This is a genomic window from Leptothoe sp. LEGE 181152, from assembly GCF_032906605.1.
GTDB lineage: Bacteria > Cyanobacteriota > Cyanobacteriia > Phormidesmidales > Phormidesmidaceae > Leptothoe > Leptothoe turfae.
Map to the genome: position 1 here is coordinate 1 of NZ_JASATU010000010.1, position 57,671 is coordinate 57,671.

The 57,671-nt window shown below is 54.4% G+C and carries 6 protein-coding genes (1 of these 6 running past the window's edge); 2 read left to right on the top strand and 4 right to left on the bottom strand.

The genetic code is table 11. The features are described 5' to 3' along the window. Positions 1 to 291 precede the first annotated feature (291 nt). On the top strand, positions 292 to 2,196 hold the full coding sequence (locus tag QGP82_RS06120; protein WP_163670417.1) for an NAD(P)/FAD-dependent oxidoreductase: 1,905 nt from the start codon (positions 292 to 294) through the stop codon (positions 2,194 to 2,196). Positions 2,197 to 2,380: 184 nt separating this feature from the next. Here the strand turns inward: QGP82_RS06120 and QGP82_RS06125 are convergent, their stop codons facing one another. Genes QGP82_RS06125 through QGP82_RS06135 form a run of 3 tightly spaced genes read right to left on the bottom strand, consistent with a single transcriptional unit; the run spans position 2,381 to position 35,802 of the window. Next, on the bottom strand, positions 2,381 to 21,439 hold the full coding sequence (locus QGP82_RS06125) for an SDR family NAD(P)-dependent oxidoreductase (RefSeq protein WP_499057743.1): 19,059 nt from the start codon (positions 21,437 to 21,439) through the stop codon (positions 2,381 to 2,383). Further along, positions 21,436 to 34,644, bottom strand: a complete 13,209-nt coding sequence (locus QGP82_RS06130; RefSeq protein ID WP_499057745.1) for an SDR family NAD(P)-dependent oxidoreductase — start codon at positions 34,642 to 34,644, stop codon at positions 21,436 to 21,438. The genes QGP82_RS06125 and QGP82_RS06130 overlap by 4 nt, the downstream gene beginning before the upstream one ends. A 3-nt stretch (positions 34,645 to 34,647) precedes the next feature. After that, positions 34,648 to 35,802, bottom strand: coding sequence for a MupA/Atu3671 family FMN-dependent luciferase-like monooxygenase (locus QGP82_RS06135; protein ID WP_499057748.1), 1,155 nt, complete (start codon positions 35,800 to 35,802; stop codon positions 34,648 to 34,650). 614 nt (positions 35,803 to 36,416) lie between these two features. On the opposite strand from QGP82_RS06135, the gene QGP82_RS06140 reads away from it, so the two are divergent. Then, entirely contained in the window at positions 36,417 to 38,186 is a 1,770-nt protein-coding gene (locus QGP82_RS06140) for an ABC1 kinase family protein (RefSeq protein ID WP_163699981.1), read from the top strand. Here the strand turns inward: QGP82_RS06140 and QGP82_RS06145 are convergent. Next, a protein-coding gene (locus tag QGP82_RS06145) for an SDR family NAD(P)-dependent oxidoreductase (RefSeq protein WP_499057750.1) crosses the window boundary here: on the bottom strand, positions 38,183 to 57,671 show its 3' portion. Its footprint extends 2,108 nt past the window's final position; 19,489 of the gene's 21,597 nt are visible here — the last part of the coding sequence; the start codon falls outside the window, past its right edge — the gene reads right to left on this strand; the stop codon is at positions 38,183 to 38,185. The two genes, QGP82_RS06140 and QGP82_RS06145, sit on opposite strands and share 4 nt — an antisense overlap.

Genomic DNA, 57,671 nt, shown 5'->3' on the forward strand with positions numbered 1-57,671 from the left:
AGCTCTAAAACAGCCCCCATGAACAGATTTTGTCCGTTTGGAACCCTTCAACATCTAAAAAAAGGGGAGGATAACAGTCTCAGATGAGACTCGATTTTTCAGAAGCCTAATAAATAGAGGTGCCCTTATTACTACCAAATCTAAAAACTGTATAATTCCCTGTAAACAAAGATGTTCATGGAATGGCAGGCCTGACGGTTGTCGAGATTGCAATCTAAGGATATATCTTGAATCTAAACACCTGAACGTGTTACATCTCACCAAAAATCCGGATTATCAGGAGCATGAATTATGGCCGATGTAGTGGTTGTAGGCTTTGGCTTCAGTGCGATTCCATTGATCCGCGAACTGATCTCCACAGGTATAGACTTTAGGATAATCTCAGCCGATGGCAACAGCGTCTGGGACCGTCTTAATAAGAGTGGAAGATTAGACTTTGATCTAGTTTCCAGTTACTTAACAAGCTTTTACTCGTTTGACCTCGTAGATGAATTCCAAAGGGATCATTACCCTTGTGCTACTCAGTATTATGAAATGCATCAGAAGTGGCAGAAGCACTACGGAGAAAGAGTTATCCGAGACATTGTGACCAGGGTCGATAACTTTGCCGATCACAGCGTTGTATATACCCAGAGTGGCACTACGATTAACGCACGGCATGTGGTCTTCGCAACTGGGTTTAGTCGAGCCATCTTTTCACACCTCACCACCACCGATTACAACGCACCAAATAAGACGTTTGTGTTTGACACAATGGGAGATTCTGCCAACCTGATGATTTCCCATTTAATTCCCCATGATGCGAAGGTGATCATTCGCACGAATGGGTTTCACCCACGGGATAAGGTCGTGCCAGCGTTTGAAACGACCCACACCTTAGATCAACTGGAGTTTCAAAATTTTCGCTACTTCTCCAATCGTCATTACGCTGACATCGTTTACGGTGCAACCGCTGGTACTGGAATTCCTATTTTGATCGGCGATCAATTTCCAGTCAGCCTACGGGACGATAGTTGGAACACCAGCGAGTCACGTCCAGCCAGTGGTGCCGTTGCCATAAAATACTGGCCCATTGATGAATATTGCCGCAATTTTAGCGACAATTTGCCCGATGCATTTTCAAAGGGCTATTTTTTGAATGACATTTGCATGTGGTTGCATACGGGCCGCGCCATTGTTGTCCCCAAAGATACCCCAATCGATTTTGAAAAGAAAACGATTACCTACGCTGGGATTGAAAGAGCTTTCGATCATTACATCAAGGGCGATACGGAAGCACCAAGGCTGCCCACCATTATGGTTGACGGAGCAGACCCCTATCAATATCAATATCGCGATAACTTTATGGGAGTGATCCCAAAGACGCTGAACAATATCTACATGCTTGGCTATACGCGACCATACAGTGGGGGGTTAGCGAATATTATAGAAATGCAGGGATTGTTTATTCACAAGCTTGTTACTCAACCGGGTTTTCACTATCACATCCATCGCAATTTAGATGCTCGCATCACAAGCTATAACAAGCATTATTTTGGTGATAGCGAGCCTCGTCGGCATGACCATCTGGTTTACTACGGCTTTTACAACGATGATGTGGCGAGATTGCTTGGTATTGATTACAAACCTCAAGATTGCAAATCGATACAGGACTTGATGTTCTACTATGCCTTCCCAAACAATGCGTTCAAGTACCGCCTGAGGGGAGAGTATGCGGTGACAGGTGTCGATAGATTAATTGGGAAAGTAAATCGGCAGTTCAAGAATTTCATCGTCAGCTTTGCCTATCTGTTGCAATGTAGCATCAAAGAACCTGACAAACGTCCGGCATGGCTGCACACCGTCAAACGGCACTTCTTTAATGACATGCGACATAAGGAACCTTATCGACCCTTTCTTGAGGAGTATATTCAGGCTTATCGCCAGTTCAAGCAGGTACATATTGAGCCGATTGAAGATCCACAATGGAATGCCCTGGTAGCTAATGCCTGCCAGACCAGAGACGAGGCGATGTCACAAATCTCGTCCCCGTTGAATCATCAGATGGATGAAGATATTGCAGGGGAAATTCAGCTAATTCAGTCATGGCTCGATAACAATCAAGAATTGGGCCAATTGAGATTTGACCCAACGCGCGCCTCAATTTTTGCCTCTATGGTGGAGCCACCAGACTACGAGATGTCATTTTTAGATTAAAAGAGAGATGCAGCCTTTATTTTTTAGACACTCGCTGTAAATACTGCAAATAGTAACTGTTCCACCGACACCGTTGGCTGAGCGAAGCGTCTCCTTCGGAGTTAGTCTCCTTCGGAGTTAGGCCAACACTCCTAGCCAGCATCCCCTTCGACTTCGCTCAGGGGACGCTTACCTACCAATAACCCTAAAGCTGTAGGTCTAATCTCTGTAGTAATTCGGGCGAGGGTTGGAAATCTAGAACCCGAAACTCCGGTTCGTTTATCATCTTCACCAGCAGGTTTTGCATGGCTTCACCAAACAATTCGATGGTGTGAGACGACAACAGGGTTTTGTCGTACAAAAGCTGCAGAGTTAGTTGTCCTGCCGTTTTCACTAGACATACGACCAAGGGGCCAACAGGGTCACGCTCCTCCAGCGGCATGTCAATCATTCGCTCGGCAAAGTCCGTTACCTGACAGAGGGCGTCTCGATCATTGCTGTCGATGGAGATACCACTCCACTTTCCTGAGCTACCCAACTGACCAATCACGTCCATGAAATCAAATCGCTTGTGCATCTGGAGTTCCAAGGATGCCTGGCTATAGCATGCAAAGACATCACGGAGCGTCATGGTTGATTGGATATCCAGCGTTAAGGGTGCCGATGATGAAAAGTCTCCGAAAACATTCTCAAACTCGTAGCGATCGCGCAAATTGTAAACCATTTGCACTACCATATTTTGCCCCGTCAGGCGGTACATGAGCACGCCAACCGCACAGGCGACCATTTGTGTCAGGGTGCCCCTGAATCGTCGGGCACCGTCCAAGAGGTCTATCGAAGTATCGATGGTTAAGACACCAGCTTTCGGGGATACGCTTTCTAAATACTCCGCCCGGTCCCGCAACATTGGCCCATGGGCTTGTCTGTTCAGGTAGTCCTGCCAAAATTGCGTATTCTCGGCATTAGCCGACTCAAATAGAGAGAGCGAAAAGTGCGCATATTCAGCTCGCAGTGTGGGAGGTGTCCAATCTGCTCCTTCCACCAGAGCTCGATACCGCTGATACAGTTCCTGCTGAAGGAGGAATAACGTGAATCCATCGGCATGAAAATGATGCGTTTGGAAATAGATTGCCCCCAAATCCTTCCCGTTATATACCACGAACAGGTCTAGCAAGGTTGTCTGAGCAGCATCAAACCCTGCACCAATCTGCTCTAGCTGAAATGTCTCTAGAGCGTCAAGGAAGGTTGCTTGATCTTCGACATCAGGCCAAAGCTCTTCCTGACAGTCGACTTCGTTTCTCTCGTACACAACTTGAACCCATTGCTCGCCTGCGCGTCGAATGCCAGTGCGTAAAATGGCATGATGTTGCGTCATCTCGTTGAAAGCCCGGCGGAGCAATTCCATATTGACAGGACTATCGATCCAAAATGCCTGGCCAATATTGAGAGCGGTCTTCCCGTGAACTTCAGAGGCATCCAGTGCAAATCGCTGCATTTGACTGGTCGGATAATAGCCAACACCTTCCGTGAGTAGCGACAGCAGTGAGCGAGGATGACTCAAGAGACTTTGAACCGACTCGCGCGTTTGCGTGCCCTTGAGGAACTCGAAGCATAGCCGTCCATTCACTGACCAGACACCGACCCCATGTTGTATTAAATGTTCTAACTGGGCCTCACCGTTGCCGGTGTTTATCACCTCCGTTCCAGGTGAAATCGCCAACTCTAGCCGCTCAATAAATGCCGGGCAAGGTCGCTCAATGCCCGAAGTCCGTAAGGGTGATAGGCTTGAGGGTACTTCGTCACCATTCCATTGAGATCCTGTCTGAATTGTCGCCGCCATTTCATCTAGGCTGCTATTCTGCAAAAGTGATGCATCGAAGTCCTCGCTAGAGAAGGCATTAATTCGATTTAGTAAACGCATGCCCATCAATGAGTCCACACCGTAAGCACTAAGCGGTTTTCCACTCTCAATCTCATCCGGTGACAGGCCGGTCAACTCACCCACAAAAGCTTTTAGATGCTCAACAATCTCAGCTGTAGGCTTGGATTTTGTAATCTTCTGTACACCCTGGGATGTTTCGCCTGAGCCGGTGCCGGATACCCAACATCGACGTTTTTCAAATGGATATCCAGGTAGTGACAAGACAGCCTGCTCTGCCGCTGTAAAACAAGCTGACATGTCCAGGTTAACGCCTTTCGTATAGAGATCCGCCAGGACTATTAGGTCTTCTTCCGTTGGTTGCAACGGTGCCTGGAGGCCTTTAACGGTGGCAGCCGCAAGTGTGGACAAGGCAGGGCTCAAAGGACTGGAGGCGTCCACCCTGCCAAGAAAGCCCTTTTCGATCGGATGGCCATCGCCGATGCGAGATAACTGTGTTCGCAACGTGGCAACATCGCTGACCACAATGGCACAGCGTTCCTCAAAGTGCGACCGGTACATCAATAGGTTTGCGGAGAGACGTTGCAAATCACAGTTCAGACCCTCTGAGGATGAATCCAGCCAATGCTGAAGATCGCAACATCGCTGCCGCAGGCCAGAAGCAGTGCGAGCAGACAACGGAATCAGCACAGGCCCACTGCGAACTGAAATTGGCTCTGCCGCCGCTGCCACCGCAGGAGATTCAGAAAGCACCAAATGCACGTTGGTTCCGGTGGCTCCAAACGAATTGATGGCTGCTCTGCGTAACTGCCCAGGTTCAACCTCCCAAGGGAGGGTTTCTTGGATAATCGAGAAGGGGCTATTCTCCAGGTCTAATGAGTCTGATGGTCTTCGCACGTTTGGCGTGCCTGGAATTCGCTGATACCGCATCGCGAGTAACGTCTTCATGAGGTGGCTCATGCCCGAAGCATGAAACGCATGCCCGACATTATTTTCTACCGTCCCCAGAACACAAGGCTGCTGGCGTTTCGTAGTAGCGCCTCCAAAAATACGAGTCAGAGCGTGAGCCTCAACTGTGTCCGCCAACGGCATACCGGACGCATTAGCCTCCATGAGCGTAACGGTTTGAGGATCAATGCCGAAGCGAGTATAGACGTCTTCCAATAAAGCCACCTCAGCATCTGCGTTTGGGGTAACCATGCCATTTGTCTTACCATTATGGTTACTGCCCCAACCCTCAATTACACCGTGAATGCGGTCCCCATCAGCTAACGCGTCGGCCAACCGCTTCAAAACAACGACACTGACTGCTTCAGCGGGCATCATGCCGTTAGCCTGCGCGTCCAATGCGTGACCGGTCTCAGCCGCTGAAAGCAGCTCGATCTGACAAGCACTGATCAGAAGATTGGGGGTTGAGTGGAGCAATGCCCCGCCTGCGATCGCGGCTTCACATCGGTGCATCACCAGTTGATCGCAAGCTTGTGCAATCGCCAGGAGGGAAGAGGCGCAGCCAGCATCCACCGATTGGCAAGGTCCATTCAAGTCCAGACAGTGTGCAACTCGGGCTGGAACCTGGGAGAGGGTAACATGGGGCGAGAATCCCAAGACCTCTTTTAGCCGCAGCGAGTAATCACCGCCGTTGCCGCAAAACACACCCCATCGACACCCAGAAAGACTCTTGGGGTCAATGCCGGCATCCTCAATCGCCCGCCATGATTCCTCCAGAAACAAACGTTCACATGGATCCATCGTCATCGCCTCTTTGGGCGAAATCTCAAAAAACAATGGATCGAAGCAGTCGATACCCTGCAGAAACCCTCCACGGCGCACGTAGGTTTTGTTGGGGTGCGGAGTCGAGTGATAAATCCCCTCCAAATCCCAATCTCGATCCCGTGGAAGGGGAGAGAATGCAGTTTCTCCCCTTTCAATCAGGTGCCAGAACGCATCCAGATCCGGTCCACCGGGAAACCGCCCTGACATGCCGACAATGGCAATATCGCTCGTCTGCTTATGGGAGGTTTCCAAACGATGATGCGCTGAGTTGACCGTAAAAGAATCTGGTGCCGCTGTCTCTGATTCATGGGACTGAACCACGCTGGGCTGCCCCAAAACAGCTGCATCGATAGGCTCTGTCTCGCGGCTGGTAACTGGCATTGGTTCGGCCAACGGTACGGGTGACGGGGACATCGAAGGGCTCAGGTCGCTTATTTCATTATCAAGGAATGCCGTAAACTTTCGAAGGGTTCCATGCTCATAGACGATTGCCGCCGCTATGTCCAAACCAAACTCTTGGTTGATATACCGAATCCATTCCGCCGCCACAATCGAATCAAGCCCCAAGTCCATGAATGGCTTGTCTAGCCCGATTTCATCCACTCCCATAAAGAGTGTTTCAGCCAGACTGGTCAGCAGCTTTTTCTGGAGGGATTCAAGCTCAGTCACTGAACGCTCCGATGGAGGTGCCACTGAACGTGGTGCCGCGACCGGCTCACTGATAGATTCAGCCGGTCTAATAGGTTCGGCATCATCGGTCGCCAACTGCTCGCTGGACACAACGTTCCTGGAGAATTGTGGATTAGTCGATAACGGCGTCAATTCGACGAGTTGATTAGGCTTGTTCGGCATCGCCGTCATGAAGCGGGACTCCATACCATCAAGGGTGGCCAATGGTTGGGAAAGTCCAGTCAACTCGGCCATTGGTGATGGTGCCGTCCGCGGTGGAATAGCGACTTGGGCGGCCATTGGCCATGGACCACCAGATGGAGTGCCGGGTCTTTCAACCCAATATCGACGGTGGGTAAAAGGGCTCGTCGGCAGGCTGATACGTCGGGGGCTTGGGCTGATGGCACGGTGGAGTCTAGTCCAGTCAAATTCATGTCCGCAAACCCAAAGTTGAAGGATTTCTTGCCCATCGCCCCCCCCAGTGAAGCGATCAACCATGGCGTTACTAGCCGAATTTGATGACAAGGATTTGAAGCCATCCGACAATTGCTGATCGTCGCGGCCACGAAGCTGCCCCTCCACGGGCAAAGCACTATTGAGAAACATCTCAAGTTGGTCCCGTAACTCCCCCATGGAATCCACCACGAAACCTAAACGCTCCGTCATAGGTTCCCGTCCTACCTGCAGCGTGTAGGCGATGTCATGTAATTGAGTATCGGAGGCGCGTGATGGATCAGTCACAAAATCGCGTAGGTTGCGAGCCGCTTGGCGCAGTTGTTCCTCGCTTCTGGCCGAGAGCAAGATGAGGGCGCGTGGAGGCTGACCGGCCTTGAAATTCGCGTTCGGGGTATCCTCCAGCGGTTGCGAAATGGATACGTTGGGGGCTTCTTCGATTACCAGGTGGGCATTAGACCCGCCAGCACCAAAAGATGAGATGCCAGCAATGCGCTTCATCGGCCTGCCGTCAATATTGGCAGGCTGCCAATCGCGCAATTCCTGATTAACGACAAAGGGCGTGGATGCAAAATCGATATGGGGATTCAGGACACTGGAGTGAATCGACGGCACAATTTGTTGATGCTGCATTTGCAATAACACCTTGGTCAGGCCAGCAATACCCGCCGCCGCCTCGCAATGGCCAATGTTAGATTTTGCCGACCCGATCCAACATTGCCTATTGTTAGGCTCCAGACCAAATGCCTTGGTCAACCCTGCAATTTCAATTGGATCTCCAAGCTTAGTTCCGGTGCCATGGGCCTCAATGTAGCTAACGGCTCTGGGGTCAATGCCCGCTTCGTTTAGGGCTTGAACAATCACTCGCTTCTGCGCGTTAGGGTTCGGCACGCTATAGCCGTTGGTGCGACCACCGTGATTCAAAGCGCTGCCCTTGATCACGCCGTAAATGTGGTCTCCGTCGCGCTGGGCATCAGCCAAACGTTTCAACAATACGACGCCAACACCCTCACTGGGGATATAACCATCACCGCCCTCGCCAAAGCTTTCGCATCGACCCTGGGTGGAAATAAACTGACCGCCACTGAGCATCAGATACTTATTGGGATGGACGGTGAGATTGACCCCGCCAGCAATGCCCAGGTCAGTCCGACCTGACTTTAGATCCTGACAAGCCAGGTGCACACAAGTGAGTGAACTGGAACACATCGTGTCCACAATCATGCTGGGGCCGTTGAGATTAAGGACGTAGGAGACTCGATTGGCAATACTGGCCAAATTGCCCGCAAAAGCTGCGGGTTTACCGACCATCGTCGACTCTGCACCCAGCAACTGATATTCGCCATACATCGAACCGATATAGACACCGACCGGTGAAACCGTATCCTCACCAAGCTTTGCTTGAAGATCCTGGGGACGATATCCAGCATCCTCTAGTGCCTTCCAGGTCTCCTCTAGAATCAGCCGTTCCTGCGGATCGATGAATGGAGCAACCCTTGGCGAGATGTTGAAAAACTGGGGATCAAACTTGTCCACATCGTCGATGAACCCTCCCCATTTACTGCTGTGGCCAGCACCATTACCGGATTCGTCAGAGTAATAGTCCCTCCAGTTCCAACGTTCAGGCGGTACTTCTGTGATGCAATCGCGACCGTCCCGCAGATTGGCCCAGAACGCTTTCAAATCGGCTGCCATGGGATAACGCCCGGACAACCCAATAATAGCGATGTCAAGGGCACGGCTTGAAAGAGCTTCCTGAGGTTTAGTGTCCTGCACAGCGGAGCGATACCGTCGAGTTCGCAACATACTGTTCGCTGTGGAGACGGTTGTTGTCAGTGCTGTCAACGGCTCGGTAGTTGCCGCCTGTGTCCTGCCCTTTGCCATTCGGTCTCCGCGAATGACCGATGTCAGTTTTGCCCTATGGGTTTCAACAAAATATCGTGCCAGCGAACCAATGTTGTCATATTCGAAAAAGAGTGTCTTTGGTAATGATCCGAAGGTTTCCTCCAGTTGATTGGTCAGGTTCATCACCACAATCGAATCAATGCCAAATTGTGAAAATGACTCGTCCGGACGTAAGCGATGGGGCGGTATATGGAGTGCGGAGGTAATCAATTGTCTTAAGTAATCGATGGCTACCGCTTCTGGCTCAGAATATTCATCGACCCTGGCTGTCGACCCATGGTCAACCTCAACCAAGGTCCTGTCGGGTTCAACAGAAACTTTAAGCAGCGATCGCAACCGTGACAGGTCGCCTGTTAATGGCATCATCTGGCCTTTGCCCGATGCCAATATGCATTCAAACGCCTCTAGCCCGACCACAGATGCCATGGAAGTTAATCCCAGCTTATCTGTCATCGTCGCTTGGGCAGCGGCGACCATCTTCATGCCACCGTCCTGCCAAAGTGGCCAATCGATGCTGACGGTACGTCCACTCCGCTCACCGCGCTCAACACGCCCGTTGCGGAAATGGGCAAAGGCGTCTAAAAATGCGTTGGCCGTTGCATAATCACTTTGGCCCGGATTGCCGAGTAATCCCGCACCCGCTGCAAACAGAGCAAAGAAATCCAGATCCAGTTGCCTCGTTGCCCGATCCAGGTTCCAGGCTCCGGCAACCTTAGGGGACAGGACTTCCTGAAACTCATCAACCGGTTTCTGAAGTATGAACGCGTCCTGTAAAACCCCTGCCGCGTGAAGAATACCGTCGATTTTCACATAATCCCTGACGATCTCCTGGGCCAAGCGTTCAACGTCTGCTTCCAGGCTGATATCGGCCTGCCGATAGTCCACACGGGCACCATTGGCATTCAAGGTTTCAAGCCATTCTCGTTGCTCGGCAGCCAAGGCTGATCGGCCTGTCAATATCAGCGTGACATCCTGCGTTTCGGTGGCAATATATTTGGCAAAGAGGCGTCCCAGACCGCCCATGCCCCCCGTGATCCAATAAACACCTCCAGATTTCCAGGGTACAGTCGATAGCTTTGTCGGCATCGGCGATGCAAATTCGCACCAATGTATCGTCCGCCGGACACCCCGCTCATATCGGATCCTGACATCCTCCAGACCAGTGGCATTCTCAGCCAAAATCTGCACCAACGTGTCTGCCGATGTTCGAACATCGACCTCAATCACTTGACCCGCAAACAGGGGATTCTCTAACCGAGCCGTGTGCAGCAAGCCCGCGAGTCCACTAAACAGATTGCCTGTCCCTTTGGACGGAATCAAGATTTGCACTAGCACCCTACGGGTGGGTTTCTTAGCCAACAACTCCTGCGTTAAACGAAAGACTTGCGTAGAGACCCCTGCAAAAGCAGCTGCGACATCGTCTTGGTCAAACGGCAACTGTTGCCATGCAACCCCTGGTAACTTAGCGTGAACAACGTCGTCGGATAGCCCATCAACGCCATAGACCAGGAGATGACGGTGCTCAAAATTAGGTGAGGGATCCGCAGCCATAACGGATTGCTCGCGCCATTCAGGATAGGCAAGCAGCAGGCTACTCGCTACGTCTGGGTGAGAAGAACCGGATGGTAATGGGCGAAATGTGAATCCTTTCATGCGAATACACACCTGCCCATGGGCATCGCACAGCTCGAAATCAAGTTTCTGCCCTCCTGCTGACGGGGATGTCGCTTCACTCACCTGAATCCAGACCCACATGTCGTTCACCCATGGGGCGAAGATCTGCAATTCATCCAGGGCAAACGGTACGGTTGCCGCCAGGTTGTCAGCGACAACCGTCTGCCCCCCCTGTAGTGCCAAGCCAATCGCCGCCTGGAGCGCGCCGTCTAAGAGACTGGGATGCAGTAGATAGGCGTCGCTGGTTGCTAATGCCGCATCAGGCAGTTGCAGCCGTGCCAACACGTGCTTGCTGTCAGCAAACAGTTCCACCAGGCTTTGATGGGATGGTCCGTAATTCACCCCCATGGATTGGAATGTGGCATAGCACTGGGCGGCATCGAATCGCGGCGCGTTAACAACTTCCGCCTTGAGCCTATCCAAGTCCAGCACAGGCATCTCAGATTCCATCTTCACAGCCTGGAGCATGGCAACCCCCTGGCCATGCAGCACAGGAGAATCATCCGTTAATGACGAGTAGATTTCGAACCGTACCTTGCCCTCCCCTTCGTCCAAAAGGCCGACATGCAAAGTTTGTGGATGCTCCGCCACAACAATTGGTCGAGCCCAAACAACATGGTTGATCGACCGAACTGACAAACCTTCACATGGGCCGCTGATCTGCTCCACCGCCGCCCGTGCCATTTCCAAACAGGCTACGCCCGGCAGGAGCTTTTGACCGCCCACAACATGGTCTGCGACATAGGGCGCGTCGGCTAAGAACACTGAACTGAAGCGTAATCCATCCAGGTCCGACGTATTCTGATGAAGCAGGGGATGCAGGGGCTGCACACTCTGTCGTTCATTAGCTTTGGAGACACCCACGCGAATCCAATAGGGTTCCTGCTGAAATGGATAGGTGGGCAATACGACCCGGTTTGGACGGGGATGCCCATAGAGCTGCTCCCAGTCTATGGGCATCCCCTTGACCCACAAATCCAGAAGTTTAGACAGCTTTCGCTTGCTGTGCCAAGCTCGGATCATCTCCTGGGCGTCCTCGTCATGGGCCAGTCGTGTCAAACTATCGTGGCCGCGAGCGACACAGTCACGCACGCAGTCCTTTACCTGATCTGGCCCGACGGCAAGAAAGCCCTGGAGCTTTTCGATCAGCTCGTGCCTGGTGCGGGCAATAAAACCAACCCGCTCCTCCATCGGATCACGCCCCGTTTGCAGAGTGAAGGCGATATTGCGTAACGCCGGAGACTCAGAAGCATCAGCCCGACTCAAAAAGTGCAACAACTTTTCGACATAGGCGGAGAGACTGTCCTCCGTTTTGGCAGAAAGGACGATGATCACAGGATCGTTGTTGTCGTCGTCGTTAGCGATCGCAACTCTGTTGGGGGGCTCAGCCAGGATCACGTGGGCGTTAGAACCACCCGCTCCAAACGACGAGATGCCAGCCACATAGGGATATTCTTTCAATGGACCATCGAGCCTTAACCGGGGCCGTTCCCATGGCTCCGGCTGCACCTGCACCTTAAACGGGGTCTTTGGAAATGGGATCTTAGGATTCAAGGTTTCTGCATGCAAACTGGGAGTCAGTTCGCCGTGTCGCATCTGCAGAACCACCTTGGTTAACGCTGCAATCCCGGCAGCAGCCTCCAAGTGACCGATGTTTGACTTAACCGAACCCAAGGCACAGTAACCGGTGTCTGTAGTATCCGTTTGAAACGCCTGGGTCAGGCCGGTCACCTCAATGGGATCGCCCAACTCCGTACCCGTGCCATGGGCCTCCACATAACTGACGCTGCGAGCATCAATACCAGCATTGTCCAGCGCCTGTCTGATCAGCTCGCTTTGGGCTTTGGGGTTGGGGACGGTATAGCCATTGGTCTTACCGCCATGATTAACCTGGGTGGCCCGAATGACGGCATGAATAGGATCGCCGTCCGCTAGAGCATCAGACAAGGGTTTCAACAATACTACGCCGACGCCTTCTCCTGGAACAAAACCATTGCCGCCGTCTCCAAAACTTCGACATTGCCCAGTTTTAGACAGCATATATTGGGCACATAGACCCACGTAGGAGGACGGATGGAGATACAGATTAACGCCACCTGCCAGAGCCATGGCACAATCCCCCTGACGCAAGTGCTGACAGGCCTCATGGATGGCAGTCAGAGAGGAGGAACACATCGTGTCGATCGGCATACTGGGGCCGTGGAGATTCAGCAAATACGAGACGCGATTGGCAACTGAACCGAACGATGTATTGGGCACTGCGGTTTCCCCCTGGTTTGCCCAATCCCGTGCATATCGATCAAATCCTGTCTTGGTAATGCCAGCAAACACACCAACATTGCCATCCACGGTCTGGGCCAGTCTTGCTCGTGAGTACCCTGCCGATTCGACCGCCTCCCAGGCAGCCTGCAAAAATAGACGTTCCTGGGGATCTATGCCCATTGCTTCGAGGGGCGAGATGTTGAAGAACAGCGGATCGAAGTCGGCGAACCCGTTTAAAAATCCCCCCCATTTGCTGTAGCTCAGGCCCTGGGCCACCGCCTGCTGTGGATCCGGATGGTAAAACCCGTCCAGGGACCAGCGTTCCTCGGGAATTTCAGTGATACAGTCTTTGCCGGTTTTCAAGTTCTCCCAATAAGTGTCAAGGGAATCAGCTTGGGGATAACGACCGCTGATGCCAATGATGGCGATCGGCTCCTGAATCGACTGACGGGGGCCATTGCCTACAAGTGAGGAATCTGCGTTGTTGCCGACTCGGTTCACATCCTCAGCCGAAGGTCCGACGTCCTTGGCATTACGGGTTGTGGTTGGTCGAGTCACAGGTGCCATTACCGTGTCCAAACCTGTCCAGCGGATACAGTCCAGGCGAAACGTATCGACTAAATGATCGGTAAGATCCCGCAGATTACGGATCTCAAAGAGTAAGGTCTGGGAAACCTCTGGGAAAACACGCCCCAGTTTCAGGTTGAGTTGGGTCACCAGAATTGAATCGATGCCGTAACTTTCAAGCGGTTCATACTCATCAATCCGGTCTTTAGCAAGATTGATGGTTTCACCCAGCAGAGATTTCACCTGATCTAATGTGCGATCGCAAAGTTCCTGTTCGTCCACAGCCGCCGCTGATTCCAGGACATCATTGGCGGACTGTTTTGAATTCCCTGACAAGATGACCTGACGGAGACGCTTTGTTTCTCCGGACAGAATCATGACCTGGGTAAGTCCACTGGCAATTATTTGATAAAAGGCTTTCAGACCCGCGTCGCTCTCCAAAGGGATAGATCCCGTCCTTTCATGCATGGCTGCCAAAGTGGCATCATCCACCCTCATCCCCCCGGAATTCCAGAGGGGCCAATTGACAGAAACGATCCGGGTCGGGCGAGCATTCGCTCCATGCTGGAGCCCATGCCCATGGGCAAACGCATCCATAAAGGCATTAGCAGCAGCATAGTCTGCCTGACCCAGGTTACCGGTTACCCCAGAGCAAGACGAGAAAAGAACAATCAGCTTGGGAGCTAACTCTCGGGAAGCACGCTCCAACAGCACGGTCCCCTCCACTTTGGCTGCCAAAACAGTTTTGAATTCGGCAGTTGTTTTTTTCGTTAAAAAGTTGTCACGAATCATGCCAGCGGCATGCAACACGCCATCCAACCGTCCAAAATCACGTCGAATGCTTTTCATTAAGTCTGTTACGGCAGTCTCGTCTGCCACATCGACCTGCCGATAGTCCACACGGGCACCTGCAGTTGCCAGCCGGTCCAACCGAGCTTGCATTGGATCATTGAGCACCGACCGACCGACCAGAATGATATTGGGAGTCGCAACCCTGGAAACAATTTCCTCAGCAAACAACGCTGCCAGTTCTCCAGCACCGCCAGTAATTAGGTAAACGCCCTCATCCTGCCAACATCGTGATGGCTCCTCAGACACATCAGTCAGCTCTTCGAAGGTGAGCACCATGCGGTTGCCATCGACATAGCGGATCCGTACATCCTCTGCTTGCGCATGATTTTCCAACAAGGTGGTCACCGGATCGCCATCTGGCTGTAATTCGATCACCTGACCAAACATGGCAGGATTTTCAAGGGTCGCCGTTTGCAGCAGTCCTGCAAGACCGGCCAAAATCTGCCCCTCACCCTGGCTGTCAATCAGCACCTGGACCAAGGTTTTACCCTCAGCTTTTTCAAGCAGTAGGGACTTGATGGTTTCAAACACCTGGCAACTGACATCCCCAAAGCGGACCGCAATGTCAGTCGCATCACAGTGTAAAACAGTGCAACGCGCCCCCGGTAAACCAGACTCAATAGCCGCCGCCTGGGACTCAAAACTGCCACACAGCAGAATCACATGGCGGATAAAGTTTTCAGTAGTGTTTTCAGTAGTATGCTCATCGACAGAAACCGCCGCCGCTTTCCACACTGGTCGACACAACAACGTCGAAGAGGCCAGAGAAGGAGTCAGCCCTGAGCTTGCAAGTATAGGGAGCACCCTTGAGGTGCTAACGGTTTCATCCCCTGGCATGGCAACAGTAGGCTGCCGCCAATAATGCTCCCGTGCAAAGGGATACGTCGGCAGGGAAACACGGCGTCGCTGTTTCCCTGTGTGTAGGCATTGCCAATCGATGTCAAGGCCATCGACCCAGAGTTCCATCAGTTTGGCATAATCCTCCTGTGCCATCCATTTTGCGACCAATTCTTGCATGGCACCGTCGGCAGCAAGCCGGGACAACGCATCCTGATCACGTTGCAGATGCCCTCGGAAAAGCCCAACCACATCGTCTCCGGAAAGGTAACGTTGAAGCATGGTCCTCAGCGCCGCCTCTGATTTGGCAACGAAGGCTAAACGTTCAGTCATCGCGGCACGACCGATTTGGAGCGTATACGCCAGGTCGTGCAAACTGCACCCGGACGCCTTGAATTGGCTGTCTATGTAGTGAAGTAAATTCTCGCAAATGGCCCTGAGCCGATCGCGATTCTTGGCTGATAGCAGAATGACAGCAGGTACCAGGGGTGCGTTGGTCGTGTCCTTTTGGAAAGACGGCACATACTCTTCGAACACCACATGAGCATTCGTGCCGCTGAATCCAAACCCGCTCACCGCAGCGCGACGCACTTCACCGTCCTTAATCTCCCAATTCCGACAGGAGGTATTCACGTAAAACGGAGAATTTTCCAGATCGATGTGCTCATTAAGTGCTTCGAAATGTATGGTCGGAGGGAGTTTTCGGTATTTCAAAGCCAGTATCGATTTGATCGCACCAGCAATACCCGCTGCTGCAAGTAGATGACCAACGTTGCTTTTAACCGAGCCGAGAGCACAATAACGCTTGCGACTCGTGTAGTCTTGGAAAGACTTTTTCAAACCTGCCACTTCAATCGGGTCGCCCAGTTTCGTCCCAGTACCATGGGCTTCGACCATTTGAATACTGTCGGGATTGAGTCCAAAGCGATCGTAAACGTATTTTTCCAACCTGGTTTGGGCATCGCCATTGGGCGCAGTGATTCCATTAGTTTTTCCGTCCTGGTTCACACCCCAACCCCGGATCACGCCGTCGATGCGGTCCCCATCCCTTTCGGCATCCTCCAGACGTTTCAACAGAATAACGCCGACTCCTTCACCCGGCACAAAGCCGTTGGCCCGCTGATCAAAGGTGAAACAGCGTCCGTCCGGCGAGAGCATGCCAGCCTTGCTGGTCATAATGTGCATCATAGGTCCAGCCATGATGGAAACACCGCCCGCAAAGGCAAGATCGCTGTTGCCAAGGGTCAGACTATCGCAGGCTGAGGCAATGGCAACCAGCGATGACGAACAGGCGGTATCCATGGCCACGCAAGGCCCCTGCAAATTCAACACATAGGAAATGCGGGCCGCCAGAATCGACATGGATCCACCCATCAGAGTAGACGCGTCCCTTTCTGCGCCCTCGAAACCCAGACCATAGTCGCCAGGTCCACACCCCGCAAAGACTCCACACTTGCTGCCCGCCAACTTTAACGGATCGTAACCGGCATCTTCGATGCAACTCCAACAGCTTTGCAGGAAGAGACGTTGCTGTGGATCCATTGCCTCCGCTTCCATGGGAGAAATGTTAAAGAAGAGTGGATCAAACTTGTCCACATCTTCCAACATGCCCATCCATTTGGAATAGGTTTTTCCGGGTACCTCTGGGTTGAGGTCGTAATACGACTCAAGCGGCCAACGAGTCGGCGGCACCTCCGAGATACAGTCTTTACCTTCGAGCAAGTTATTCCAAAATGTAGTGATGTCGCGGGCCATTGGAAACTGACCGGCCATGCCAATCACCGCGATGTCGTGACGCGTTAGCTCACGGTCTCGGGACACTGTTTGAGATCGCGCCGTTGTTTCGAACCCACCCATTTGTTCGGTATCCGCAGATACCCGAGGAGTTTCAACAGTGGCGGTGCTAACCGCAGAGGGCTGGGGCTGGGGCAGATGCCTGTTATCCGGCAATCTGTTATCCGGCAATCTGTTATCCGGTAATCTGTTATCCGGCAAGAAGAGCCCGAGCTTGTTACCCTCATGCCGCACATATCTTGCCAGTTCATTGATTGTGGGGTGGTTGTAAATCTCCGTGGCGGGGATGGACAGTCCATAACGCTGATTGACTTCGCGCATCCAGGTCACACTGTTGATAGAGTCAAGCCCCATTTCAATGAACGCTACGTCATTTTTTATCTTGCCTAATGCCATGTGCAATTCGGCGGCCAGGGTTTCGCGTAGGGTATGAACAATGGTGCGTAAGATTTCGCTGCGTAAGACCTCGTCACCCATTGCAGAGGTTTCGGCAGCCTGGTAGTCGGACTGTGCCTCAGTCTGCTCCATTTGGGTTGCCATGGGGGTGGATGGACCACCATACAAGGTCTCAATTCTTGCACGCACCTCCTGGCTCCCCACAAAGGCTTGCTCATGCATGGCAAGTTCTGCGGCGTAGATCGATTCCAGGCGTTGCCTCAATACACGAACGCGCGTCTGCTTCCAGTCCATCAATGTTTGGCGGGAAGCAGACGCTAGATGATGCGCCGCCGCCATAGCACCCGCCAACACGTCTGAACGTGGAAGCACAGGCATGGTAATACCGCGACGCTTCAACTCATGGCCTTTAAATTCCCTAGCACCAAACAGTATTTCCCCCCCGAGATCATGCCCGAACTGATGCGGGATAATCAGGGTTGAACCGGCACCGGGCGTAAATCCATATTGCATGTAGGGACTGTGATAAACACTCTCAGCGCTAAACACGGCCCCATCGCAGAACATCCCCAGCGCCCATCCAGCACCGATACCATGGCCTTGCATCGCGGCAATCACCGGAATGTTGCATTCCAGCGGTAGGCTGGTAACCCGTGAGTCAGTGAAACGCGCCCGTCCTGCCTGAATCGCCAGCAGTGCCTCACGCGTGCCACCACAAGCAAAGTAATGGCCATACCCGGTCAGCACAACCACCTTGATTGAGAAAGTCTTTTCAACCCATGCAAAGGCCTCAGTAAGACCTTGGGCAAGCGCTTCGGTAAATGTATTCTTGCTGTCTCTGTCATCCATCGTCAGGACAGCCACGCCATCGGAAAAAATCTCTAACTTGACAACCTTGGACTGAAGATTCACGATTTCAGGGGCTGCCATCTCGGGTGTTGCGGTTGCCTTGAATGCCGACTGCAACAGTGCTTCGGACGCTTCAGAGTCTAAGGGTAAATCAGCATCTTCTACCCTCGTTATGGCAGTGACTGTTCGATCAAATGTAGATGCAATGGGGCGGGAGAGATGCCGCTTCAACAAGGTTAGAGATTGGCGCGGGGCACCTGCCATTCGATGGGCAAGATCCAATGCAAACTCATCAATGTCATGACGAGGCAATACCAGGCAACCAATACCAAGGTCGTACAGTTCGCCACCTGTGGAACGATTGCTGGGTTGAATCAGGACCTTAGCGATCGCAGGGCCGAAGCGATCTGTTAGAAAATCCATAGCTGCTTGGGAGACGGATGCTTCGGTACCGGGCTCAAACAATTGCAATCCGCTCTCTTCACCGCAGATCATCAAGTCGCAAAGTGCTCCTACCATTAATCCTGCCCCAGAGGCTGAGCCCTTCATGACCGCGATGATCGGTACCTGCTGATCGAGCGTCAACCGGCCAAGTTGTTGGTCAAAGGGCGAAACTGCCGCCGAGGGGGCACTGGTCAAGAAGCCATCGTCATTGCCCCGCAGCAATACCACATTTACATCTGCCCGGTCACATGCGATCGCTAATGCTTGTGCCAATTCATCGAGCAATGCCTGGGTCAATTGATTACAACCGTCGTGGCTATCGATTAGAACCGACACCACACCGGCTCCGTGCTCCTCTGTATTCACACTGAATAGCGACGGCTGCTTGAACGACTGCTGCTGCATCCACCAGTTCATGGGTGGATGCAACAGCCTTGGTACCTTGGCCACAGCCGGGACAGGAAACGCACTAGGCATGATGGTTGGATCGCCCAAGGCCACCAGGCGAGGTGGCTTAGCCAAAATCGTTGCAGGCGGGGGTGTCCCATCACCTATCAATGGACGGCTCCCAGCATGAACGCTTGCAGTTGGCTCTGGAGATGCTGGCACCCAATACCTTTCCTTGGCAAATGGATAGGTCGGTAAACTGACATGTCGACACTGTTTGGGTTGCGGCCAAATGAGGTCCCAATCAAATACGAGCCCCGTCACCCAAAGTTCCAGCAACAACGAATAATCACCAACGTTTGATTGGGCCTCAATGCGCTGGAGCGTCTCCTGGTCAGGTTGAAACAATGCCAGTCGACCACGCTGGCGCTGAACTCGACCGCGAAATGTCCTCGACCCTGCAGCCTCATTTTCAAGAAACTGGGTCAGCTTCTCAATCAACTCGTCAAGGGATGACACCACCCATGCCAAACGCTCTTGCATGGCTTCACGCCCAACTTGCAGGGTATGGGCAAAATCTTTTAAAGAAGGTAGCGTTTGCGAGCCCGACGTCAAAAAAGCACGGAGATTTTCCACCACATCACGCAGACGATCTTCATCCCTCGCCGACAGGACCACGGGAGTTGGCAAGCTAATATCTGATGATTTAGGAGAGGGATTAGCCTGAACATATTCTTCGATCACAACGTGGGCGTTGGTGCCGCTGAAGCCGAATGAACTCACCGCACCCCGTCTGGGATGATCTGCAAGCGCGCTCCAATCTTTCAACTCTGTGTTTACATAGAAGGGAGAATTCTCAAAATCACAGTGCGCATTGGCATGCTTGAAGTGCAAACTAGGCACCAGTTGCTGGTGTTTCAGCGACAATAACACCTTGTGAATACCGGCCATGCCCGCCGCCGCCGAGGTATGACCTATGTTGCTTTTGACCGATCCTAGAGCGCAATAATGTTGTTGATCAGTCTTTTCATGAAACACTTTGGTTAGGGCTTCGAATTCGATCGGATCCCCCAATTGGGTACCGGTGCCATGGGTCTCTACATAGCTAATTGTGGCTGGATCGATTTGAAACCGATCATAAACAGTGCGTTCCAGTTCGATCTGGCTCTGAACACTGGGGGCAGTAATGCCGTTGGTGCGGCCATCCTGATTAATACCTGAACCAATGATCACGCCATGGATACCATCGCCATCGCGCTCTGCGTCTTCAAGCCGCTTTAATACCACAAGCCCCGCCCCTTCACCGGGAACAAAACCGTTGGCCGAAGTATCAAATGACTTGCACTGACCATCCGGAGACAGCATTCCCGCCGCGCACATGCCAACGTAAGACGCTGGAGTCAGATAAAGGGTGACACCACCGACCAGGGCCATGTCAATCTCACCGCTACGCAACGCCTGACAAGCCAAATGGACGGCCACCAGAGATGACGAACAGGCGGTGTCAATAGGGATCGCCGGTCCTTTTAGATTCAAATGATACGGTATCCGGGCAGCGGCAATGGAATAACTGTTGCCCGTATTCAGCCCTCCAACCTGTTGCTGAGACAGCAAGTGGACGTACTCGCTGTTCATGATTCCCATATAGACACCGCACTTTTTGCCATCCAGCGCCTGAGGACTGTAGCCAGCATCTTCGAACGCCCTGTAGGCCTCCTCAAGAAAGATCCGATGCTGTGGGTCCATCAGTTCTGCCTCGGCGGGCGGAATCATGAAAAACGACGTGTCAAAGCAATCAATATCCGCTAAAACACCCAGCCATTTACAATAAATCTTGCCAGGTTTGGCAGGATCGGGATCGTAATACTCGTTTACGTCCCAGCGATCCTTCGGGATCTCTGCCACAGAGTTTCGCCCCTGTTTCAGATTGTCCCAAAACTGTTGAAGATCGGCGGCACCTGGATACCTTCCGGACATCCCAACAATGGCAATACCTTCAGCTGCAGGAGGGTGGCTTTCGGTCTGAGTGAGGGGCTGTTGAGTCTGCCCATCGGGGTGTTGCGCTGGTTGTATTGCCTGCGAAGTAACAACAGTATCAGCTGATGATGCGATCGCAGAGGTGAAAGTGTGCAACTGGGTCGGGAGCTTTCCTTGAAGTTCCGTGCCCAGGTAATCTGCGAATTGAACAATGGTTGGGTAATCGTAGGTCCGAGTTGCTGGAATCTTGAGCCCATATTGTTGGTTGACCGTTTGAATCCATTCCACATTGACAATTGAGTCAAGCCCCATGTCACTAAAGGGCTCATCAAGGTCCACATCCTCCTTGTCCATGTAGAGGGCAGCAGCGAGACTTTCTCGCAGGCTTTCCCGTAACACATCCGGGGAACCCAATGCCTCTGATTGATTACCCTTTAGGTGGCCATTCGATTCCTCAGTGTTGCTGTTGGCGCGTATGTCACGTCGAGCCTCTTCCAGGCTGAGATCACCATCTTGCAGGGACTGTAGGATGTGTTTCAAGCTCATGGTTTAACAAGTTCTAATGCGGCCAGGTCAAGTTTTTCAATCAGGCGTTCAGCTTCTGAGACCTCCAATTCACCACGCTGAACGTGCTGGAGAACGTCGTCCAAAGAAGTTGATTTTGCAGGTGCAGACTCCTTTTCTTGATTTTGCGGAGGGGACTGCTGCTCCAGGGTGTCGGCAAGAAAGTTAGCGAAAGCAAGAATATTGGGATAGTCGTAGACTTTAGTAGCCGGAATCTTAACGTCAAAACGTCGATTGACGGCCTGAATCCACTCGACACCGATCACCGAATCCAGGCCCATATTTGTAAACGACTCATCGGTCGAAACATCGCTCACACCCATGTAGAGAATCTCGGCTAACATATCCACCAGCACATCAACAATTGACTCGATTGAGCCTGACGGCGAGGCTAATTTGAGCTGAGGGTTCACACTGGGTTGGGCCACTTCAGATAGCTCAGTTTTGACGATCGATGGCAGATTCTGACTAAAGACCGTTTCAGATGATGGTGGGGAGAGGGTAATGTCCTGCAGCTGCGTTAGTGGCTGCACACCGTTGTCAGCTGCTGATTTATTTCCGCCCTCATTTTTCTTAGCGAACCAGAATCGTTTCCGATCGAATGGATAGGTGGGTAAGCTGATGCGTTCCGGCGTAATGTCTCCGTGGAGTTGTGACCAGTCGGGGTCGGCCCCCTCCATCCAGGCAGCCAGCCAGCTTTCAGGGGTGTCCTCGGGACCAGGCTGCCGGTTTGCGCCCCCCCGATGAACCCGACTATGGTAATAGGTCTCTGCCTTTTCACCTGCCAAAAATGATGTGAGCGTCTCAACGGTCTCGTTCAGGTCAGCGGCCACGAAACCCAACCGCTCTGCCATCGCCTCCCGCCCAGTTTGTAACGTCCAGGCAACATTTCTCAGTCTGGAAGACTTACTGCCAGCGGTCTGCGTCAAAAAGGCCAGCAGTTTCTCGGCGTATCCCTTAAGACAGCTCATATTCCTGGCGGATAAAACCATCACCTGGGGATGATCCGCAGGTGGTTCCGGGCCAGCGGTCGCTGGTTGCCCATGGCCATAGGCTTCTAAGACTACGTGGGCATTGGCCCCCCCAATGCCGAAGCTGCTCACACCCGCCCGACGGGGCAGTTCCTGCCCATGGGCATCGCGCGGTGCTGGCCAATTCTGGGTTTCATCAGCCAGATAAAAGGGCGTTTTCTGAAGTCCCAGATAGGGATTGGGCTCTTTCAAGTGGGGGTTACCCGGGATCTTTTGATGTCGCAGCATTTGGATCACCTTAATCACCCCGGCCATCCCCGCCGCCGCCTCTAAATGGCCAATATTGGCCTTGACCGACCCTAATCCGCAATGGGGTTCACCGACGTTAATGCCCTGTCGTTGATACAACTCGGCAAAGGCCGCTTTTAATCCGTCGATCTCAACGGCATCGCCCATGGCCGTCCCGGTGCCATGGGCTTCAATGTATCCCACGGTGCTTGGATCAATCCCCGCCCGGGTGTAGGCATCGACGAGCAACGCCTGTTGAGCCACTGGATTGGGGGCTGTGGGAGAGGCAGCTTTGCCGCCATGGTTTTCGGCACTGCTGCGAATTAAACAATAAATATGGTCACCGTCTGCCAAGGCCTGATCGAGGGGCTTTAGCCATAGCGCGGCCACCCCTTCACCCCGTCCATAGCCATCGGCGCTTTTATCAAAGGTCTTGCAGCGACCGTCCTCACTAAGCACACCAGCGCGACTGGCGGCGATGGTGATATTTGGGGTCAAGATCAGATTGACGCCGCCCACTAAGGCGGACTCACAATGGCCCATCCGCATGGCCCCAATGGCGCGATGAATAGCAATTAAAGAGGACGAACAGGCGGTATCGATGGGCTCACTGGGACCGTGTAAATCCAACGCATAGGAGATGCGATTAGCAACTACAAAATGGGAAACGAGTAAAGGGCCGTCCAGTTCCTGATCAGAGGCCGCATGTTGGAGCCAGGCGTCCTTATAGTCAGAGGTGGATACCCCCATAAAAACACCGACCGGACGACCGGAAAACTCACTGGCCCGATAGCCAGCATTTTCGACAGCGGACCAAACGGTTTCCATCAGCAGGCGCAGCTGCGGGTCCATGCCGATCGCCTCCCTGGGGGAAATACCAAAAAAGGCCGGATCAAATTGGTCCACATCCTCCATAAAACCGGCGCATTTGACTTTGGTTTTGCCTCGCTGTTCCAATGGATCGCCGTAGTATTTCTGCCAGTCCCAGCGCTCCACTGGCACGTCTGAAATCAGGTCGTGCTTGGCCTCTAGATGACGCCACAACTCGTCCACGTCGGCGGCACCAGGGAAACGGCCACTGATGCCAATGATGGCAATGGGCGACGGTTGCTCAGGGGACGGTTGACTATTCATGGTGGTGATCGCCTGCGAACTATCAACCCCAGGGTTGGGGGGAGCCGTAGGAGGGTCTGCCATATCCCCATTGGTTCTCCCATTTGCCCTATTAATGGGGGCAGCGACGGTCTCCTTTGGCGCACTGCGAAAACGACTGGTGGATTCAGGCGGCTTTGCCGAAACCTTGGCTGGCATATCTGGTACTGGTGGTGGGACCAGCTGCGCCGCTAGGGTCTCCGGATAACGTTCCAGCAGGTGTTTGGCCAGGGATCTCAGGGAAGATTTTTCGAAAAATAATGTGGGCATCAGGTCGAGCTGAAAGCGGCGATTGAGCCGATTTGCAAACTCAGTGAAGGCCAGGGAATCGAAACCATATTGGGGAAGTTCCACATCCGGTTCAATTCTGTCTAAGGGCACCTTTTGCTGATCCGCCACCATGGCAGTTAGGGCCTGGAGCATTTGTTCAACGGAAACAGTGCCTGTAGCAACTGCGGCCCTAGCTGTAGGCTCTGTTTCTGCAAACAACTTTGCTCGGATGGCTGAACCCTCACCATGGAGCACCAGCAGATGGTCGCGATCGCTTTGCAAACAACGCTCAAATACTGTTATTCCCCTGGCCGTATCCATGGGGGTGAGGCCAGAGTTTTGGTGAAGCAGGGTGGTATGTTCTGCATCGAGCTGCATACCGCCGTCACGCCAGAGGGGCCAGCCAATGGAAACGGTGCGACCGCAACGGTGCCCTGCCCGGACCCGAAGATTACGTTCCCTGGCAAACAGGTCCATGAACCCATTGGCCGCAGCATAATCGGCCTGCCCTGGGTTGCCAAAGGTGCCGGTGAGTGACGAGAACAGCACCATGAAATCTAAGGGGATATCCCGGGTGACTTCATCCAAGGCCAGGGTGCCAGCAATCTTGGGCTGCATTACCCGCACTGCTTCCTGGGTGGATTTCTTCAGTAAATGGGCGTCCTCAATTACCCCTGCACAATGGACAATGCCATTTAAGACTGACTCAGTTTCCAGGATCGAAGCCAGGCTTTTTTCGACGTCGGCACGATCCGCCACATTGCATTGCAGATAGCGCACAGTAGCCCCTGCCTGGGTTAGGGAATCCAAGACCTGGCGCTTATGCTGAGACAAGGGCGACCGCCCGCTCAAGACGACACGGGCCTGACGAGTCACCGCCAGATGTCGGGCCAGTTGCAGGCCGACACCGCCAAGACCCCCGGTAATCCAAATCACATCACCGGGCGAAATTTCATACGCTGGTGCCAATGTGGCAGGCACAATTTCGGCCAGCGAGGCCACAAACCGAGTTGCTTCAGCGTCATAGAATGTCTCAACATCGCCAAACGGATGACTGAGTTCGGTGGCCAAGATCCTTATCCAGCGGTCATCCAATGGGCATTGCACAGCAGCGGGCAAGTGGCAAATCCGGACATCCACGTCCCCCTGTTCCAGCCGCACTGTCCTAAATAGCCCAGCTAGGGCAGCGTGCATGGGGGAGAAAGCACCGTCTGGCACCGCCAACATAACCGGCTGAATCCTGTCCGAGGCCTGTCCGAGGGCGGCCTGGATCAGCTGCAGGACCTCCAGAACACTGGATTGTGCTGCCTCTGCCGGGTCGCTAATGGATGAGAGCTGGATGAAACGCGCCCCAGGCCATTGGGCCTGTAGAGAAGATTGCCAATGGGCGGTATCCCCATTGAGCAGAAACACTGGGGCCGCCGATGGCCGCTGAGGCTCAGGGCCGTCGCTGGCGGCCATCGCCTGGGGCCTCCAGTCCAGTACCCCATAAAGAATGTCTGCTGGGATATCTGCTGGAATATCTATTGGGGCTGCGTTACTTGGCTGAGTCGCTGGGATGGCACAGTACCCCTGCATCGAAACCACCACCTGGCCCTGGCCATCGGCGATCGCAATGTCATACTTCATGGCCCGATCGCTGTGCCCATTAGCATCATCTTCCACAACCTGGGTCACATGGGCGAATGCCTGCTCAGGCAGGTCCCCATGGATCCATAAGGCATCCACACTGAAGGGCACTGGCGGCCCACCCGGACGACGAATCAGGGACAACAGATTGGCCGCTTGTACCGCCCCATTCATCATGCTGGGATGAAGACGGTAGTCCTGAAAATCATCCCGCACGCAGGCTGGCAGTTCCAGGGTTGCCAGCGCTTCTACCTGATTGTGGCGGAAATCTACCAGGCTGCGAAAACTCGGACCCAGGTCTGTGGCTAGCCTGCGATCGCACTCTGATGGCACAAGCCTCTCACCGCACCGTTCCCGAATTTCATCAAGGGCAATGTGGGGAATGGGGCCAGCAAATTCTTCGGTGGCGATCTTGCCCTGGGCATGCACCCGATCGTCGGCGCTCACCCGATAAAGAACAGTGCCATCCTGGTGTTCTAGCGAGGTATAAACATCACGAGGGCTGCCGTCCAGACGAATTAGATCGCTCCAGACTATCTGCTTTAATCCGGTCACTGGACCCACCGACGTGCCAGCCACCTGGGCCCATTCTAAGGAAACCACCCCAGGCAACAGTCCACCATGATCTTTCAGGAAAAACTCTTTCCCCGTTAATCTGCGCACGTAACGATCGCCAACTGCCCTGGCAAATGCCCGGACAGAGAACCCCTCAATACGTACCGCCACATGGCCATCCCCATCGCACACATCAATATCCAGTTTGATCACGCCACTGTTGGTCATGTTCTCCGGAGAGCGACGTGTCCAAACCCAGGACGGGAAGGGACAGACCGCAAAAACGCTGAGGCGCTCTATGGCAAAGGGTACCAACGGCGGCGACGAGCCATGGCTCCCTTGCCCATGGACAAAAGACTGCAAGCCGAGCATGGACTGGAAGGCGGTATCCATTAAACTTGGATGCAGCACAAAGGCATCAGCTCCGACGGTCGCCACCTCGGGCAGGTCAATGCGCCCAAAGGTTTCTTCATCACCGATCAGCAGTTCCTGCAAGCCCTGGTAGAAGGGACCATAGTTCAAACCACTGGAGGCAAACGTTTGGTAACACTGCTGGGCTGAGAGTTGTCCCCCCTGCATGCGTTGTTTGATGGCTGGAATGTCCAAGGGCGACGGCGGCAATGTGGCTAGCATAGATACCCGTCCCGTGGCGTGAATCACGGGCATCGCCCCGTCGGTGCGGCACTCAAAGTTAATGCCGTCATCTTGTTCTGTAAGACCCAGCTCCACCTCCAGCCCCCCTGTCGGTACCACCAAAGGCCTTAGCCATACAACGTTTTGCAGTTGATAGCCGGATTGATAGCCAGATTGATGGTCTCGGTGAGCGACTGACTGCTCGAACGCGGAACGGGCCATTTCTAAAATGCCAACCCCTGGCAAGACCGTTTGGCCATGGACCACATGGTCGGCCAGAAATGGCTCCTGCCCCGTGAACATAGACCTGAACTGTTGCTGGGAAAAATTAGAGGTGTTGCGATGCACCAGGGGATGCAGTTGATGAACCGCTGGCCTGATTGCTGGCCTGACCACTGGCCTGTCAGCTAGCCTGACCGAGGACGTACTACCGTCACTGACCCAGTAGTGATTGCGCTCAAACGGATAGGTGGGCAGATGCAGACGTGGCGGCAGGGGCATCCCCCACAAAAGAGCACCGTCCAGCTGGTATCCCTGACAGTAATAATCAGCCAAGGCCCGCACGGCGTCGCCATAGTCTTCGATCGTGCGATCGCGACATTGGCCCATTAAGTCTTCCGCATGCTTCCGGATCACCGTCTGCCCTTTGAAATCCGGCGGCACCAACCCCTGAAACACCTGGGGATGAGGTTCCTCATTCAGGGCGGCGGTCCAGGCAGCGACGGCGTCATCATAATCCGCCACCACCACCGCCAATCGGTAACGAAAATGATGGCGTCCCTCCCATAGGGTGCAACTGATCCTGTCCAGACCGGCCTCGGCAGTCGCCTCCATCTGCAATACCTGGATCAGGCTACGCACCCTGGCTTTGAGTGCGACGGATGTTTTGGCCGATAAAACTAATAAATGGTAAGGGGATACCTGTGATGGGGAATAGGTTGTCTCACAGTACTCTGCAAAAACCATATGGGCATTGGTGCCGCTCATGCCAAAAGCACTCACCCCGCCCAGGCGTTCTCTAGTGTTACGGCGCGGCCAGGGTCGGGCAGTCTTGTTGACGAAAAAAGGACTTTGATCCCAATGGATATAGTCATTTTCAGTGTGGCAATGCAGACTGGCAGGAATCAGGTCGTTTTGAAACGCCTTGACCAGGCTGACGGCACTGAGCAAACCGGAGGCAGCAAAGGTATGGCCAAAATTACTTTTCGTTGAGGTTAGGGCGCAATGACCATGGTTCTCGCTGGTGCCCTTAAACGCATCGTAAAGCGCGTTGATTTCCACCGGATCACCCAGCTTGGTGCCAGTGCCATGGGTGACGATGTAGTCCACATCCCCAGGGCGGATGTGGGCCTTTGAGTAAACGTCCCTTAGCAGCTCGGTCTGGGCCACACCGCTAGGGGCCGTAATACCATTGGTTTTGCCGTCATAATTTACACCGCTAGCCCGAATCGTCCCATAGATCGGATCCCCGTCAGCTTCAGCCTTGGCCAACGGTTTCAACACCATCGCCACCACCGCCTCGCCGGGGGTCATGCCATTGGCCCGCCGGTCGAAAACAAAACACTTGCCATCGTCTGACAACATGCCCGACTGGCCCATGGCCACCAAACCGGCGGGGGTAAGCAGAAGGTTCACCCCCGCCACCAACGCCATGTCACACTCCCCACCGCGCAGACTCACACAGGCCTGATGGGCCGCAACCAATCCTGACGAACAGGCGGTGTTGATGGCCATGGCTGGCCCCCGTAGGTCCAGAAAATAGGCTAACCGCGAGGCCAGGATACCGTTATGGTTGGCGGTGATTTGCCCGTCTCCAGCCAGAAACACATAGTCACCCTCCTCTGCCCCAACAAACAGCCCCACCTTGTGATTTTGCAGATGTCGTGGGCCACAGCCAGCATCTTCCAGGGCATTCCAGGCCTCTTGCAGTAGCAAACGCTGGCGGGGGTCCATGGCTGCCGCCTCGCGGGGCGAAATTTCAAAAAACAAGGGATCAAATTCGGCAACGCCAGGAATAAAGCCGCCCCATTTACCATTGGTCTTGCGGCTGTCCGCCTGGGGGTCACCGTAATACTGACGCCAGTCAAACCGCTCTGTCGGCACTTCCTCAATCGCATCCCTGCCGGTGGCTAGGATTTCCCACAGGGTGTCGATATTCCGGGCCTGGGGAAATCGACCGCTCATGCCGATAATGGCAATCGGTTCCCCAGGGTATCGATCCGGTGGCTGGGGCACTGATGCCTGGACGGCGGCTGTGGTCAGGCGGTCTGGGGTCAGGCGGTGAACAGGGGTCTGGGGTTTCACCTCGGTCTGTGGTGCCTGGGCATAAAACCCATGAACCGCCTGATGATGTTCGTCCATAAAATACTGACAGAGCTTGTTTAGGGTGGAATGCCCAAAAAACAACGCAGGTGTGATTTCGATGTCAAAATGCCTGGTCAGGGCCTCGGCGAATTCGGCCAGACTGATGGAATCAAACCCGAGATCTGCAAAATTTGCAGTTGCCTTGAGGCGGTCTCGTTTGATTTTCAAGAGGGCTCCCACCAACTCGCGCAGATCCCACAGCACACAGTCCTCAACGCTAAATCCCTTCATTTCAGGCTTACGCCCCCGACCAAGAGCGGGCTCTACAGGACGCTCCGAGGCTGTATCAGGTGTCGTCCCCGCTAGGTTTAAAAACCGCCATACCCGGTGACGCTTGCCCACCAGCACTAGATGCTGCGGGCCAGGCTGGGCCAGCAACTGTTCAAATAGGTCAAACCCCTCTTGGGTTTCGAGCGCCCGCTGACCGCTAGTTTTCAGATAAAAGTCCATCTGTTCACGGTTGCCTGCCCCCATGCCTCCTTGGGCCCAAACCGGCCAGTTGATCGCTACGGTCTTGCCCTGGCGCTGCCCCTGGGCCACCAGCTGATGGCGATGCCGGGCAAAGGCCATCTGAAATCGATTGCCCATGGCATAGTTGCCAGCACCAAAGTCCCCCAGGATGGCGGCACTGGAGCTGAAATACACCATGAAATCCAGGGGCTCATGCTGGAGCACCTGATCGAGCACCCGGGTGCCATTGATTTTTGGTGCGGTCACGCGCTGAAAATCAGTCATCTCCATGTCCAGAATGGTGTGGGTCGATTCCACCCCTGCCGCATGGATGACGCCATCAATGGTGCCGAAGCGTTCTTTAGCTTGGGCCACGGCTAACGTCATGGCGTTAGCATCGCTCACGTCTGCTTGCAAATACATGACGCCGCCGCCCTGTTTGATCAAGGCATACAGTTGCGATCGCTTCTCCGGTGTCAGCTCCGAACGCCCGGTCAACACGAGATTTGCCTGGTGTTTGTGGGCCAGATGTGTGGCCAACTGCAAACCTAAGCCGCCGCCGCCGCCGGTAATTAGATAGGTGCCCCCTGGTTTCAAGGGCAGCGCAGCCTCCTGTGGAGGCACTGTAGGCTCCTGTGGAGGCACCGTGTGCTCTGGCAAATTTACAGGCTGTAGGCGCGCCGCCAGGCGCTGCTCTCCTTCATATAGAACACTCTCAGCTACGGTGGCGTGCCATTCATCATGTAGCGCCTGGGCACATTGCTCAACCGCAAGGGATGGCTCGGCAATGCGCATGCCGACAACCACGACCAGGGTTTTTGGCAAAATCATTCCCAGGGACTTTTCGCACCCCACCCAAGCGTCTGCATAGCAACGCTGCAGGTCGCTATGGAACGGACACATAATTAGCACGCGAGCGGGGTTGAGCGCAGCTTTTGCCAGGGCCTGGATCAGCGGGACGATGTGGGCGGGATTATAAAGCCCGGCGGGGTTACCGATGGTGCGCAGATCGAACAGAGCATCGGGGGATCCAAACTCCTCGCGGATTTGCTTGAATGCCTTTTCCAGGGCACCTGCGCCATTATCCTGAATCAGCTGCCAATGGCTATCGGTTGCTAAGGATTGCAAAACATCCGCCACCGCCCGTTGTTCGGGAGCATTGCCCAGCACACATACTGCTGTCTTGGGTTTCTTGGGTTTAGAAACCGTTTCCCGAACCAGCGCTGCAGGCTGCCATGTCTCCTCGAAGAGCAGGATTTCATGGGGTGCCTCCTCGGCGACATTTGACGCACTGGGTTTGGCGGGCGCTGGAGTAGGCAGAGCGGCCAGGGTGGAGTCTGGCGCGGTTACATCCAGCCAAAAATGCTCTTTCTCAAACGGATAGGTGGGCAAATGAACACGCCTGGGTTTTTCCTGGCCGTAAAGTCTGTGCCAATCAACCGCCACCCCGCCAACCCACATTTTTAACAGTTTCGAATACTGGCCCGCTTCCAGACAATGGCGCACCCATTGGCCGATGTCTTCATCAGCCACTAACGCACCCAGCACAGCGTCTGACTCTGATGCTTCGCCGTAAAAGACCTGCGTTTCGTCCACAGTGCCGTTCAAAAAGGCGGTTAGTTGCGATCTTAGTTCGGCTTGCGATCGCGCCAGAAAACCCAGCCTCACGGCCATCGCCTGGCGGCCCACTTGCAGTGTGTATGCCAGGTCCTGTAAGCGTCCAACCGGATAGTGCAGCAACCTTTCTGCCGCTTGCCTTAACTGGTCTTCCCCCTGGGCGGACAACACGATCATCAACGGTTGTTGCTCGTCGTCAGCGGGCTGAACCAACGGCTCACCACTGTCGCCTAACACCACATGGGCATTGGTACCGGTATGGCCGAAGGAACTAACGGCGGCAAAACGGTGCTCAGCGTCCCAAGCCTGCAAAGCCGTGTTTACATAAAACGGACCATGGTCAAGATCGATGTCCGGATTGACCGCTTCAAAATTCAAGGACGGCGGAATCGCCCGATGATGCAAGGCGAGGGTGGCCGTGATCAAATTGACAATGCCCGAGGCGGCCTGGGTATGGCCAATATTCGTCTTGGGAGAAGTGAGGGCGCAGTAAGGCGGGTGCTCTCCATTGGCTCCAAAGGCATCCAACAGAGCATGGTATTCGATGGGATCCCCTAGAGTTGTGCCAGTGCCATGGGTAACAACGTAGGCAATCTGCTCCGGGCGGACACCACTCTGACGCTGTACCCGTTCATACAGTTCGCGCTGACGTTCGCCACTGGGGGCGGTCAAGCCATTGGTACGGCCATCATAATTAATGCCACTGCCTTTAATCACCGCATAAATAGAGTCGCCATCCCGCCTGGCCTGAGATAGGCGCTTGAGCACCACCAACCCGAGGCCCTCGCCGATCACCATGCCATTGGCCCGGTGGTCAAAGGCGTAGCAGGTGCCATCCGGTGACAGCATGTTGCCCATTTGGGACAGGGCAGCATGGGTGCGCTCCGGCTGGCAGATAATATTGCATCCTCCCACCAACGCACAGTCACTCTCTCCATCGAGAATGCTTTTACAGGCATAATGAACAGCCACCAGGGAAGAGGAACAGGCAGTGCTGATGGCCAATAATGGCCCCTTAGTATCGAGGAAATAGCCAATGCGTGCCGGTGCCGTACCGCCATGGATGGCCGTGATCTGGGATGCCGTCGACACTGGATAATCCGATTCTTCAATACCGATGAAAATGCCATGATTCTTGCCTTTCCAGTCCTCCGGGTTGTAGCCAGCATCCTCAATGGCGGACCAGGCCGCCTCCAACAGCAGGCGGTGTCGCGGGTCCATGGCCTCGCATTCCCGAGGAGCGATGTTGAAAAAGAGCGGGTCAAAGGTATCGATGGACGGCAAGAACCCCCCCCGGATATCTGGGCCATCCGTCGCACCGTTAGCTCGGGCCACGGGCAACTGTGTAATGGCGCATTGGCCCTCCTTCAGCAGCTGCCAGAAGTCTGCATGATCCTCAGCCCCGGCAACGCGCAAATGCATGCCAATAACTGCGATATCATCATTGGCCTGCCCGTCCGTGGCGGCCTTATCCTTGAGGCCAGGCAACGTCTTAGCAGGGCGAGATTTTACGCTCACCCCGCCGTTGGACGAACGCCTCAATGTGGCGACATGGGTGGCTAAGCGATCGGGTGTTGAGTAGCTGAACAGATCGGATTTGCGAATGGAAACATCAAACGTGGTTTCCAATTTGGAGACCAATGAACCGATGGAGAGTGAATCGACACCGAGTTCGGCAAACGGTAAATCAATAGTGGAGGCTTTATTCTTCTGCCCCAAAGCCTCCAGCATTACGGCCAATATCTTTTCTTTCAGGTCGCCTGGGGCGATGTCTGTCAACAATGGCTTCGCGATCGCAGGGAACCAATGACGTTTAAGTTCAAAGGGTCTGCCCTTGAAATTTTGTTGACGATCCGCCGTTGTTTGCCATGCACCTTGATACTCTTCTAAAAGTACATGGGCATTGTTACCACCAGATCCGTAGGAATGTAAGGCTGCCAACCTTGGCTCTGAGGACTGTTCCCACAATTCGGTTTCCCGAGTAAAGCGACATGGCATCGCCTCCTTGTCGCAGAACTCGTTGGCTTGCTCGAAGCCTGGGATTTTATGAATCTTATTGGTCTGAAAGCTCCGAATAATCTTTAACAACGCCCCCAGGGAGGACGCGGCATGCATATGGCCCACCAGAGGCTTGAGCGTACTCACCCGGCAAAATCCAGGTTCGTACGCCAGCCCTTTTTCATCACACAGCTGCGTCAATGCCCGATTAATGGCGTTCCATTCCGCAATATCTGCCACTGGCAGCCCCATACCTTGGGCCTCCACATAGGCAACTCTCCTCGGATCGATGTCCGCCTCTCGGTAACACGCCTTAATTAACTCCGTATGGGCTTCAATGTTGGGAGCAGCCATGGAAAAACCACCCTGGCCGTTGAAATTGACCGAAGCGTTTTTGATCACCGCATACACAGAGCGACCCGCCGCTTCAGCATCTGACAATCGTTCAATCAAGATTGTCCCCACACCTTCGGCCCGGAGAAACCCGTCTGCACCATGGCCAAAAGACTTGACCGATGAACCAACAGTCAACTGACCGGCCTCGGATAAGATCCTAAATGGATCAGGCAACAGAATGAGATTCGCTGCTCCCACAATGGCCCGCTCAATCAGCCCTAGCCTAACGGCGGTAAACGCCCGATGCAGTGCCACCGCGAACCCAGCACAGGTGGCGTTGACCATCTCACTGGGACCGGCAAAATCAAAATGATAGGAGATCCGGTTGGCCATCATGCTGTCGGCCTGGCTCAACCCCATGGTCGGAACAAAACCATGCTGGGCCATTAACTGCGCATATTCGTTGGATTCACAGCCAACAAACACACCTGTAGCACTTTTCTTGAGAGATTCAGTGTTTATACTGGCATCTTCCAAGGTACGCCACGTGGACATCAACAACAACCGTTGCCGAGGATCCATCTCGTCAGCTTCAATGGGCAGGATCCCAAATAATTCAGCATCGAAAGAAACAATATCTGGGATAAATCCACCCTGTTGCCGCCGCATAAACCCTAGCTGCTCACCCCCTTGATGAATCATCAGGTCCAAGCGGTGATCAGAAATAGCCGTAATCAGAGGCTGATCATGATCAATATGATTGAAGAATGAAGCCACATTCATACAGCCAGGGAAATAGCCAGAGACCCCCGTTACAACAACAGCGTCATCAGTAGCCGTGACAGAAGCTGGCGGCTGAGTGGCCGCTTTCCTGGCCTTTATCCATGTCCGGATCCATTCCAATCTTTCTGTTTCAGCCTGCATGACTTAGCCCGCTAGATGTCTAGATTCTCGGTTACGGTTAACCAGTTCCCTCACATATTCGAGTGATTGCTGCACTGCACTGTATTCAACACCGAAGTCCTGCAACAATGCGATGTCATTCACCCCAGCAGCGATCACCTGATCGATCTGTCGCTGACAATCTGTCAACGGTCCAAAAATACCGCCCGTTTGTAAATACCGGGCATAAGAATAATCAACAATCCGATCAACTTCTGAATCGTTAAAATGCTTGCCTACCGCTTTCATCTGAGGCAAAACACTGCTAGCAATATACTCCTTAAATGGTCCGGAAACGACTTGTTGCACCCAGTCCATGTCCGGGTGCACAAAGGTGTGCATCAGCAATGAGACAATTCCGGTTTCTGGATCAAAACCTGCAGCAGCACGCGCCTGGCGATAGCGGCTAATCTTTTTGGCTAACGCATTCACATTGTCGGGCAGCAGCATCGTAAAAATGTTGTAGCCCATACTACCAGCACGCTCAAACCCCTGCTCAGAGAATGTGGAATACCAAACATTTAGTTCCGGCTGAATGGGGCGCGGATACACTGATATGGGGAACATCTCTCCACCGGGTCCCGGAAAGTCAACCGTTTCTCCACGCCAGAGTTTTTGAATGATGGGAATCCGCTGATCACGCAGTTTGAAACGATTCTCGTAGGTTTCAGGGGAAAGGACAAAATCGGGTTTATTCCAGCCGCTACCGAATCCCAAATCCACTCGACCATTCGACAAGATATCGACCATGGCCCAATTCTCAACAATTTCAGCAGGGTGATGCAACGTCACAGAAACCGCAGCCGCCCGCAACCGCACATGGTTCGTCAATGGGGCGAAGTATGCCGCCACAACCGAATTATTGGCATAGATCGCGCCAAACTCATGGAAATGCCTCTCAGGAAAACAGACGGCTTCAAATCCTGAATGGTCGGCAAATTCAACCAGCTCTCTCACAAATGCATACTTGCTGCGATTGGAAATGGCCTTACGGACATCAGAGAAAAATATGCAACTGAAGGTCACGTTGGTTAAGCCACCACCAGCGTCCTGGGACAACATTGACGTTGAAGACCTGGATGGCTCCACAACAATGTTCTTAGAGAACAAATCTGTTAATCGCTGATTAACCGTGCTCATCGATCACCCTTCAATTCTGCAGGTTCTGTATCAAATCTCAACTCGCGATCGCTTGTCTAATAGGAGCGTGAGTCAAGCAGCGTGAATTGTTCGAAATATGAGCCAACTACAACTATGAAGATATCTGAAGGTTAGATCAAAAAGATCATGGCCACAATTTCCATCCTACTTCTGAACCGTTTCGATGACAACTTTAAACGTTACGACCTCACCCCTCAGACTCTCGACATTTGAGCATAGCTACCAATGGGTGTATTTGAGACGTGAGATTTGAGACGCTAAATTTGATTTATTACGTCTATCAGACATTCTAAATTCAGAACGTGCTAAATAATACAAAATAATACAGGGAGATTGCAACCGATTTCCTGGGAAGCTAGTAGAATGCCTTTCACAATCGAGTGTAAATTTTTCTTATCACGGTTTATCCAATGTAATTAGACAAGAGAAAGAAACTATTTCTTAAAAAGAAATAGTCGCTCTCCGCATGTGCTTGGTCATCCGAATCGCACCAACAGATTTCAGAGTGGAATGAATCGCTGTAGCCGATCAACCATCGCTGATGCTCCGTCAAATGGTAAATGTTATCTTGCGTCGAGCCCCAAAATGCCACCATGCTAAAGAAAAGCCAATGTACAACGCCATTACTACAACCATCGGAAAAAAAGGCGTTGCAAGAAGTGCCGGTCAGTAAACCGCAATTTTGGCGGATCTTCTTTATCTTAGGTCGACTGTTGCTGTTGGTGCTCAATTTTTTGCGTGACATCGTTCTGCAAGGTTCTGAAGAGGGCAGAGCAGCCAAGGTGCGTGAGTTTCTAGAACTCTTAGGTGGCATGTGGATCAAAGTGGGGCAGATATTCGCCATGCGAACCGATTTGTTTTCACTAGAGTTTTGTAGGGAACTTGCAAAACTTCAGGATCGCGCCATGATATTTTCACCCCAACTTTCTATGGAGATCATTGAGGCGCAGTTGGGAACTTCTATCGATGAAGTATTTGATGATTTCGAGCTGGAACCGTTTGCCGCCGCCTCTCTCTCTCAGGTGCACAAGGCGAGGCGCAAACAGGCAGGTAACTGGGTGGTCATTAAAGTTCAACGTCCCTACGCAGCCGAATATTTTCGATATGACTTTAACTTGTTGAACCTGGCATTCAATCTTCTGGGTCAATTCAAGGCCCTACAGTATTTAAGGTTAGATGAAATGCTTCAGGAAATTCAGGCGAGCATGGAAGAGGAGTTGGACTATCGGTTGGAGGCCAGCAACATGCTCAGGCTCAAGCAAACACTTACTGATCATGGAATCTATGTGCCTGATGTCTATCTGGAGTTCAACACCGACCGTGTTCTTGTCATGGAATTCATTGACGGTGTATTTGTTAGTGATTTCAACAGTGTATTAAGGGACGATCCTAAAAGAGTCAAGCACTGGCTTGCAGAAAATAACATTGATCCCTGTAAAGTTGCCCAGGAACTCTTACAAAGTGCTTTCAGACAACTGTATGAAGATTTACTTTTTCATGGTGATTTACATTCGGGCAATATTATTCTTCTGAGAAACAGCAAGCTGGCGTTGATTGATTTTGGCAGTGTTGGCAGACTCGATCCGAAGTTTGCTGCCCAGTACGATCAATATTTCCGAGCTATGGCCGAAGGGGCATTTGACAAGGCAGCCGAGCTATTATTGCTCACCATGGGCCAACTGCCACCGATAGACCTCGTGAAAGTGAAAAGGCGAATTGTCCGAGTACTCAACAAACAGGCAGCCCGCAGCATGATCAAGAATCTGCCTTACTACGAAAAGTCCATTGGCAGCTCTTCAGCCGAACTTGGTCAAATCATGGCCGAGTTCAAAATTGGTGTGAATTGGCAGTACCTGAGGATGAGACGTACTTTTGACACATTAGACCAAAACATCAGCATTCTGAATCCAGGGTTTGATTTTGTAGCGGAAATACAGATGTATCTGGAAGGAAAATTTCGCCGGATGAAATGTAAGCAAATACAACAGCCACCGGACATGATGCAACGCATCAATGACTTGTATGAACTACTGACACCTGCACTCACCAGACGAGCGTTTGAGTTTGAAGGAGAAGTCTCGCTCGAATCTCGCTTGGCGGCCATGGTATTGCAAAGTATTACCCTCGCCATGTGGCTTGTTCTGATCCTTTGCTTTGGAATCTATCTCTATCAATACCACTACTCTATTGTGGGAAATCTTCACCTGACGAGCAACTGGTTCACCCATTGGCTCGATTCAATTCCCCCTATTCACCCATATGCTTGGTATCTGCTTGGTTCTGTCATGATTGTCATCATCTTTCGAACCAGTCGATTCGCGTCCTCTCTTTTGGAGCCGGTTGTGCAGCTGCCACGGGATTAATTTGATGGATTGTCTTTCACTTCCTTATTTAGTTTTTCCATCAGTAAATTTAGCGTCGGATACTCAATCAGCCATCGGGGTTGCACTGGACAATTTAAATGCTTTTCTAATGTGGTGGCCAGTTGCATGGCAATAATCGAATCCAATCCGTAATCCTGGAGTGGATGGTTCCAATCCAGTTCACTTTCCGGAATCTTCAGGGTCTTCTTGATACTGGCCAAAATGGCCGCTCGTAATGGATTTGAGTCTTTAGATGCTGGCTTAGGGCTAATTGCGACTTGGATTGGGCTGTTAGAGGGCTGTTGCCCAGTATCAATACGAGCACCGTTGCTGTTGCGTTTCTTTCCAGCAGGCCGTTCAGCAGGTCGTGAAAACGAATCAGCAGCACGGATCACCCGAATGATTTCAGCTTGGATGGAGTCAGTCAGATCCTGGTCGGGAACTGAATCCAAGAATCGAGCCAGATCCAAATCCGTCCATTGCTGGTGCTCATAAGCTTTGATTCCGTTTGCGATCTCATCTTCACTGACATGGCTATCCGCCCCCAGTCCCAGCGTGTGCCGCACCCGCTCGCGATCAAAAACGGCCATAAAGCCCACCACACTGGTGTCACCCATAACAGCGGCCTGCATCAGGGCCATGGCAGAGACCGCATCAATGGCATCCATACCCATGCCGCGCAGGCGTTCCAGTCGTTTAGGCAACTGTTCTGAGGAGACCACACCATCCACATCCCACTGTCCCCAACAGATGGACCGGGTCCGCCCTGAACGTCGTCCCTGGGAGACTTGTTGGTCGCGAAACCGAGCCAGGGTATTTTGATACGCTGCGGAGAAGGCATAATCCGGCGAGCCCTGGATACCAAATGCCGCCATTGAGGAATACATCAGAAAAAAGTCCAACGGTTCATCGGCGGTCACGGCATCAAGGTTTAACCCACCCATGACCTTGGCCGCCATCACCTCGACAAAATCATGGAAATTCTTCTGAACAATCGGGGCATCGGCCACCCGTCGCGCCATATGGATCACCCCGTTGAGTGTCACCCCCTCGGCCTTGACGGACGCCATCGCCTGCCCCAAGGCAGTTTGGTCCACAATATCGACGGAGCGATAGAACACCGTGGCACCAGCGGCCCTGATCCGATTCAACGCGGCCTCCGCCTGATGTTCCCCGCGCCGAGAAAAGAGCACCAACCGCGCTTGATACCGACGGCCCAATTCTTCGCAAACCTGCAATCCAGCAGGGCCAAGGGCACCCACCATCAGGTATGTGGCCCCCTGACGAAATACATTAAGCTCATCCGCAGGCGGCATTGATTCAGCCGCCCGCAATTCGTAACGTTGTCCCTGTTCGTAACGGACCATTGGCACCATCGCCACTGGCAGTTCTTGGGTTTCATCGCACAGCCATTCCTGGACTATTCTCAACGCTGTGCGTCCGTCTATAGCGGATGCGGCGTCATGGGACACCACCCGATAGCGATGGTTCACCGACTCTGCCATCGCGGACTTAAATAATCCCGCCAGGGCCTCACCGTACAACCAGTGTGCAGCAGCCGGTTCCGTATAACAACAATAGAAACGTGTCGACCTGGCATGCATCACCCGCATCACAGACTGAACAGTGGCAAACACCTGAGCAAGCTGATCGATGCCGTCATCGACTATCGGTGGCACACACAGAAAAATGGTGAGGGGTTGAGTGACATCCCCCCGAACAATGGCAGCCAACAGGGTTTCATCCAACCCATGGATGTCAAGGGATAAATGCCTCACCGTCCAGGTATTGGCTGGATATTCAGCCAGCCTGGCGACGGTCTCGCAAACCTTCGTGATGGCGTCTGCATCTTCTAATTTTGCACTGATAACCAGCACTTCGTTCGTTTTGACCGCATCGATTCTTGGCGTCCAATCAGCCACCTCAAGCGGGGCCGCATACCAGTCTTCCTGGCAAGTCAAAAACTCTTTCTCAAGCGGGGCCGCACCCCAGTCTTCCTGACAAGCCAGAAACTCTTTTTTCCCAGAAATATTTTGGGGTGTGCCCAGGGAAGCCGCCAGAATCTGTTGCCCCAATTCGTGGGATTCCCCACAGGGAAACACCACCGATGCGAAGCCCTCCTCTCTTAGCACCTTTTCCCAAGTCTCGGGATATAGAGCCGGTGAACCAGGGATGCGTAATTCGTTGTCTTCATTCAGCCACCAGCCATCTAGCAGCCCAAAGGTGAGATGCCCGAGCAAAGACTTGCGGCTGATTTCGTTAATTAACAAGAGCCCATTGGACCGTAGCACCGAACGGGCATGACCCACGGTACGCCGGATGTTGCGCGTGGCATGCAACACATTGCTAGCAATAACAAAGTCGTATTGTCCCTGGGCCACACCCTGTTCTGTAGGCGGTCGTTCCACATCGAACAGTTGAGCACGAACAAAGGGATAGTCTGGAACAAATTGCTCTTCGGCATGGAACTGAAACGATTTGGAAATATCCGTGTGACAATATTCGACCACATGCTGACCAAAGGCTTTGAGGCATGGCAATACAGCAGCGGTCATGCCACCGGTACCGGCACCGATCTCAAGGATGCGAATGCGGGCCTCAGGATCGGCGGCAATACGTTGTTCGATGCAACTCGTCAGTGTGCGACTGAGGATCTCGTTGAACAGGTCTGAAACCGGATTGCCTTGATAAAACGGTTCCACCAGCTCTAGTGAAGCATCTGGGAACATCACTTCCACGGCGGTGCGATCGCCTTGTAGAATCTCTGGCAAGGAGCGCAGGCAAGCCTCAATCAAGGGAAACTGGGCCTGCTTGAGTGGATCACGGCTTTCAATCTGCTGCTGCAAGTCCCACAGAGTCCAGAGGGATGTAAGGCTGGGTGGATGAGCATCGGGGGTGACAAACTTGCCAGCAGAATAATCCAGCTGCCCCCGCCGGACAAAGTCTTGGAGAGCTGCCTGTAGCCAACGTTCGTATCCCTGACGAATCTTGCCAGCGGCCATGGCTGCAGACAAGTCAAAAGAGCCTCGTTGAAACAGCCCCATGGCTTGCAATATGCCCCATAGCAATTGGGCCAACAAGTCTTCTAAAGCAGCTGGCACAAAGTCCCTGGCAACTCCGAGGGGATCAAGGTCCTTTAGAGTCAGCGTTGGCAGTTGCAGGGGGGAGAGTAGTGGACGTTGCGTGGCTGAGGATTGAGGCAGGGTACTGCTGCCCCCTGGGTTTTCTGCCACTGCATCTACCCAGCAGCGATGGCGGGCAAACGGGTAGGTGGGCAAACTGATGCGCCTTGGCCTGGCACTGCCATACAAACAGTGCCAATCCACATCCAGGCCTTTTACCCACAATTGCAAAACGCTATCGAGATTGCCCTGTTGCATCCACTGGTCAACAGTTTCTATAAAGGCATCATCATCCACGAGGGCCTGGACCGTTTCATCATGGGGGTTGACCTGCCCCCGAAAGTACCGGGCATGACCGGGCGCATCCGCCAGAAATCCCTGTAGCGCTTGAATCAGTTCATCCATCGAATCCACAATAAAAGCCAGCCGTTCCTCCAGTTCAGCCCTGCCTACCTGGAGGGTGTAGGCCAATGACGGTAACTCGATGGCATCTGGGGTCTCGGTGGCAATTAAATGATCATGTAACTGACGGACTACTGTTTGTAATTGGTCTACTCGTCTGGCGGAAAGCACGATGACCACGGGGGATGGCCCACTCGGTGCTGGCGACGCAGAGGGTGGTCCCACATAGTCTTCCAACACCAGATGGGCATTGGTGCCACTGAATCCGAAGGCGCTCACGGCAGCCCGACGAGGGGAAGACGGCTCCGTTGGCCAGGCCTTGAGTTCGGTATTTACATAGAACGGCGACTCGGCAAACTTGAAGTGGCGATTTGGCTTTTTAAAGTGCAAACTGGCGGGCAGTTGTTGGTGCTGCATGGCCAGCAGTGTCTTTTGTACGCCTGCCACACCAGCCGCCGCCGAGGTGTGACCAATGTTGCTCTTCACCGAGCCCAGGGCGCAGAATTGCTGACCATCGGTTGACTGACGGAAGGCCGTAGTTAAGGCCTCTAGCTCGATTGGGTCGCCCAGCCTGGTGCCGGTGCCATGGGTTTCGACATAACTGATGGTGCTGGGGTCGATGCCATAGGTAGTGTAGATGCTCTGCAATAGATCGATCTGGCGCTGGGCACTGGGGGCGGTGATGCCATTGGTTTTGCCATCCTGGTTGATGCCAGAAGCGATGATCAGTCCATAAATATGATCACCGTCCCTTTCTGCATCGGCAAGACGTTTTAAAACCACACTGCCAGCCCCTTCTCCAGGGACAAACCCATTGGCATCATCATCAAAGGCTTTGCATTGGCCGTCAGGCGACACCATACCAGCGGCGCACATGCCCACATAGGATTCTGGAATCAGATACAGGCTGACACCTCCCGCCAGGGCCATGTCAATCTCCCGCTGCCTGAGGGCCTGACAGGCGAGATGAATGGCCACCAAAGAGGAAGAACAGGCGGTATCAACGGGGATTGCCGGTCCCTTCAGATTGAGGAAATAGGGAATGCGGGCCGCGCCGATGGCAAAACTATTGCCAGTGTTGGTTAACTCGGCCTGACGCTGCTGGAGCAAAAAGGCGTACTCATAGCTCATCACCCCCATGTAGACGCCACAGTTGACATTGCTCAGCAGGCGGGGACCGTAGCCCGCATCCTCAAAGGCTCGGTAGCCTTCTTCTAGAAACAATCGATGCTGCGGGTCCATGCCTTCGGCTTCGGCAGGGGAGATGCCGAAAAACAATGGGTCGAAACAGTCGACCTCATCCAGGGCACCCAACCATTTGCAGTAGATCTTGCCCGGTGTGGAAGGATTAGGATCAAAATAGGCATCCACATTCCAGCGATCGCGAGGAATTTCACGAATGGAATTCTGACCGACAGCCAGGTTCTGCCAGAACTGCTCCAGATCTTTAGCCTGCGGATATCGGCCTGACATGCCGACGACGGCGATGGGTTCGGGGGGTGGGGTGGAGGATGGCTGGCGATCGCGACTAGCAACGGACGTCTCTAATGGTTGTTCTGGGGGAGACGGAGAAGAGAGGGAAGCGGGGGCCGGTGGCGGCACGGTGGGTGGGACAGGCAGGATGTTCTTGAGGTGCTGCGCCAGCGCCTGGATAGTCGGGTAATCGTAAACCCGAGTTGCCGATAAATTCACGCCAAATTCCGTATTGATAGCGTGCACCCATTCCACACCGACAATGGAATCTAGGCCAAAATCGACAAAAGGCTTCTTGGTGCCGATGGCTTTGGGTTCAATGAACAGCGCCTTGGCTAAACTGGTGACTAAGAAGGTCTCTAATTGGGTCGTTGTGAATCCATGGGCGGGCTCTTGCACGGTCGATGTGGGTGTCGATGTGGGTGTCGGTGTGGGTGCTGACCCATTGGATATGGGTGCCTCGGATACGGGTCCATCGGAGTTGGCGGTTGCCCCATCGGAGTTGGCGGTTGCCCCATCGGAGTTGGCGGTTGCCCCATCGGAGTTGGCGACCCTGGGGGTGGTAGGTTCTGTTGCCTGGGTTGTGTCGGCTAAGGCCTGCCGTAAATATGTGGCCAATTGACGGATGGTGGGAAAATCGTACACTCGGGTGGCCGATAGGCTCAGTCCGAACTCCTTGTTGATGGCATGGACCCATTCAACGCCAACGATGGAATCCAGGCCCATGTCGATATAGGGTTGATTGATTGCGATCGCCCCTTCATCAATAAACAGAGCCTTGGCCAGACTCCTCTTTAAGCTACGGATTAGCGTTCCTTCGGAGAGTTGCGGCTCAGGGCTATTGGACAAGGGCGATGTGGCCATATCCTGTAGATCCGGGGCCACTGGAACGCTTAAATTACGTAATAGGAGTCCCTGGGGTTTGGCAGCGGGGCTGACAAAAGTGATCTGGTTATCAGGGGCTGGAATCAGTGCTCTCTGAAGCTTTTGCAATGGCGGCGTCGAGAACTCTGTGGGCGTTGGCCTGGAAACGGCATGGGTCAGGATTGGCCGATCACCATCACCGGACAGTTCCCCCGGTGCAATCCAATACCGTTCTCGGGCAAACGGATAAGTGGGGGCGGCCAGACGGCGCGGTGGTCGGGTCCGATAACGTTGATGCCAGTTGACCGGATGCCCCTGCACCCAGGCCTGGGCCAGCCTGGTCGGGTCTAGACTGCTGGGATTGATAGTGGTCGCTGCCCCGGTCGAGATTTCCTGTTCGTGATCCACTTGTCCCCGACAACAGTCTTTACCCAGGGGTTGGCCATCAATGAAAAGGCTAAGGTTGGCCACCAGCTCAGATTGGGAATGAACCACCATGGCCAGCCGCTGATCCATGGCCTCTCGGCCAACTTGTAAGGTGTAGAGGAAATCAGGTAGCTGGTTGGCTGATATATGGGTTTGCAGGTGGTCCCGCATCGCCATCGCGTAATCCCTTAGACGGTCTTCATTTTTAGCGGACAGCACAAATACCGCTGGCGGGTTGTCGGCATCGGCTGGCGGGGGATGGATAGTTTCGTCCATGTACTCTTCGAGAATCACATGGGCGTTGGCTCCCCCCGCCCCAAATGATGACAACCCGGCGATGCGGGGATATTCCCTGGGGGTGCCATCAACGTTGACCTGGGGACGGTGCCAGTCCGCCAGTGAGCGCTGTACCTGGAAGGGGGTGTTCTCGAAAGAAATGTTCGGATTCAAGCGATCGGCATGCAGGCTGGGTGCCAGTTTTCCGTGCTTCATCTGCAAGAGAATTTTGGTCAGCCCTGCCATCCCGGCAGCGGCCTCCAGGTGACCGATATTGGACTTGACCGACCCCAATGCGCAGAAGCCCACGTCCGTGGTGTCATGGTAAAAGGCCTGGGTGAGGCCAGTGACCTCAATCGGGTCCCCCAGCGCCGTCCCGGTGCCGTGGGCCTCCACATAACTGACGGTGCGTGCGTGGATGCCTGCTAGATCTAATGTTTTGCGGATTAACTCGGCCTGGGCCTTGGGGTTAGGAACGGTATAGCCGTTGGTCTTACCCCCATGGTTGACCGCCGTCGCCCGAATCACACCGTGGATATGGTCCCGATCCTGCAAGGCCTGGGCCAGGGGTTTTAAGATCACAACGCCGACGCCCTCGCCGGGGACAAACCCGTCGCCCCCCTTCCCAAAACTGCGGCATTTCCCGCCCTTAGAAAGCATTTTCAGGGCCGATAGCTCAACATAGTTGGTGGGGTGCAGGTAAAGATTGACCCCACCTGCGATCGCCATTGGACAAACACCCTGACGTAATCGCTCACAGGCCTCATGGATGGCAACCAACGAGGAGGAGCACATGGTATCAATGGGCATGCTGGGGCCATGCAGGTTCAGCAGATAGGAGACCCGATTAGCCACGGACCCAAAGGACGTGTGGGGATAAAACAGTTTTCCATGCTGACGCCACTCCGCCCCGTGTAGGTCATAACCGGTCTTGGTGATGCCAGCAAACACACCGACATTGCCATCAAACCGAGATTGCAGGGTTTCCCGAGTGTAGCCAGCATCCTCCAGCGCGGCCCAGGCCGATTGCAAGAACAGCCGTTCCTGGGGGTCCATACTCATGGCTTCGCGCCCCGAAATGTTAAAGAACTGGGGGTCAAACTCCGCGAACCCGTCAAGGAAGCTGCCCCACTTGCCATAGCTCATGGCCTGGGCCACCGCTTCCTCCGGTTGCTCCAGATAAAATCCCTCCAGGGACCAACGCTCGGGCGGGATTTCCGTTACACCATCCTGGCCCACAGACAGATTGGACCAGAAGGCCGCTAGCGAATCGGCTTGGGGATAATGACCGCTAATGCCAATGATGGCAATCGGTTCCTGGCGGGGTCCGCCGGTTGCCTTGATAGCCTCGGCGGCCAAAGCGGTCGGGACCGCTGCACTGACAGCTGGTGGGGGACTACTACTGGGCTTACCCCCCAAACCACACCAGCGCTGGCAGTCCTCTGGATGGTCTGCCACGAAATAATCCGTCAGGGCACTCAAGGTTTGATATTCGAAAAATAGGGTCTTGGAAATTTCCCCAAAGACGGCTTCAAGATCCTGATTGAGATCTGTGATCAGGATCGAATCAATGCCATAGCGCTCAAAGGGCTCCTGGGAGGCAATCCGTTCCGGTGACAGTTTAAGGCGTGCGCCCAACAACTGTTTGAGTTGCTGTAGCGTTGCGGCCCTCAGGGCCTGGTGATCAATCGGCCCAGTCTGGCGGACTGTTTCAGCCTTATGCGGTGTCCCAAACAACCGCTGCCGAATGGTGGCAAGATCTCCAGTAACCACACCCACCTGGGGGTGTTTGGCCATCAGTGCCTGGTAAAAGGCCTGGATGCCGATGGTGGTCTGCATCGCCTTCATGCCGGTCCGTTGGTGCATCAGCGCCACCGTGGCCGCATCCACCTGCATGCCCCCCTGCTGCCAAAGGGGCCAATTGATGGACAAGGTTTGGCCAAATCGTTCCCCTGCAGCCACGAGTCTTTGCCGATGGGTGGCGAACTGATCCATAAACCCATTGGCAGCGGCATAGTCGGCCTGGCCCAAATTGCCGGTCACCGCCGCCCCGGAGGAAAACAGGGCAAAAAAGTCTAAAGGAGTAGCGGCCAGACTTTGGTCAAGGTTAACGGTGCCCTGGACCTTAGGGGCTAGAACAGCTCTAAACTCGTCATCTGGCTTATGGATGAGGTAATTATCCCGGTGAATTCCTGCTGCATGGATTACGCCATTCAAGGGGCCGTGGTTAGCCTGAATATCCAAAATCAGGGCCTGTACCTGCTGCGGTTGACTGATATCGACCTGGCGATAGTCGATGCGGGTGCCGTTCTGTGCGATCGCATTAAGGCGGGCTTCTTTTTCTAATGTGAGGGGTGATCGGCCTATGAGCACAAGGGTGGCCTGATTAACCCGACTGGCAATTTCACTGGCAAAAATCAAACCAATACCACCGGCCCCACCGGTAATCAAATAAATGCCTTGGTCCTTCCAGGGCAGGCCAGAGGCAGGCAGGTCACCAGGACTTAATTCATGCCATCGGATGACCTGTCGAACCCCATTTTCGTAGCGGATCAGAATGTCCTGGGCGCAGCGGGCATTGGCTTCAATTTTAGTGAGCAGTCCCTGGTCGGTGTCACTGACATTCAGGGCGATCACCTGCCCCTCCAGTTTTGGATTCTCCTGCTGGGCAGTGTGCAATAACCCGGTAATGCCCAGCAACACCGATGCCGCTGCATCGTCAGGAATCACCACCTGCACCAGGGTTTTTGTTCTGCCATGGGATTGCAGTCTATTGCGGACGTGCTGAAAGACCTGCAAGGAAAAGTCGGTATAGGCGGTATCCAGCGGGGTTGAGTACCGGTCTAAACGGATGACCGAGGCATTGGCTGTCGCCAGCCGTTCGCAGCTCCGTTCTATGGCAGTAGTGGTTTCAGCACAAAGGATAATCAGTCGCTGCATCCCTTCAGGCATAGATACACTGGAGGGAACTGGGGCCGTTTGCCAGGCGGGAGATGCGAGCAGGTAGTCGCTGGTGTCAGCACCATCAAGGGGCGTAGGCGCTGTAGCCGCCAAGACAGGTGCAGCCCCCATGCCTGTTTGGGTGGCTCCGTTTGCCCAATAGCGTTCCTTGGCAAAGGGGTACGTGGGCAAATGGATGCGGGTCGGTTTGCGATCGCCATACAGTCGCGGCCAATCCACTGACCCTCCCTGGGACCAATAATCAGCAATTGCTTCAAACCTCTCCTCTGCCAGCCATTGAGACAGTTGGTCGGGAGAGTTAGCTGCCAGGCTGCCATCAGTTCTCCCCGAGGCCCCATCCGCTAACCAGTCAGTCAGCGCTTGCTGTAGTTCAGCCAGGCTATGGACGACCAATGCCATGCGGCAATTCATCGCTTCGCGGCCCGTTTGCAGCGTATAGGCAAGATTCCTGAGGGTCCCTGGCCCGGCAGCCCGCAGAGTGTCACGCAAATACCCCCGCAACTGTTGCACCACCTGTCTGAGCCGCTGCTCATCTTTGGCGGAAAGCGGCACGATCGCAGGAGTCGGTGGAGCCGACTCATCAGTGGCTATCGACAGCGGCGGCTGATACTCACGAATCACAAAATGGACATTGGTGCCACTGTGGCCAAAGGAACTCAAAGCCGCCATTAGGGGCTTGCCATCATCCCTCGACCAATCCGTTGTCTGAGCAGGAATAAAGAAGGGGGCATGGTCAAATTCAATGCGGGGGTTGAGGGTTTCAAAATGGGGTAACCCCGGCAGTTTGCGGTGTTGCAACGATAGCAATACCTTGATCAAGCCAATTATCCCGGCCCCGGCAGCCGTGTGACCAATGTGGGCTTTGGCACTGCCCAGGGCGCAATAGTGCTGCCGATTTGTAAATCTGCGAAATGCCTGGGTCAGGGCATTGGCTTCCACCGGGTCCCCCAGACGGGTGCCCGTGCCATGGGCCTCGACATAGCTGATATCCTCTGGGTTGATGCCATAACGCTGATAAACATCGGTGATCAATTCTTCCTGGGCCACACCGCTGGGGGCTGTGATGCCGTTGCTGGCTCCGTCCTGATTCAGCCCGGAGGCCGCAATCACACCGTAGATGGGATCGCCGTCCCTTTCGGCGTCTGCCAGGCGTTTCAGTGTGACCATACCGACGCCTTCCGACAACACCATGCCATCGCCCTCGGCATCAAAGGTGCGGCAGCAACCCGACGGCGACAGCATTTCAATTTCCGATAGTGAAATTAGATGGGCCTGGTTCATCGACGCATAGACGCCCCCCGCCAGGGCCATGGAGCACTCGCCATTTCTGAGGCTTTCACAGGCCAGATGCAGGGCCGTCGCCGCAGAAGAACACCCTGTATTAACCACCAGGGCCGGTCCCCGCAGATTCAGGAAGTAGGATAGCCTGGAGGCAATAATGGCCTCCGATGCCCCCGTAAAGGTCTCATGGAAATAGCCGTTTGGTTCGGAGCCCACAAAGATGCCAGTCTGAACGCCAGCCAAAGATTTTGGATTGTATCCTGCGTCCTCAAGGGCCTTCCAGCCCTCCTGCATAATCAAGCGCTGATGCGGATTCATGGATTCCGCATCGCGGGGGGAAAGATTGAAGAACAAAGGATCAAAACAATCTCGATCCTTTAGCACACCGCCCTGGTGGCAGTAGGTTTTACCCTTTTGCCGCTGTGGGCTGTAGTACGTTTCACGGTCCAGATAATGGGCCGGCAATTCGCTCACCGCGTTCTGACCGCTGAGCAGGTGTTGCCAAAAGTCGGGGGGGGTTTGGGCACCGGGGGCCTGTAGGGAAAGTCCGATAACGGCAATGTCGGTGGCAGCTGGGGAGGTGCTAGGGGATTGGGAAACGGTCGGTGTTGTCTGCGGCCTTGATCTGGGTGCCTGCCCAGGGCTGGAGGCGGGGGTGGTCTGGCCCCCCAGGGGTTCCTGGGCACCCGGTGTCTCTAACTCGGGGGCTCGATCGGGCGCAGGCGGGGTAATGCGATCGCCATAGGCTTCCAGAACATGGGCACTGAGTCGCTCCACGGTGGGGTAATTGAAAATAATCGTCGTATTCAGGTCAATATCTAACGCTGCACTGACTAGGGTGATAAACTGCGCCCCTAAGATGGAGTCCACACCGTAATCGGAAAATGACACATCCAGTTCGAACCGACTGTCATCCAGCCGCAGGGTCCGAGACAGGCAAGCGACGATCTGCTGTTGCACATAGGCCGATTTGTCTATGGTTGGCTCCGTGTGGCTCTCTGTTGGCTGGTCATGCTCTACCACTACTGAGGCGATCGGTTCAGGGGCAACTTGCGATCGCTTCTGTCTGATCACGCCGTCGCTCTCCGCCACAATAATTTGCTGGGCCAGGGGTTGGGCCGAGGGCACCGGCAGTTGGATGTGCTTAAAGCCAGTTTCCGCCAATAGCTGCCGCCAAGCAGCGGGGGTCAGACCGGGACTACCGGGAATCCGCAGGTGAGTATCTTGGGCCAGGGACCAACCGTCGATTAAGCCAAAAATTAAGGTGGCAAATACCGTTTTGGCGGTCATCTCATTGAGCAGTAGCACCCCATTTTCCGCCAGGGCGGCCTTGGCATTGCGCACCGTATTACCCATGGAGTGAGTGGCATGCAATACATTGGTGGCAATCACCAGGTCATAGGTCCCCACCTCCAAACCCTGTGCCGCCAAGGGCTGCTCGATGTCACAAATTTTGTATTCCAGGTAGGGATGGGTCGCACCATACCGCTGGGCGGCATCCATCAAAAACGAATTGGAAATGTCCGTGTAGCAATAGGTTGCGATCGCCTGCTTAAACGGGGCCAGGTGGGGCAGCACTGTGGATGTGGTCCCACCGGTCCCCGCACCAATTTCGAGGATGTGAATTTGGGCTTGAGGATCGACGTCCAGGCGCTGCTGTAACCAGGCAGCGGCAACTTCCGCCAGGGCCGTATTAAAGAAATGGGCGATGGAGTTGTCCTTATAGAGGACTTCCATTTTGTTCACGGCACCTGCCGGAAATAGAATGTCCGTAATTAATGTGTGGCCGCGCACAATGGCAGGCAGTGCCCGAAAGCATTCATCAATGATGGCGGTCAGTGGCCGCATCTCATCATCCTGATCGGTTTGTTGACAAAACGCCTGCCATTGCCGCCAGATCAGATCAGGGTTTTCAAGCAATGCGGCATCCTTAACGGTGATGTTGCCGTTGTTGAGGTGGACCCATCCCTGCTGGCCAAAGGCCGCCATCACCTCATCCCACCAAATCTGATACTTGGCCAGCACCCCCGTGCGCTGTCGCAATGTGGCACTGTTTTCGATGACGCCGTTCTGCAATACACCCATTTGCAAAAACTGGGCCAACAATAATTTCACCATCCAGACATCCAGTTCAGCCAGAAGCGGATGCACGGCTGGAACTGCAATGGCGGGTGAGAATTCCGCCAGGGTCGGCAAGCATGACGGCACAACTCTAGGTGCCTGGGCTATGGTCTGATCCAACACCACACCCCGAGGGGGCCTTGAGGTATCGGATTTGATAAAGGCCCATGGGGAGAGGTTGCTACTGATGCACTGTTCTAATACCCCCATGCCCACGTCAGCATTGATCGGCTGTACTCCCTCGGTCTCTTGGAGATGCCGCCTGAGGGTATCCGAGATTCTGGCACCGCCGCCGATGCTCCAAAAGCCCCAGTTGATCACCTTGACAGGGATAGAGCAGATCTGGGAGAGCCCCAGGGCAAAGGCATCTTGGAAGACACAGCCAGCTGCATAGCTGCTCATGCCCCGCACCTTGCCAAAGGAGGCCAGGGACGAGAAGAAAAGGATGACATCCAACGGCGCGTCTGCAAATACCTGGGCAACCCGCACTGTGATATCAACCTTGGAGGAAAGGACGGAGCGGAATTGGGCCTCATCCATGGCCATTAAACTCTGGTCATAGCTGCCCAGGGCCGAATGGACCACCCCGTGAATCGAGCCGTACTTTTGTTGAACGGCGTTGCGAACCCTCTCCAGGTCACTGACGTTGGCGGCATCCGCCGAAAGATACCAGGGAGCCGCCCCCAGCGCTGCCAGGGCGTCGATTTTGGTTTGAATATCCGGATTCAAGGGCCGCCGTCCCACCCAAATCACCTGGGCCTGCCAATGCTGGATCAGATGTCGAGACAGCACCTCCCCCAGCCCTCCCGCGCCACCAATGATGATGTATGTACCCTGGGTCCGGAACGGTTCTGGGTTGACCGCCAGATCCTGCACCGGTATTAGCGCTTGCTGGAACCACTGGTTTTCCCGGTAGGCCAGGGCTTCCCCTTGAGGGTTGGGGGGGATGGTCCACAGGTCATCCGGCCAGGGCTGGGCGTCTAGATCCAGCAGCCGCACCTGCCATTGGGGAAATTCCTTCGCCATACTGCCGACAAATCCATGGATACCGGCATGAGTGGGATGAATGGGCTCCGTCGGAAGCACGGCCTGGGCCTGGTCAGTAATTACGGTCCAACCCAACGGTTTTTGACCATAGCCCAGGGAAAGCAACGCTTTGACTAACCGAAAAAGTTGAATGACGCCGATGTCCTGGGCCTCAATCACCCGGTCGTCCACTAGCGATAATGGCTCAGTTTCAGGCACAATCCAGAGGATATGAGCCAACCCTGGTAGGCGATCCAAGATGGCAGACCACTGATCCAAATCGGCGGTATTGGGCAGCTCCAATGGCTGTGCCGACGGATATTCCTGGCGTACGGCCCTCAGCTGATCCGGAGTGCCGCCAATGATGGCAATGGCGGCATTGCCATCGGGAAATCGCTCCACTGCTTTGGGGCAAACCCCATCCCACACCGGGTGCAACGTCCACTCGGTCACCGCCTGGGTATCTAGCTCCTTAGCAACGGTTTTATGAATGGCGGTGTCATGCACGGCGATGTCATGGACAGCTGGCTTCGACCGTTTTAGTTCTGGCAGCCAATAGCGCTCCCTGGCAAAGGGATAGGTGGGCAAACTGACGATACCGGGTTGGGTGGCCTGGTATAGCCGCGTCCAGTCGATGCTCAGACCTTGGGTCCAGAGTTCCAGCAATTTGCTCAGCTTGCCCCGTTGTATCCAGCGGTCAACCGTCTCGCCGAAGTCCTCGTCGTTGCTAATTAAAGCTAGGGGGGTGCGATCGCGCCCCCTACGCCCCTGAAAACAATTCGCCCCCCGGTTCCGCCCCTGCAAAAACCCATCCAGGTTGTCCAAGAGTTCATCCAGGGTCGACACCGCCATGGCCAACCGTTCATCCATAGCGACGCGACCCAGTTGAAGCGTATAGGCAATGTCTTGCAGTCGCCCGTCCAGCGCTGATCGATGGTCCACCAGAAAATCCTTGAGGCGTTTGGCATACACCTGCAACCGCTCCTGGGTTTTCGCCGATAGAACGATGCCCACAGGGCCCACCGGCTGGGGAGTGGCCCTGATTGGGGAGGGGGCATCTGTAGCGGCCAGTCCACCGGGATACTCTTCCACCACCACATGGGCGTTAGACCCACCCGCACCAAAGGATGAAAGGCAAGCGATGCGAGGGGCTTCCTGGATGGCATCGTTGACGACGGGTCGCGGCCAATCTGCCAATGTCTGTTGCAGCTGGAACGGAGTATCGTCAAACTCAATATGGGGATTTAACTCCGCTGCATGCAGACTGGGCACCAGCTGTCGATGGCGCATCTGTAGCAAAATCTTGACCAGACCAGCAATGCCAGCTGCCGCCTCCAGATGGCCCAGGTTGGACTTGACCGAGCCCAGAGCACAGAACCCCGTGGCGCTTGTATCCGCCCGAAATGCTTGGGTCAGTCCCTCCACTTCAATCGGGTCGCCCAGGGAGGTGCCAGTGCCATGGGCCTCCACATAACTGACCGTCCTGGCATCAACCCCGGCTTGATCCAGAGTCCGACGAATCAGGTCTGCTTGAGCCTTGGGATTGGGCACCGTATACCCATTGGTTCTGCCGCCATGGTTGACCCGACTGCCCCGAATGACGGCGTGGATCTGATCGCCATCGGCCACGGCGTTGACCAGGGGCTTCAGTAAGACAACGGCGACACCCTCTCCGGGTACAAAACCGTCGCCCCCGTTCCCAAAGCTACGACAGCGCCCATCTTTTGAGAGCATCTGGAGAGTTGATAATTCAACGTAGTTGGCAGGATGCAGGTACAGGTTTACCCCGCCCGCCAGGGCCATGGCGCAGTCACCCAAGCGTAATCGCTGGCAAGCTTCATGGATAGCAGTCAGCGATGAGGAACACATGGTGTCCACCGGCATGCTGGGGCCTTTGAGATTCAGCAGAAAAGACACCCGATTCGCCACGGACGCAAAAGACGTTCGGGGTTGCAGGGTATCCCCCATCTGCCACAGTTCCGGTCCGTACAGGTCATAACCGGTCTTGGTGATGCCCGCGAACACTCCCACGTTGCGATCGCAGCACTGCGCCAAGCGAGCGGGGGTGTACCCCGCATCTTCCAGGGCCGACCATGACGTTTGCAGAAACAACCGTTCCTGGGGGTCCATTCTCAATGCTTCCTGGGGAGAAAGATTGAAAAAGAGCGGATCGAAGTCGGCAAATCCCTCCAGAAATGCCCCCCATTTGCCATAGCTTTTACCCTGGGCCACCGCCTGCTTTGGGTCTGGCTCATAGAAACCGGCTAAGGGCCAGCGTTCGGATGGAATTTCTGTCACTACATGGGTCCCCGATCTCAACATTGACCAAAACGCATCCAGGGTTTCGGCCTGGGGAAACCGAGCACTCAGCCCGATGATGGCAATCGGCTCCTGGGCGGTGGGGCTGGGTTTCCTCCCTGAGCCCCTACTGACTTGCTGCCCTCGAGCCTCAGGGGGGCGGCTGTTATGACTGTCATTACTATCTTGAGCGGGGCTCGGATCCGGTCGCCCAGTCAGCCCCGTGGCCATCGGCTGGGACGACAGTGGGGACGCCAACGACAGCCCCGTCCAGCTGGCGCATTCCGCCGGAAAGGTGTCGACAAAATAACTGCATAGGGAGGCCAGGGTGGGATATTCAAAAAATAAGGTCTTAGGGAACTTCTGAAAGACTGGTGCCAGCTTTTGGTTCATCTGGGTGACGATGATCGAGTCCACGCCGAAGTCCTCCATGGACGCCTGGACATCGATCCGGTCTGGATGTAATTGAATGACCTCGCCAAACAGCTGCACCAGCCGCCCCAGGGTCCGCTGCCAGAGTCTTTCCCGAGCATGGCGGGCGAGATGGGGCAGGCGAGACCGCCGGGATTCGCTCTCACCCACCGGTTCCTGCCTAAGGAATGTTCTGCGCAGCCGGGCAGCATCACCGTAGGCGATCATCACCTGGGCTTGATTGGCCGCCAAGGCTCGGTAGCAGGCGTCCATGCCTGCCGCTACGGGCATGGCCTTCATGCCTGTGTTTTGTTCCAAAGCATCCGCTGTGGCGACATCCAGCCCCATTCCCCCTTGCTGCCAGAGGGGCCAGCATAGGGCGACGGTTCTCTGGGGCAATTTCCCAGCTAGCTGGGGCAGTTGCCTAGCCAGCTCGGCTGACAGCGCCTGACGGCAATGCTCGGCCCAGGCGTTCATAAAGCCATTGGCGGCGGCGTAATCTGCTTGCCCTGGGTTACCCATCACCCCAGACACCGATGAGAATAATAGGAATACCTCCGGGGCCAGGGCGGCAAAGGCCGCTGCTAAATTAACGGTGCCGGATACCTTGGGGGCCAGGACGTCTCTCAGATCGGCTGGATTCTTTTTGAGAATAAAGCTGTCCCGCACCAGACCGGCGGCATGGAGGATGCCATCCAGTCGGCCAAACTGGGTTTGAATATGGTGGGCCAGGCGATCGACGGAGGCGCGATCGCAAACATCGGTCTGGCAATAGTCCAGGCGAGCCCCCCTCACTGCCACATCGGCCTCAAGCTGCCGCAGGCTTTCCCGTTGGCCATCGCTGAGGTCGGAACGTCCTGTGAGAATCAAGGTGACGTCCTGGGCCTGGGTGGCAATCTCTCGGGCAAACAGCAACCCCAGCCCCCCCGCACCCCCGGATATCAAATAGACGCCGTTGTCCCGCCAGGGGGGAGTCACGGCGTCCGTCATGGCCAATTCTTGCCACGTTTGCACCAGACGCTTCCCATGGCCATAGCGGATGTGGGTGTCCCCCGGACAATGGCTGTCCTGTATCAGACGCTCCCCAATCGCCGCCATCCCCTCGGATGGATCCACTTCAATCACCTGACCGTGGAGGTTGGGATTTTCCTGGTATGCAGTTTTTAGCATCCCGCTAAGACCGCTATGCAGCTGCGCTTCGACCCCGGTTGGCACCACGAGCTGAATTAATGTGGTCGCAGACCGGTCCCGGAGTAGGGTGCGGAGCAGATCAAGGAGCTGGGCCGCGTAATCCGCGAATCGCCCATGGATTTGATCAGCCTGGCTCTCCATAAGGTGGCAGGTGATGCCCCTGGCCTGAAACCCGGCCCAAGCGTCAGGGCTACATTCACCCAGATCGCACAGCAGGATGTAATGCTGTGTCCATTGGCCCTGGCTGGCCATCAAGGGCCTGGGCTGCCATTGCGGCACCATCATTAAGGTAGAGGCTGACGGCGTCGGGCTAGGGGAGGTTATATCTCTGTCAAACCAGTAGCGATCGCAATCAAAAGGATAGGTGGGCAGGCTGACTCGACGCCGGGTACCCGGGGCATGCAGACGGTGCCAATCAAATTCCCCACCCCAAACCCAAAGGCTTAGCAGTTTGTCGTACTTGCGGTGCTGTATCCAGGCCGCCACAACATCGCGCAGATCGTCATCACCACTGAAGGCCAGGGCATCACGGTGCCCCCCGATCTGGCCCCGATGCAGCCTATGCTCATCGCTGCCATTACGGACAAACCGTCGTAGCTGATCGATCAGCTCATCCCCGGAAGAGACCACGCAGCCCAGGCGTTCCGCCATCGCTTCGCGCCCAACTTGCAGCGAGAAGGCGGCATCGTGCAACCATTGGGCGTCTATCTCCGGCATTTTTTCCAAATAAGCCAGGAGCTGACGGGCTGAGCGTTGCAAGCCCGCCTCATTTTTCGCCGACAGCACAATCACCGCCGGTTGCCCCGCATCAGCTAACCCAGCAGTCTGGGGACGTTGAACCTGCTGAAACTCCTCCAGCACGACATGGGCATTGGTGCCACCGGCCCCAAAGGACGATACACCAGCCAACCTTGGATACTGACGCGATTCGCCCTGCAGTGCCAATTCAGGTCTTGGCCAGGGACCGGCCTGGCGCTGGACGTAAAATGGTGTTTTCTCAAAGCTGATATTTGGATTCAACGCTGTCGCATGCAAACTGGGGGTCAGCCGTCCATGTTTGAGCTGCAGGACAACTTTGGTGAGACCGGCGATACCCGCCGCCGCCTCTAGATGACCCAGATTGGATTTGACGGAGCCAATGGCGCAAAAGCCAGTGTCATCCGTGTCCGATTCGAAGGCTAGGGAGAGTCCGGTGATCTCAATCGGGTCGCCCAATTCCGTACCCGTGCCATGGGCTTCGATATAACTCATCGACCGCGCATGGACCCCCGCCTGCGCTAAAGCCGCCTGGATTAGATCCCGCTGGGCTAAGGGATTGGGCACCGTGTAGCCATTGGTCTTGCCGCCATGGTTGACGCTGGAGCCCCGGATGACGGCGTGGATGTTGTCCCCATCTGCGATCGCCCGCTGTAGCGGTTTCAGAACCACCGCCCCCACCCCTTCCCCAGGCACAAAGCCGTCGCCGCCCGCCCCGAAGGATTTGCACTTGCCATCCTGGGACAACATGCCACTGGCACACAGTTCGACATAGCTCGACGGATGCAAGAAGAGATTCACGCCCCCGGCGATCACCAGATCACAGGTGCCCCGACGCAAATGCTCACAGGCCTCATGGATGGCAACCAACGAGGAG

Excerpts from the sequence above, each read along its gene's own strand:
- QGP82_RS06120 (WP_163670417.1), top strand. The coding sequence starts at position 292 with ATGGCCGATGTAGTGGTTGTAGGCTTTGGCTTCAGTGCGATTCCATTG.
- QGP82_RS06125 (WP_499057743.1), bottom strand. The coding sequence starts at position 21,439 with ATGAGCTTGAAACACATCCTACAGTCCCTGCAAGATGGTGATCTCAGC.
- QGP82_RS06130 (WP_499057745.1), bottom strand. The coding sequence starts at position 34,644 with ATGCAGGCTGAAACAGAAAGATTGGAATGGATCCGGACATGGATAAAG.
- QGP82_RS06135 (WP_499057748.1), bottom strand. The coding sequence starts at position 35,802 with ATGAGCACGGTTAATCAGCGATTAACAGATTTGTTCTCTAAGAACATT.
- QGP82_RS06140 (WP_163699981.1), top strand. The coding sequence starts at position 36,417 with ATGCTAAAGAAAAGCCAATGTACAACGCCATTACTACAACCATCGGAA.